Annotated in this window: 49 protein-coding genes and 1 tRNA gene (2 of these 50 running past the window's edge); 36 read left to right on the forward strand and 14 right to left on the reverse strand. The window is 61.1% G+C overall.

Translation table 11 applies throughout. From position 1 onward, the window contains the following. The 4 genes in view from C6366_RS01065 to C6366_RS01080 are tightly spaced (at most 34 nt apart) and all read left to right on the forward strand, a layout consistent with a single transcriptional unit that may run on beyond the window. A protein-coding gene (locus C6366_RS01065; RefSeq protein ID WP_107735490.1) for a hypothetical protein crosses the window boundary here: on the forward strand, nt 1–324 show its 3' end. It extends 771 nt beyond the left edge of the window; 324 of the gene's 1,095 nt are visible here — the last part of the coding sequence; its start codon lies beyond the left edge, outside the window; it ends in the stop codon at nt 322–324. Next, nucleotides 321–2,663, forward strand: a complete 2,343-nt coding sequence (locus C6366_RS01070; protein ID WP_107735491.1) for an MFS transporter — start codon at nt 321–323, stop codon at nt 2,661–2,663. The genes C6366_RS01065 and C6366_RS01070 overlap by 4 nt, the downstream gene beginning before the upstream one ends. A gap of 4 nt (nt 2,664–2,667) precedes the next feature. Next, complete coding sequence (locus C6366_RS01075) at nt 2,668–3,939, forward strand: hypothetical protein (protein WP_107735492.1); 1,272 nt, start codon at nt 2,668–2,670, stop codon at nt 3,937–3,939. 34 nt (nt 3,940–3,973) lie between these two features. Next, the gene (locus tag C6366_RS01080; RefSeq protein ID WP_158269582.1) at nt 3,974–5,026 is read left to right on the forward strand and encodes an ABC transporter substrate binding protein; all 1,053 of its coding nucleotides are present in this window, start codon (nt 3,974–3,976) and stop codon (nt 5,024–5,026) included. A 247-nt stretch (nt 5,027–5,273) separates the two neighbouring features. Here the strand turns inward: C6366_RS01080 and C6366_RS01085 are convergent, their stop codons facing one another. Both C6366_RS01085 and C6366_RS01090 read right to left on the reverse strand, forming a co-directional pair. Further along, nucleotides 5,274–8,528, reverse strand: a complete 3,255-nt coding sequence (locus tag C6366_RS01085) for an efflux RND transporter permease subunit (protein ID WP_107735494.1) — start codon at nt 8,526–8,528, stop codon at nt 5,274–5,276. Nucleotides 8,529–8,530: 2 nt separating this feature from the next. Then, the gene (locus tag C6366_RS01090) at nt 8,531–9,736 is read right to left on the reverse strand and encodes an efflux RND transporter periplasmic adaptor subunit (RefSeq protein ID WP_107735495.1); all 1,206 of its coding nucleotides are present in this window, start codon (nt 9,734–9,736) and stop codon (nt 8,531–8,533) included. A 180-nt stretch (nt 9,737–9,916) separates the two neighbouring features. Here C6366_RS01090 and C6366_RS01095 point away from each other — a divergent pair, with 180 nt between their 5' ends. The 9 genes from C6366_RS01095 (at nt 9,917) to C6366_RS01135 (ending at nt 18,184) form a co-directional block, all read left to right on the forward strand. Then, entirely contained in the window at nt 9,917–11,047 is a 1,131-nt protein-coding gene (locus C6366_RS01095) for an Sfum_1244 family protein (RefSeq protein ID WP_158269583.1), read from the forward strand. A gap of 361 nt (nt 11,048–11,408) precedes the next feature. Beyond that, nucleotides 11,409–12,419, forward strand: coding sequence for a 2-hydroxyacid dehydrogenase (locus C6366_RS01100; RefSeq protein ID WP_107735497.1), 1,011 nt, complete (start codon nt 11,409–11,411; stop codon nt 12,417–12,419). A gap of 553 nt (nt 12,420–12,972) precedes the next feature. Continuing rightward, nucleotides 12,973–13,224, forward strand: a complete 252-nt coding sequence (locus tag C6366_RS01105; protein ID WP_233248350.1) for a HigA family addiction module antitoxin — start codon at nt 12,973–12,975, stop codon at nt 13,222–13,224. 440 nt (nt 13,225–13,664) lie between these two features. Next, nucleotides 13,665–13,892 carry a Fic family protein gene (locus tag C6366_RS19460; RefSeq protein WP_255412071.1) on the forward strand — a complete coding sequence of 76 codons (228 nt, stop codon included), beginning with the start codon at nt 13,665–13,667 and terminating at the stop codon, nt 13,890–13,892. A gap of 5 nt (nt 13,893–13,897) precedes the next feature. After that, nucleotides 13,898–14,743: an AraC family transcriptional regulator gene (locus tag C6366_RS01115; protein ID WP_107735499.1), complete on the forward strand. Its 846-nt coding sequence runs from the start codon at nt 13,898–13,900 to the stop codon at nt 14,741–14,743. Nucleotides 14,744–14,817: 74 nt separating this feature from the next. Beyond that, the gene (locus tag C6366_RS01120) at nt 14,818–15,759 is read left to right on the forward strand and encodes a proline dehydrogenase family protein (RefSeq protein WP_107735500.1); all 942 of its coding nucleotides are present in this window, start codon (nt 14,818–14,820) and stop codon (nt 15,757–15,759) included. A gap of 352 nt (nt 15,760–16,111) precedes the next feature. Then, a complete protein-coding gene (locus C6366_RS01125) occupies nt 16,112–16,372 on the forward strand; it encodes a DUF493 family protein (RefSeq protein ID WP_107735501.1) in 261 nt (86 codons plus the stop codon). Between the two features lie 31 nt (nt 16,373–16,403). Next, the gene (locus C6366_RS01130) at nt 16,404–17,276 is read left to right on the forward strand and encodes a dihydroorotate dehydrogenase (protein WP_107735502.1); all 873 of its coding nucleotides are present in this window, start codon (nt 16,404–16,406) and stop codon (nt 17,274–17,276) included. Beyond that, nucleotides 17,273–18,184 carry a dihydroorotate dehydrogenase gene (locus tag C6366_RS01135; RefSeq protein WP_107735503.1) on the forward strand — a complete coding sequence of 304 codons (912 nt, stop codon included), beginning with the start codon at nt 17,273–17,275 and terminating at the stop codon, nt 18,182–18,184. The genes C6366_RS01130 and C6366_RS01135 overlap by 4 nt, the downstream gene beginning before the upstream one ends. Before the next feature lie 21 nt (nt 18,185–18,205). Here C6366_RS01135 and C6366_RS01140 read toward each other — a convergent pair whose 3' ends face one another. Continuing rightward, the gene (locus C6366_RS01140) at nt 18,206–20,779 is read right to left on the reverse strand and encodes a PEP/pyruvate-binding domain-containing protein (RefSeq protein WP_107735504.1); all 2,574 of its coding nucleotides are present in this window, start codon (nt 20,777–20,779) and stop codon (nt 18,206–18,208) included. A 303-nt stretch (nt 20,780–21,082) separates the two neighbouring features. On the opposite strand from C6366_RS01140, the gene C6366_RS01145 reads away from it, so the two are divergent. The 14 genes from C6366_RS01145 (at nt 21,083) to flgM (ending at nt 39,091) form a co-directional block, all read left to right on the forward strand. Further along, on the forward strand, nt 21,083–22,084 hold the full coding sequence (locus C6366_RS01145; protein ID WP_107735561.1) for an aspartate carbamoyltransferase catalytic subunit: 1,002 nt from the start codon (nt 21,083–21,085) through the stop codon (nt 22,082–22,084). A gap of 3 nt (nt 22,085–22,087) precedes the next feature. Beyond that, nucleotides 22,088–23,371 carry a dihydroorotase gene (locus C6366_RS01150; protein WP_107735505.1) on the forward strand — a complete coding sequence of 428 codons (1,284 nt, stop codon included), beginning with the start codon at nt 22,088–22,090 and terminating at the stop codon, nt 23,369–23,371. A 9-nt stretch (nt 23,372–23,380) separates the two neighbouring features. After that, nucleotides 23,381–24,712, forward strand: coding sequence for an HD domain-containing protein (locus tag C6366_RS01155; protein WP_107735506.1), 1,332 nt, complete (start codon nt 23,381–23,383; stop codon nt 24,710–24,712). Between the two features lie 36 nt (nt 24,713–24,748). After that, a complete protein-coding gene (rlmN, locus tag C6366_RS01160) occupies nt 24,749–25,843 on the forward strand; it encodes a 23S rRNA (adenine(2503)-C(2))-methyltransferase RlmN (RefSeq protein WP_107735507.1) in 1,095 nt (364 codons plus the stop codon). 112 nt (nt 25,844–25,955) lie between these two features. Beyond that, nucleotides 25,956–26,327 carry a phosphoribosyl-AMP cyclohydrolase gene (hisI, locus tag C6366_RS01165; RefSeq protein ID WP_107735508.1) on the forward strand — a complete coding sequence of 124 codons (372 nt, stop codon included), beginning with the start codon at nt 25,956–25,958 and terminating at the stop codon, nt 26,325–26,327. Further along, a complete protein-coding gene (gene hisG / locus C6366_RS01170) occupies nt 26,328–27,212 on the forward strand; it encodes an ATP phosphoribosyltransferase (RefSeq protein WP_107735509.1) in 885 nt (294 codons plus the stop codon). Nucleotides 27,213–27,380: 168 nt separating this feature from the next. Further along, a complete protein-coding gene (locus C6366_RS01175; protein WP_107735510.1) occupies nt 27,381–28,520 on the forward strand; it encodes an SPOR domain-containing protein in 1,140 nt (379 codons plus the stop codon). A 254-nt stretch (nt 28,521–28,774) separates the two neighbouring features. Beyond that, on the forward strand, nt 28,775–32,107 hold the full coding sequence (gene treS / locus C6366_RS01180) for a maltose alpha-D-glucosyltransferase (RefSeq protein ID WP_107735511.1): 3,333 nt from the start codon (nt 28,775–28,777) through the stop codon (nt 32,105–32,107). Then, entirely contained in the window at nt 32,104–34,110 is a 2,007-nt protein-coding gene (gene glgB / locus C6366_RS01185) for a 1,4-alpha-glucan branching protein GlgB (protein WP_107735512.1), read from the forward strand. Before treS ends, glgB begins: the two co-directional genes overlap by 4 nt. A 4-nt stretch (nt 34,111–34,114) precedes the next feature. Further along, a complete protein-coding gene (gene malQ / locus C6366_RS01190) occupies nt 34,115–35,638 on the forward strand; it encodes a 4-alpha-glucanotransferase (protein ID WP_233248351.1) in 1,524 nt (507 codons plus the stop codon). Beyond that, on the forward strand, nt 35,635–36,891 hold the full coding sequence (locus tag C6366_RS01195; protein ID WP_158269585.1) for a tetratricopeptide repeat protein: 1,257 nt from the start codon (nt 35,635–35,637) through the stop codon (nt 36,889–36,891). The genes malQ and C6366_RS01195 overlap by 4 nt, the downstream gene beginning before the upstream one ends. A 35-nt stretch (nt 36,892–36,926) precedes the next feature. After that, complete coding sequence (locus C6366_RS01200) at nt 36,927–38,192, forward strand: murein L,D-transpeptidase family protein (protein ID WP_107735514.1); 1,266 nt, start codon at nt 36,927–36,929, stop codon at nt 38,190–38,192. A 97-nt stretch (nt 38,193–38,289) separates the two neighbouring features. Then, complete coding sequence (locus C6366_RS01205) at nt 38,290–38,706, forward strand: DVU0524 family FlgM-associated protein (protein ID WP_107735515.1); 417 nt, start codon at nt 38,290–38,292, stop codon at nt 38,704–38,706. A gap of 79 nt (nt 38,707–38,785) precedes the next feature. Next, the gene (flgM, locus tag C6366_RS01210) at nt 38,786–39,091 is read left to right on the forward strand and encodes a flagellar biosynthesis anti-sigma factor FlgM (protein ID WP_107735516.1); all 306 of its coding nucleotides are present in this window, start codon (nt 38,786–38,788) and stop codon (nt 39,089–39,091) included. A 10-nt stretch (nt 39,092–39,101) separates the two neighbouring features. Here flgM and fliW read toward each other — a convergent pair whose 3' ends face one another. The 11 genes from fliW to flgF form a co-directional block, all read right to left on the reverse strand. Beyond that, entirely contained in the window at nt 39,102–39,581 is a 480-nt protein-coding gene (gene fliW / locus C6366_RS01215; protein ID WP_107735517.1) for a flagellar assembly protein FliW, read from the reverse strand. After that, on the reverse strand, nt 39,557–39,796 hold the full coding sequence (gene csrA, locus C6366_RS01220) for a carbon storage regulator CsrA (protein WP_107735518.1): 240 nt from the start codon (nt 39,794–39,796) through the stop codon (nt 39,557–39,559). Before csrA ends, fliW begins: the two co-directional genes overlap by 25 nt. 25 nt (nt 39,797–39,821) lie before the next feature. Then, entirely contained in the window at nt 39,822–41,321 is a 1,500-nt protein-coding gene (gene flgL / locus C6366_RS01225; protein ID WP_107735519.1) for a flagellar hook-associated protein FlgL, read from the reverse strand. A gap of 28 nt (nt 41,322–41,349) precedes the next feature. Then, entirely contained in the window at nt 41,350–43,428 is a 2,079-nt protein-coding gene (gene flgK, locus C6366_RS01230; protein ID WP_107735520.1) for a flagellar hook-associated protein FlgK, read from the reverse strand. Nucleotides 43,429–43,437: 9 nt separating this feature from the next. Then, complete coding sequence (locus tag C6366_RS01235) at nt 43,438–43,917, reverse strand: flagellar protein FlgN (protein ID WP_158269586.1); 480 nt, start codon at nt 43,915–43,917, stop codon at nt 43,438–43,440. Nucleotides 43,918–43,985: 68 nt separating this feature from the next. Continuing rightward, entirely contained in the window at nt 43,986–45,149 is a 1,164-nt protein-coding gene (locus tag C6366_RS01240; RefSeq protein ID WP_107735522.1) for a peptidoglycan DD-metalloendopeptidase family protein, read from the reverse strand. After that, entirely contained in the window at nt 45,150–46,226 is a 1,077-nt protein-coding gene (locus C6366_RS01245) for a flagellar basal body P-ring protein FlgI (protein ID WP_233248354.1), read from the reverse strand. 244 nt (nt 46,227–46,470) lie between these two features. Then, nucleotides 46,471–47,166: a flagellar basal body L-ring protein FlgH gene (locus C6366_RS01250; protein WP_107735563.1), complete on the reverse strand. Its 696-nt coding sequence runs from the start codon at nt 47,164–47,166 to the stop codon at nt 46,471–46,473. Nucleotides 47,167–47,275: 109 nt separating this feature from the next. Next, nucleotides 47,276–48,259 carry a flagellar basal body P-ring formation chaperone FlgA gene (gene flgA, locus C6366_RS01255; protein WP_107735524.1) on the reverse strand — a complete coding sequence of 328 codons (984 nt, stop codon included), beginning with the start codon at nt 48,257–48,259 and terminating at the stop codon, nt 47,276–47,278. A gap of 48 nt (nt 48,260–48,307) precedes the next feature. Next, entirely contained in the window at nt 48,308–49,090 is a 783-nt protein-coding gene (gene flgG, locus C6366_RS01260) for a flagellar basal-body rod protein FlgG (RefSeq protein ID WP_107735525.1), read from the reverse strand. A 41-nt stretch (nt 49,091–49,131) separates the two neighbouring features. Further along, nucleotides 49,132–49,908 carry a flagellar basal-body rod protein FlgF gene (gene flgF / locus C6366_RS01265; protein ID WP_158269587.1) on the reverse strand — a complete coding sequence of 259 codons (777 nt, stop codon included), beginning with the start codon at nt 49,906–49,908 and terminating at the stop codon, nt 49,132–49,134. Nucleotides 49,909–50,016: 108 nt separating this feature from the next. Between flgF and C6366_RS01270 the strand changes: the two genes are divergently transcribed. The 9 genes from C6366_RS01270 to truB all read left to right on the forward strand — a co-directional run. Further along, nucleotides 50,017–50,092 (forward strand) — tRNA-Gly (locus C6366_RS01270). Between the two features lie 173 nt (nt 50,093–50,265). Further along, the gene (gene rimP / locus C6366_RS01275) at nt 50,266–50,685 is read left to right on the forward strand and encodes a ribosome maturation factor RimP (protein WP_158269588.1); all 420 of its coding nucleotides are present in this window, start codon (nt 50,266–50,268) and stop codon (nt 50,683–50,685) included. A gap of 114 nt (nt 50,686–50,799) precedes the next feature. After that, nucleotides 50,800–52,302 carry a transcription termination factor NusA gene (gene nusA, locus C6366_RS01280; protein WP_107735528.1) on the forward strand — a complete coding sequence of 501 codons (1,503 nt, stop codon included), beginning with the start codon at nt 50,800–50,802 and terminating at the stop codon, nt 52,300–52,302. After that, the gene (locus C6366_RS20605) at nt 52,289–52,600 is read left to right on the forward strand and encodes a YlxR family protein (protein ID WP_107735529.1); all 312 of its coding nucleotides are present in this window, start codon (nt 52,289–52,291) and stop codon (nt 52,598–52,600) included. Before nusA ends, C6366_RS20605 begins: the two co-directional genes overlap by 14 nt. Further along, the gene (infB, locus tag C6366_RS01290; protein ID WP_107735530.1) at nt 52,590–55,532 is read left to right on the forward strand and encodes a translation initiation factor IF-2; all 2,943 of its coding nucleotides are present in this window, start codon (nt 52,590–52,592) and stop codon (nt 55,530–55,532) included. The genes C6366_RS20605 and infB overlap by 11 nt, the downstream gene beginning before the upstream one ends. A gap of 138 nt (nt 55,533–55,670) precedes the next feature. Further along, the gene (locus tag C6366_RS01295) at nt 55,671–56,009 is read left to right on the forward strand and encodes a DUF503 domain-containing protein (RefSeq protein WP_107735531.1); all 339 of its coding nucleotides are present in this window, start codon (nt 55,671–55,673) and stop codon (nt 56,007–56,009) included. Beyond that, complete coding sequence (rbfA, locus tag C6366_RS01300; RefSeq protein ID WP_199221389.1) at nt 56,003–56,344, forward strand: 30S ribosome-binding factor RbfA; 342 nt, start codon at nt 56,003–56,005, stop codon at nt 56,342–56,344. The genes C6366_RS01295 and rbfA overlap by 7 nt, the downstream gene beginning before the upstream one ends. Continuing rightward, nucleotides 56,322–57,338, forward strand: a complete 1,017-nt coding sequence (locus C6366_RS01305; protein WP_107735533.1) for a bifunctional oligoribonuclease/PAP phosphatase NrnA — start codon at nt 56,322–56,324, stop codon at nt 57,336–57,338. The genes rbfA and C6366_RS01305 overlap by 23 nt, the downstream gene beginning before the upstream one ends. 32 nt (nt 57,339–57,370) lie before the next feature. Next, a protein-coding gene (gene truB, locus C6366_RS01310; protein WP_107735534.1) for a tRNA pseudouridine(55) synthase TruB crosses the window boundary here: on the forward strand, nt 57,371–57,671 show its beginning. The gene runs 644 nt beyond the window's last position; 301 of the gene's 945 nt are visible here — the first part of the coding sequence; its start codon is at nt 57,371–57,373; its stop codon lies beyond the right edge, outside the window.

The following is a 57,671-nucleotide window of genomic DNA, read 5'->3' on the forward strand; positions in this document are numbered from 1 at the left end:
GGCGGCCAATTGCCGGACTTTCGCAAGATCCGCAACGACATCGTCCGGATCGGCGCGTATTTGCAAGGCGTGGCCTGGCATGTCCGGGACGCCGGGGAGCGGGTCGGGGTCGTGCGCCGGGAATTGGGCGAGCTGAGGCCGCTTTGGGGCGAACTGGAGGAGAGCGGATGGGTGCTGGAAGCGCACCTGGCGACAATCGGCGCGGATCCGGACCTGGGGCCGCGGTTCGGGGATGAGCTGCGGATGCTCATCAGGGAGCAGCGCCGGTTGCTCCTGCTTTTGGAGACGTTTTTCGCCGAATCCGGCCGGGGAAGTGGGCCATGAAGCCGAACCTCAGTCTGCGGGTGAACGTGTTCCTGGTCGCGGTGCTGGTGATCATCCTGGGCCAGGCCGTCTACTCCTTTTACAACTTGCAGTCGTTCAAGACGCGGTATGTTCAGGCCTTGCGGGACAAGGCCCACAGCGCGGCCCTGTTCCTGAAGCAGGACATCGAGCAGATCCTGGCCCTGGGCATCCCCTTGCCCCGGATCGCCCGGCTGGAGCAAACCCTGGCCCGGACCCTGGAAGACGTTCCGGAGGCGGCCTTCATCGAAGTGGTCGGCCCGGATCTGGACGTGCTGTTTTTCGCCGACCCGGACCAGGCCGCACAGGTTTCCCAGCCCCCCGGGAACCCAACGGGCCCGCAATCCTCCCGGCTCCAGCGCGAGGAGCATCTTGCCGGTCTGGCCCGGATGGGGCTGTCCCCGGAAGACACGGACATTTCCCTGCCTCTGCTCCAGCGCGGCGAGGTACAGGGGTACTTGCGGATACATGTCGCCGGCGCGGAGATCCGGGCCAAGTCCCGACTGATTCTCTGGGACATGCTGACCGTGATGCTCACGTCCCTGCTGTTGACCTTTGAATTTCTGACTTTTTTTGTCGTCTATTACATCAGCCACCCGCTGATGCTCCTGCGCCGGGACATTGCCGTGGGCTTCGGCGGCCTCGAGCCGGTGGAGACCCGCCGCTACGCGGACCTGGGCCGCATCGCCGTCCTGGCCGATCACTTCAACGCTATTCTCGCCGCCTGTTCCGCTGGGTCGCGCTCGGCCCTGCTTCAGGTTCGGAAACTGGCCGGAATCCGCGGCAAAGTGGACCAGGCTGTTCAGAGCCAGGAACGCCGTATTGACGACATGAGGCGGGGCTTGATGAAGACGCCGGGCAACGCGGGGCAGGCGACCCGGCACGGCGTCGCGCCCGGTATTGCATCTGGTACTGCTCTCGGCGCCGAACCTTGGGCGGGCCCGGACGCGACTTTGGGTTCCGCCCTGAACGCCCTGCATCAGCGCTTGGAAGCCCTGCGCGGCAAGCTGGGCGGGATGTTCGGTCCGGTGGATCCGACGATCCTGACCAAGTCCTCGGAAAGCGTCTCCGCCATTCCCCCGGCCCTGATCCGACCGCTGATCTTCCTGTTTTTGATGGCCGACGGTTTCAGCCTGTCCTTTTTCCCGATGTACGTGGACAGCATGTACCAGCCCCTTTTCGGGCTGTCCCGGGAGATGGTCATCAGTTTGCCCTTGTCGGTGTTCATGCTGGTCATGGCCGTCAGCCTGCCCCTGTCCGGGGGGCTGACCGACTCCGTGGGCTGGCGGCGTCCGCTCTTGGCGGGCCTGGTCCTGAACGCGGCGGGCCACGCCCTGACGGCCATGGCCCAGGACATTCTGATGCTGGTGCTGTTTCGCTCCCTGGCGGCCGTGGGGTTCGGGATGGTCTTCATGTGCTGTCAACGCTTCGTGGTGGACACCACGGACCAGCGCTCCCGGGCCATGGGCATGGCCGGCTTTCTGGCGGCCATGTTCAGCGGGGACATCTGCGGCACGGTGATCGGGGCCATGCTGGCCGAACGGATCGGCTACGCCGCGGTGTTTTCCGTCAGCGCCCTGTTCAGCGGCCTAGCCCTGCTGTTCGCCCTGGCGGTCTTTCGCGGCTCCTTCCGGCCCGTGGAGCCCCGTGTTTCCCTGCAACTGCGCCTGCCCTTCAAGAAAGAGTACCTGGTCACGGTCTTCCGGGACCGGGACTTCCGCAATCTTGTGTTGCTCCAGGCCATTCCGGCCAAATTGATCCTTGTGGGGTTTTTGTTTTTCTTCACCCCGTTGTACCTGAACAGCCTGGACGCCATGCAGTCCACCATCGGCCGCGTCGTCATGTGCTACAGCGTTTGTTTGATTTTCATCGGTCCGCTATTTACCTGGATATTTCCCCAGGAACGGTTGCGCCCCCATTTCGTGGCCGCGGGCGGCCTGATCACCGGGGCGGCCCTGCTTTTGTTCCTCGTGGCCGACGGGCTCTTCGCCGTGCTGGCCATGGTCGTCCTGCTGGGCGTGGCCCAGAGCCTTTCTATCTCCGCCCAGGCATCGCTGGTGGCGGACACCGCCGTGGTTCGTGAAATGGGCCCCGGCGCGGCCATGGGCGTGTTCCGGTTCTGGGAGCGCACCGGCAACGTGGCCGGGCCGCTGGTCATGGCCTTTCTGGTGGCCAAGCTCGGCTACACCGACTCCGTGCTGGTCCTGGGCGCACTGTCCCTGGCCTGTTCCGTCATCTACCTGTTCGCGATCGCATCGCGGCCGAAACACTCTGCATCCGTCGTCTCCGCCCAAACGGATGACCGCCCGACAAGGACCTGATTCCATGACCGACGTTTTCGCCTTTCTCGACCGCCAGATCAACGACCTGCTCCGGGTGGACGTCGGGTTCTCCACCCTTCCGGCGGCACGGCGGCGTCCCGTCTCCGCCGAAACCCTGGAAGGCTACCGGACGCGCCACGGCCTGCTCACCTCCTTTCAGGACATCACCGAACGATTGTTCACGGCTTCCCTGAAGGGCGAGGCCGACCCGCTCATCGCCAGGCTGATCGTCAACGAACAACCGGACCAGCACGGCTGGGCCCGGCACAGGGCCGTCCACGAACAGGCCGAACAGGCAGGGCGGCGCATCCGTCCGACGTTTTTTCGCACCGACGAGGTGGTTCCCGGGAAAATCTCGGAAATTCAATGTCCGGGGTCCCTGTGGTGCGTCTGCGAGCAATTGGACGGGCTGTATCGCCGGTTTCCGGACCGGTTCGGCGGCACTCCGCCGTCGTCCCTATCCCCGGCTCAAGGCTTTGCCCAAGACCTTCGCGCGCACCTTCACGCGCTCTTGGGCGTCGAACCGGTGATCCACCACCTGCTGGACAACGCTTCGGTCCAGGCCGGAATGCGCTTTTTTCTGCAACGCACCCGGGCCCACGGGGTGAAATACTACGGCTACGACAAGGGCGTGACCCCGGGGGACTGCAACTTTATCCGCGCCCACGACTTCCCGTCCCTGCTCAACGAAAACTTTTACCGCGGACGCTTTGCTTCCTGGATGGTCAAGGAACTGGAGTACGATCTGCCGCCCAGCGTTGTCTTTGATGAAAAGGTCCCCTTGGTCCTGCCGTTTTGGGAAAAGACCCGAGCCCAGTATCCGGACGCGGTGCGGGACATCTTCCCCTACACCACCCTGGTTACTCCGGACCGGTTCCAACTGGAAGACGGAAGCCGGGTGACCCTGGAGGAATTTTTTCGTCTGCCCAGAGGCGAACGGCAATATTTTCTGAAGTACGCCGGAAGCGACATCTCCCGGAACTGGGGCAGCAAGGCAGTCTATTCGGCCGCGGCCCTGACCCGAGGCATGATCGACCAACTTCAGGCCGAAATTCTGGACGGATTCGCCCGGAACCAATATTGGATTCTGCAAAAAGGCTACTCTCGGAAGGAAACCGTAACCTACCTCGAGAGAGACGGAGAAGCCCGCGAGGTGGAGGCAACCGCCAAATTCAGCGGCTTCTACGGTCCCTCGGGCCTGATCGCCATCCTGAACATGCATCGGCCGTTCTACAAGGTACATGGGTCGGAACGGACAATCGTCAGTTTGTCCTGACCCGACGGCGAACTTTCAAACAGTGGAGATGGAGATGGTCAACGCTACACAATCCTTCGTGCGCATTGCGGCCGCGGTCGTCATGCTGGTCTGTCTTTCCTCGCCCGCCATGGGCGAACAACGCTTCAGCGTGGGCTATCTGGAAGCCGGCCCGTTCTGGCTGTTCAACGAGGACATGGCGGCCGTCAATGCGTACCTCGACGGTCAAGGATGGCGGGACAAGGTCTCGTTTCCCGAAGACGCATGGCTCAGCCCGGGCTGGGAGGAGCAAGAGCAATGGGAACCCGCGGCCCGTGAACTCATGGCCCGTGACGACCTGGACCTGATCATCGCCGCGGGCACGGCCGCCACCCGGGCACTGACGGCGGTGAACAACCAGAATACCCCGATTCTGAGCATTTCCGTCGGCGATCCCCTCGCGGCCGGCTTCGTGGTCAGCCTGGAGGACTCCGGAATCGACAATTTCACCACCCGCCTGGAGCCGGACCGCTATCCCCGGATGTTCGACATGTTTCACCAGGTGGTGGAGTTCGAGAAGCTGGGATTGATCTACCAGGATACGGAAAGCGGACGGCAGTACACCAACGTGGACGATGCCCGCCGGGTGGCGGAGCGCCGGGGATTCGAAATCCTGGAATACGACAGTCTGGCCTCAGAATCCGTGGAGGATTGCCTGGCCGCGTTGCGGCATTTGATCCAGCAGGGCATGGACGCCTTCTTCATCCCTTCGCTGAACGCCTTTGACTGGGAGCAGAGCGACGCGGACCAGGTCCTCGGCTACCTGCGCCGGGAAGGCATCGCCACCTTTGCCCGCAATGGCTCCCGCGACGTCCAGGCCGGGGCGTTGATGGGCTTTTCCACCGTGGACTTCAGCCAACGCGGGGAGTTCCTGGCCCGGATGATCATCCGGATACTGGAAGGCGTTTCCCCCCGGTCCCTGAACATGGTGGACGCCGGAACCCCGAAAATCTCCTTCAACCTCGCCGTGGCCCACGAAATCGGCTTCAACCCGCCCTTCGACCTCCTGGCCGCCACCGACGAACTGTACCAGGACATCGTCCTGCCCGAGAACAGGCTGGTGAAGTGATTCGGCTCGGGTGGCTATTTGATCGCGACTGCTCAGCGCATTATCATCACAAGGCGCCCTGGCGGGCGAAATCGTTGACCATGAGCAGATAGTTCGCTTCCTGGAGCATGCGGGGAGCGCGTTATTCCAATCTGGCCAGCCGGGCTTCCCGGCGATCCATCAAGGTCCGTCCCCAGGGGGTCGTTTTTTCATTGGGGGCAAAGAACGACGGCAGGACCGGCGTCCTTCGGCCTTTTCAAACTCACCGTCAGAGGCTTCGCGGTCGGAACAGGACGAAATAGGCCACGGGGATCAGCACCAGGGTGAAGAGGGTGGAGGCGATCAGGCCGAAGATCAGGGCCCAGGCTAGGCCGGAGAAGACCGGGTCCAGGGTGATGGGCCAGACGCCCAGGGCCGTGGTCAGGGCGGTGAGTACGATGGGCTGGAGGCGGATGGCTCCGCTTTGGAGCACGGCGTCCTTGAAGTCCTGGCCCCGGTCAACGGCGGCGCGGATGAAATCGATGAGCACCAGGGAGTTGCGGATCACGATGCCGCCCAGGGCGATCATCCCGATCATGGCCGTGGCCGTGAAGAAGACCGGGTCCGCGAAGCCGTCCACCTCCCGGCCGGTGAGCAGGTTCAGCAGCCAGAAGCCGGGCATGATGCCCATCAGGGTCAGCGGAATGGCCGTCATGATCAGCAGGGGCAGGGCCAGGGACGCGGTCTGGACCACCAAGAGCAGATAGATCCCGATCATGGCCGCGCCAAAGGCCAACCCCAGATCCCGGAACACATCCACGGTGATCTTCCATTCCCCCTCTCCGGTCCAGACCACGTCGACGCCCGGAGGCGGCGGATCGCTCCGCAGCTTGGCCCGCAGGTCCAGCACGGCCTCGGCCGGGGGCAGGCCCGCGGTCTCCGCGGTGACGTAGACCACCCGGCGCAGGTTCTTGTGCAGGATGGGCTGTTCTTCCATTTCCCAGACAAATCGGCCCAACTCGCCCAGGGGCAGCATGCTCCCGTTTGCTCCGCGCACGTGCAGGGCTTCCAGGTCCGCTACGGAACCGCGCAGCTCCCGGGGCAGGATCACCCGCACGGGCAGGGTCTGGCGCTCGTGGGGGCTTTGGACCGTGGCCGGAGTCGTTCCGGCCGCGGCCATGTGCAGGGCGTGGACTAGGTCCCGGGCGCCCAGGCCGTGCAGTCCGGCTTTTTCCCGGTCCGGAACGTATGTCAGCCTGGGCCGGGGGGCGGCGCGACTGTCGTCCACGTCCACCACGAATTCCTTGGCCTCCATCTTGGCCCGGACGTGCTCCGCGCCCTGGAAGAGCAGTTCGTACGGCTGCTCCGGGCCGCCGTAGATCTCCGCCACCAGGGTGGCCATGACCGGCGGTCCGGGCGGGATTTCCACGATTTGAATGGTGGCCGACCAGTCCCGGGCGATGCGCTCCAGGTCGTTGCGCGCGGAGAGGACGATCTCGTGGCTCTGGCGGCGGCGCTCGTTCTTGGGCGTCAGGTTGATCCGGATGTCGCCCAGGTGGCCGCCTTCCCGGGCATAGTAGCGGCGGACCATGCCGTTGAAGTCCATGGGCGAGGCGATGCCGACGAAGCTGAGCACGCTGGCGGCTTCGGGCAGTCCGGCCAGGTAGGCGGCCATGTCCCGGAGCACCGCGTCCGTGGTTTCCAGGGGCGTGCCCTCGTCCATGTCCACCACCACCTGGAACTCGTCGCGGTTGTCAAAGGGCAGCATTTTCAGGGGCACCAGGCGCAGCGCGGCCAGAGAGACGGCCAGGAGCAGCAGGGCCAGGACCACGCCGACCAGGGCCGCGCGCAGCATCCGGGAGTCCAGAAACGGGCCGATGGCCACGCGGTAGGCGCGCAGGATCCAGTCCGGAACCCCGGTGGGAGTGCCGCCGGTGGTGGAAGCCCGGGGAAGAGCGACGCCGGGCCTTGTTTTGCGGCGCAGCAGCATGTGGCAGAGCCAGGGGACGATGGTCAGGGCGCAGACCGTGGAGAAGATCACGGTCAGGGGCACGGTGGCGGCCATGGGGGCCATGTACGGGCCCATCATCCCGGTGATGAAGAACAGGGGCAGGAAGCAGGCGATGATGGCCAGGGTGGACATGATCACCGGCACGAAGACTTCGGCCACCGCGCTGAGGGTGGCCCAGGCCGGGCCGGGGTGGTTCAGGCGCATGTGCCGGCGGATGTTGTCCACGTTGGTGATGGGGTCGTCCACCACCAGACCCAGGGAGAGGATCAGGGCGAAGAGGGTCACCCGGTTGATGGTGTAGCCCAGCAGATGGCTGCTGAACAGGGCCAGCGAAAAGCTGACCGGAATGGCCACGGCCACCACCAGGGCGGCCCGCCAGCCCAGGGTCAGGGCCAGCACGATCACCACCGTGGACACGGCGAAGACCAGGGACCAGAGCAGATCGGTCACCTTGTTCTGGGCGGTTTGGCCATAGTCCCGGGTGATTTCCATATGCACGTCCGTGGGCAGCACCAGGGGCCGCAGTTCCGTTGCCGCGGCCAGAAGGTCGCGGGTCACGGCCACGGCGTTGGCCCCGCGCTGCTTGGCCAGGGCCAGGGTCACCGCGGGCATTTCCAGGGAATGGCCGCCCCCGTGCAGGTTCCGCGCTTGCGCTTCGCCAAAGCGGATCCGGGTGTAGCTCGCCGGTTCGCAGGGGCCGTCCAGAACCTGGGCCACGTCTCGGAGGGAGACCGGCCGACCCTGATGCACGCCCACCACCACCCCGGCCACGTCCGCTGCCGTGGTGAACCGGCCGTCCCCCAGCACGTTCAGCTCCTGGTTGCCCCGGAGCAGAGACCCGGCGCTCAGGGCCGCGTCGGCCGCGGTCAACGTCCGTTCCAGGTCGGCGAAGGTCACCCCGTGTCCGGCCATGCGCAGCGGGTCCGGCTCCACTCGGACTTCCCGGTGGCGTCCGCCGACGATCTCGGCTCGGGACACCTCCGGGATCTCGGACAGTCGGGCCAGAAATTCCTCTCCGATCCGGCGCAGCTCGAAGTCGGACCGGGTCGGGGAGTACAGGGTCACGGTGAGCACGGGCACGTCGTCGATTTCCACGGGCCGGATCAGCCAGTCCGCGACCAGCGGCGGAACCTGGTCCTCGTGCATGGTGATCTTGTTGTGCAGCTTGACCAGGGAACGTTCCCGGTCCTCGCCCACGAAGAACCGGACCGTGACCACGGCCTGGTCCCGCCGGGACACGGAATAGACGTACTCCACCCCGTCGATCTGCCAAAGCAGCTTCTCCAGCGGCGTGGCCACCAGCTTTTCCACCTCTTCCGGTCCGGCTCCCGGAGCCTGGACGATCACGTCGGCCATGGGCACGACGATCTGCGGCTCTTCCTCCCGGGGCATGACCAGCAGGGCAGCGACGCCCAGGGCCAGGGCCAGGACCAGAAACACCCCGGCCAGATGCGAGGAGAGAAACGGGGCCACCATTGCCGCGACGAGCCCGGGAGGTCGGGTGGGGCGAGGGGGAGAAGCGGATGCGGTCATGATCAGGGAGCGGGGTGCAGCCAGAGGAGTTCGCCGCCTTCCAGGCCGGAAAGGACCTCGACCATCTCGTCATGGGCGCGGCCCAGGCGCGTGTGGCGCAGGACGTAGGTGGAGTCGTCGCGGATTACCGCGACCAGCTCCAGTTGTCCGACGCGCAGCACGGTCCGGGCATCGACGAGCACCACCGGTTCAACATGCATGGGAATGCGCAGCCGGACGAACATGCCCGGCCGAAGATTCGTGGCCGAGAGGTCGGCGGGCCAGAGGTCGTCCGGGTCCGTGGCGCGCAGGGCGGGCGGGGAGAGCGGGACCAGCTTGACCAGAAAGGTGCGCGAGTCCGTGGACGCCCCGGGCTCGACTTCGTCCACGACCACCGGGAACTCCCGGTTCAGGGCGTCTACCCGGGCCGTGAATTCCGCCCCCGGCGTCAGCAGGTGGTGAAACCGCTCCGGCGCCTGGACCTCCAGGCGCAAATCCGGACTGTGCAGCAAAAGCAGGGTTCGTCCCGGCTGGACCACGTCTCCGGGTTCCACGGAGCGGCGGGCGATGATTCCATCCTCGGAAGCCGTGATGGTGGTATGGCCCAGAGCCACCGTGAGCTCTTGAATCCGCTGCTCCAGCCGCAATTGCTGGGCTTTCAGTTCCTGGATGCTTTGCTCGGCCTGGCCGCTCTCGGCTCTGGCGGCCAGAAACGCGGCACGGGCGTGGTCCAGTTCCTGGACCGCGGACGCGCCCTGGGCGTGCAAGGCCTCGATCCGGGCAAAGTCGGCCTGGGCCAGGTCGAATCCGGCCTGGGCCTTTTCAAGGCCCTGATGCGCCCGCTTCAGCGCGGAGCCCAGGGCGTCCAGGTCGTGGCGGCCCTGGGCCAGGCGGGCCTGAAGTTCCCGGTCGTCCAGTACCAGCAACGGCTCCCCGCGGCGGACCCGCTGTCCCGAACGGACCAAGACATGGCGGACCTCGGCCTGAACCTGGGCGCTGACGGCTGTCTCGCCCCTGGGCCGAACCTCGCCCACGGCCTCGACCCAGGCCGGAACGGTTGTCCGCAAGGCAACCGTGGTTTCCGCTCCCAGCGGCAAGGCCCCTCTCTGGACGTCGGGCGGGGATGGTACGGGCGGAGCGTCCTTGAGCAGCATCCATGCACCTCCCAGCAGGAGGATCAGCAGGATGACGGGAAGGAAAAGCAGCGGGCGCGGGAAGATGTGGGGCATGGGGAGGAAATGGAGTTGTTTGCCGGAAGCGGCATGCTCTCCGGAAGTTTGGGTTATCGACTTATGGCCCGCACCTTGTCAAATTGGTTCGGATGAGTCGGATTCATTGAAAGGCTTCGGCGGAAGGTTTAAGACGGAGGCATGTCGATACGAATATCGCTTGAAAACAAGGAGGCTCCGGTGTTGACGTCGATGCAGGCCCTGCGGGAGCAGATTCAGCGTAACTGCGCCGTTTCCGACGCCAATTTCAGCGGTGCGTTTTCCTTGTGCGGGCTGTTGCTGCGGATGCGGGAGCTGTACAAGTGGGAAGCCGGGCTGGCTCCCTGGGAGGAACCGGAGCACGGCCTGATTCTGGACTGGGTCGAGCAGCGGGAAGAGCTGTGGCAAGAACTGGAAGGGAGAGGCTGCGAAACGCTGCTCCTGGAGGGCCAGGAGCTGGACCCGTTCGAGGTGGAGCGGATCAACCAGCGGCTGGCGTCCCGGAACCTGCTCTACGGCGCGGGCTACGTGCTGGGGATGAAGCCCAGTTTTCTGCTGGCGGAGCCGGTGGAATCGCAACTGGTCGAAGGGCTGCGGGTGTTCACGGTGGACCGGGAGCTGTGCCGGGATATTTTCGCGACCCCGGTGATGCGCCAGGGAGAGCGCGTCATCGCCCGCCGCCAGGCCATGGCCTTTCTGCTCTGGGACGTGATCCAGGAGCAACGCCCTTCGGTGCGCCCGGCCCTGGGCTACGCCCTGGCCGGGTATGGGCTGAATTCGCAAGACCTGCTGCGTCAACCCGGTGCGCACGGGGCGGTCTACCAGCGGATGGTGGCCGAAGAGTTACGGGTCTGGGTGTATCACGAGATCGGCGAAGCCCTGGAGGACGCCTTTCCCGGCGACGTCTGGCACCAGATGGTGGCCAACACCTGCCAGACCCTGGCCGAAGTGTTCATCCGAGCGGTCAAGGACCTCCTGGCCGACACCCATCCCCAAGGCCTGCTGGCCCGGATGATCCAGGAGGACCGCAAGCCGTCCCTGGGGCTGTACCTGGCCATGATGCGCCCCCTGTCCAAGATGCTCTTCCCGGGCATCTTCTCCGTGTTTCCGGACTTCGTCCGTTCCGGAAACTGGAGCGAAGTGGACCAAGCCCGGGGCAAGGCCCATGTCGCGGGCCGGAACCTGGCCGCCAGACTCGTGGACATCCACGCCGCCGCCGACCCGTTTGATCACGCCCGGACCGTGGAACGGATCATCGAGGAGGTGATCCGGCCGTTGGGGATTGTCGACGGGATGGAAGTGGAGGCGGAAGGGGAGCTTCCATCGAAGTAGTTTCCATCCGGAAACTGTTTTTTGTTCCGGATGCTGAAACTGCCGGTTTTCAATTCGGAAACGAGCAATTTTTCTTTTGGCAAGGAAGTCAATCAATTATGAGGAAGCGTATATCAATGCGTTGACGAAATAATTGTGAAGACTGACGCAGCCAAAAAAAAAGGGCCGTTTCCGGATGAAAACGAAGTAGTTCCAGGAAATTGGGCACGACATCGGCCTGGATGAAAGATCTCTTGGCCGCTCGGTGACCGAGCGTGTCTTAACTCATCGGCCTTGGACATTTTTACCGCCTTGCCGTCAGGTTTTTTTTAACAGCCCGCAGATTCGGGCTTTATCAGTAGACAGCTACAGGAGGTGCATCATGCGTGTCGCGGTATTCAGCACAAAAGGCTATGACCGGGAGTTTCTGGACGCGGCTAACGAACAGGCCAGCCATGAACTGCTGTATTTTGAAACCCGCTTGACCTCGGAAACCTGTTCCCTGGTTCAGGGGGTCGATGCGGTCTGCGTGTTTGTCAACGACAGTGTGGATAAGGTCGTGCTGCAGGCCATGGCCGAGGCCGGGGTGAAGCTTCTCGTGCTGCGTTCCGCGGGATTCAACCATGTGGACCTGAAGGCGGCATCAGACCTCAAGATCACTGTAGTCCGGGTGCCGGCCTATTCGCCCCATGCCGTGGCCGAACACACCCTGGCCCTGATTCTGGCCCTGAACCGGCACATCCACCGGGCCTACAACCGGGTGCGCGAGCGCAACTTCGCCCTGGACGGGCTGCTGGGCTTCGACGTTTTCGGGAAGACCGTGGGCGTGGTCGGGACTGGGAAGATTGGGACGGTTTTCAGCCGTCTGATGTCCGGTTTCGGCTGCGAGCTGCTCGGTTATGATCCTCGTCCCAATGATGAATGCAAGGCCTTGGGGGTGCAGTACGTCCAGCTCGACGAGCTGCATGAACGTTCTCACATCATCAGCCTGCACTGCCCCCTGACGCCGCAAACCCGGCATTTGATCAACCGTGAATCCCTGGCCAGGATGCGCCAGGGGGTGATGCTCATCAACACCAGCCGCGGGGCCATTGTCGATACCAGGGCGGTCATCGTCGCGTTGAAGTCCGGCAGGATCGGCAGCCTGGGTCTTGACGTGTACGAAGAGGAGGCGGACCTCTTCTTTGAGGACCTGTCCGACGAGGTCATCCAGGACGACGTCTTCGCCAGATTGCTGACCTTTCCCAACGTCCTGATCACCGGCCACCAGGGCTTTTTCACCAGGGAGGCCCTGCGCAACATCGCCGAAACCACCCTGACCAACGTCACCGCCTTTGCCGAGGGACGCAAAGATTACCACGAAGTCACCCTGAACATGGCGAAGGTCGGGTGACGGGAAAGGGGTCAGGTCTCGTATTTCAATTTTCTTTCTCGTTCCGGCGGGGATCAGCGAGGAGTCTCCCTGGAAGAAGCTCACCGGGCAATGTATCTTGGGGGAGGAACTTTTTCTGGAAATGTTTTTTCCATTTTTCCAGAGGACATCCGGATTCATTGAAACCCCTCGGGTTCAACGCTTTGCACTGCGACCTCCACTCGAGAAACTTTTTCCAGAAGGACCGTCAAAGCCGCACAGGAACAAGACCATTGCAACAGACACATTGGGCACGGCTATTCCCAGCAGTCTATTGCCGCGCATCTCGGGCTTCATTATGCCACCGTCAGCAGGATCATCAAAAAAGAACGAGATAAGTCAAAAAACAAGACCTGACCCCGTACTCGCTGGGCGGGAAGTGAATTCTGGGGGTGCGTCGACTTTCCGGATTGCAAGGGGACGCGGTCGATGGATGTTGAAAAGACCTGAGAAGCCGGAATCTTGCAGTACCCATTTTGGGCTAAAATGGCGATCCAATGCAACATTTCAGCAGATTATCACTAGAGGAAGGGCGATGATGAGAATGCACAACCCACCCCATCCCGGCGAGGTTCTGCGCGAGCTGTGCATAGAATCGCTCGGTATTTCGGTTACGGATGCCGCACATGCCCTTGGCGTGAGCCGGAAAACGCTTTCCGCGATCCTGAACGGTCGTTCCGGCATCAGCCCGGAAATGGCGCTTCGTTTGGCCAAGGATCTCAAGGTGCGGAATCTCATGCGGCATAACCAGCGGTTAATGGGTACGCCGCCTTGCTGTGCCCCGTAGCCGTTAAGTTAAACATTTTTGCTGGTTGATAATTCCGGGGCTGTGCTGTTCAGGCTGTGAGTTTCATGTTTCAACAGTCCGAGAAGCTCAGTGTTCAACAAAGTGAGCAGTATCTTGAAGGGAATATGCTAAAATACAAGACCTGAACCCAGTTTTCTTGGAGCTTGTCAGGGGGTATGCCAGTACCTGGAGGCTGCTGCTGCAATATGACGAAGACAGCCTGCCGTTGCCTGACGCCTCCCGACCGAGCCGGGGGATTCTGGACATCGACCATGCCAAGTCCGCCATTGAGGGGCTGAAGGCCGACCTCATGGCCGGAGGCGAGACCTCGGATCTGTTCGGCCGGGAACAAGGCCACGGTCTGGCTGCGATTCTGGGGGCCATCGAACAGACCATGTTCGGCGAGCCCCTGTACCCAGCCCCTGTATCTGAGCCGGGAAATCAAGGCCGCCCATCTGCTGTACTTCGTGATCAAGGACCACCCCTTCTCCGACGGCAACAAGGGCATCGGCTCCTTCCTCTTCCTGCTCTACCTGCACCAGGAAGACATGGCCGCGCGAATCGGCGACGCGGGCCTGACCGCCCTGGCCCTGCTGGTGGCCGAAAGCCTGCTCGTGAACAAGGATCTGCTGGTTCGTCTGGTCGTCAACCTGCTGATGGAATCCTGAAAAACATGCCCCGCGCCAACTCTCGTAATCCTGCATCCGCCCTTCAGGTCAGGTTCTGGCGGGACCCGGATCTGCCGGGTGTCGAGGTGCGCTTCTCCAGCTACAATGAAGAGGCGTTTCGCAAACACACGCATGACGCCTACTCCGTCGGACTCATTGAAACGGGCCGCACCACGTTCTTCCTGGAAGGGGACGTGCATTCCGCCTCCGCCGGGCAGATGGCGCTCATCCCTCCGGGAGCTGTGCATGCCTGCAATCCTGATTTCGATTCCGAAATGGCCTACCGGATGTTCTACGTGGACGGAAGCTGGCTGACGGAGGCGGCGGAGGAGGTCCTCGGGACCGGAACCCCGTTGCCGGTCTTCAGGACTCCGGTCGTGGACGACCCGGAACTGTTCGCGGCTTGGCGCGACCTGCACCTGACCATCACCCGCGGCGCGGACAAGCTGGAGAAGCAGTCGCGGCTCGTCCAGTGTCTGTCCAGCCTGGTTGCCGGCCATGCCGTGCCCGGGCAGACCAGGGCGCCGGGGAAGGCGGCCGGGGTCGTGCATGCCATCCATGCCCATCTTGCCGCCCGTTTGGAGGAAAACGTCACACTGGACGATCTTTCCGCGCTCACCGGCCTCAGCCGTTTCCATCTGCTGCGCACCTATCAGGAGGAAGTGGGCCTTCCGCCCCATGCCCACCAGAACCAGCTCCGGGTAGACCGGAGCAAGGCGCTGTTGGCGAACGGAATGTCCATCAGCCGCGTGGCGGCCGAGACCGGGTTCGTGGACCAGAGTCACTTCACCCGCGTCTTCAAGCAGTTTACCGGGGCCACGCCGCGACAGTATCAGTCCGTCGGCCGCTGATCCGATCACCGCAATTCCGTACCAGACAGGCGAACCCCGCACAGGGTAGTCTCTGATCAACAAAGGAGGACGGAATGCAACTGTGGCAGCAGGCGATGATCGGATTGGCCCGTAGCAAGCGGGTGACGAGGGCAATGCAGGGGTCAACGGTGATGGGGGCCTTTTCCCAGCGGTTCGTGGGGGGAGAGGACGGGAAGGCCGCGATTGCCCGCGGCGGGAACCTGCGGGAATCCGGGATCAGCGCGTCCCTGTTCTACCTGGGAGAGTACGTGGAAGAACCAACGCTGGTGGACCGGAACGTCGCGGAACTGGAGGGCGTGGTTCCGGGTCTGGCCGAAGCGGGTCTGGACGTCCACGTTTCCGTGGACCCCACCCAGGCAGGCTCGATGATCTCCTGGGACCTCTGCCGGGAGAGGGTGACCGGCCTTGCCCGGACGGTTGCCGCGCAGACAGGCGGGCGGCTTCGGGCGGTCATGCTGGACATGGAGGATTCCTCGGTCACGGACCGCACCCTTGAACTCCACTCCGCCCTCCGGGACCAGTCGCTCCCCGCCGCGGTAACTGTCCAGTCCTACCTGCACCGGACCGAGGACGACCTCGATGATCTCGTCCGGTGCGGGGCCATGGTCCGGCTGGTCAAAGGCGCCTTTGCCGAACCGGCCGACAGGGCGTTCACCTCCAGGAAAGAGCGAGACCGGTCGTACCGTCGCTGCATTGAATCGCTGTTCAGTCGGCGCGCCAGGGAAGCGGGCGCGTACCCGGTCCTTGGAACGCACGACCACGCCATGATCGCGTTCGCCTCGGAGGTAGCCGCCCGCAACAAATGGCCCAGGGACAAGTGGGAGGTTGAGATGCTCTACGGCGTCAGACCCGACTACCAGTGGCAACTGGTGGAACAGGGGTACTCCCTGCGACTGTATGTGCCCTTCGGTCGCGACTGGTGGCCCTACTCCATCCGTCGCGTCGGAGAAAACCCCCGCAATCTGTGGTTCGTCCTGCGCTCCCTTTTCCACTGATGAGGCCCCGGGGTAGGGAGCTTTTGCCGTCGATGAGATTATGGGAAGGTATTTTCGATGAGTTGTATAATTGCAGGCGGTTAAATTGATTGTTCAAGGCTTCCTCTGGGGAGGGCTTTCGTGGAGCAGGCCGCGCAGCACGTTCAGGTTGCGGATGTCGTCTTTGAGGTCTTTTTCCTTGGGCGTTTCCAGGATCATGGACAGGTGGGCCAGGGGGGCGATTGCTTCTCTTGGCCGGAAAAACTATGACGGGCCACTGACGCGCCGCATGACGCTTAATGACTCTCGTGGCGTGCCCGTGAGGCTTGACAGACTGCACCGCACCCCTCAGCCCCTCAACCCGCGAGCGACAATGAAGGATTTCGATCAATTCCGGAAACTGCTGGACGAGCAGTGCCAGTGGCCCTCGGTGTACACCTTCAAATTCATCGTGCCCAAGGCCCGGGCGGAGGAACTGCTGGCTGTTTTCAGGTCCTGCCCGGAAGTCTCGGTGCGGGAATCGAGCCAGGGAAAGTATCTGAGCGTCACGGCGAACATGCTCATGTCCTCCAGCGACGGGGTCGTGGCGGTGTATGAGGCCGTGGCGGGGATTGAGGGCATCATCGCGCTGTAACTCCAAACGACCACACATTGAATTTTTGATTATGCCTGAAGACACACTCTTGGCGGCTCCCGCCGCCTCTTCCCCGGTTTGCCGCGAGCTCACGGTTTCGGAACTGCGCCGGACCGGTTCGGAATCCGGCCTTGCATCGCCTTCGGGCGCTGGTCCGGATCATTCGCACTGGTTGCTGGATCTCGAATTGTCGGAGGGTTTCCCCGGCGAGGATGGATGGACGCCCGGACAGTTCGTGATGCTACGGCCGGTTTCCTGGGCCTTCGAACCCTTGTGGGCCAGGCCCTTTTCCATCTGTATGCTGGAGCGGGGCGTATTGCGCATTTTTTTCCAGGTGGTCGGCCGGGGGACCAGGGCCATGAGCGCCTTGCGCCGCGGGGACCGGGTCGTTGTCTGGGGGCCGCTGGGCCGGGGGTTCGTCGTGGAGCCGGAGACGTCCACGCTGCTGTTGGCCGGAGGCATTGGGCTGGCGCCGTTCATCGGTTACGCCCGGCGTCATCCCCGGCCCGACAAGGCGCGGCTTTTTTTCGGCCATCGCCCGGAAATCGCCGAATACCCTCTGGATCTGCTGCCGGAAGCCGTGGTCGTGGAAGCCTCCCGCCAGACCTGCGCCGAGGAATTGGCCTGCTTCGTGGGCGATCTGGAGCGCCGAATCGCGGAATACGCCGCCAGGCAGGGGCTGATTCTGGCCTGCGGGCCGCATCCGTTTCTGCAAGCCGTCCAGTCCCTGGCCCTGAAACACCGGGCCAGGACGCAGCTTTCCCTGGAGAACCGCATGGCCTGCGGGGTGGGGGCGTGCCTGGGGTGCGTGACCGAGACGACGAATCAGGGCTTGCCGGTGAAGGTCTGCACCCAGGGGCCGGTGTTCTGGGCCCAGGACGTGAATCTTGGAGGGGCGGCATGAATCTCGCGGTGGAATTGGCCGGGCTGTGGTTGAAGAATCCGGTGCTGACCGCGTCCGGAACCTTTGGGTACGGCGTGGAGTTCGCGCCCTACGGCGACCTGACCGAACTCGGCGGGATCGTGGTCAAGGGCCTTTCCTGGGAACCCCGGGCGGGCAATCCCATGCCTCGGATTGCTGAAACGCCCTGCGGCATGCTCAACGCCATCGGCTTGCAGAATATCGGGGCGCGCCGTTTCGTCGAGGAAAAGCTCCCGTTGCTGCCCTGGGCCGAGGTGCCGGTCATCGCCAACCTGTACGCCTGCGACGTCGAGGACTTTGCCCGGCTGGCGGAATACCTGGCCGGGCAGGAGGGCGTCGCGGCCCTGGAGGTGAACATTTCCTGCCCCAACGTCCAGGCCGGGGGAGTGCTCTTTGGCCAGGACCCGGCCCAGGCGGCCCGGGTGACCCGGGCTGTCAAGGACCGGGCCGGGACCAAGCCGGTGATCGTCAAGCTCTCTCCCAACGTCACGGACATCACTGCCGTTGCCAAGGCCGCGGCGGACGGGGGGGCGGACATTCTGGCCCTGATCAACACCCTGTCCGGCATGGCCGTGGACGTGCGCACCCGCAAGCCCCGGCTGGCCAACGTCATCGGCGGCCTGTCCGGACCGGCGATCAAGCCCGTGGGGCTGCGCTGCGTGCTTCAGGTCAGCCGGGCCGTGGACCTGCCGATCATCGGGCTGGGGGGCATCGCCTCGGCCGAGGACGTGCTGGAGTACATCCTGGTGGGAGCGTGGGCCGTACAGGTCGGCACGGCCAATTTTCTGCGTCCGGACACGGCGTTCCGCATCACGGCCGACCTGCCGCAACTGCTGGACGAGCTGGGCGTGAGTTCGTGGGAGGAGTTTCGGGGCGCTTTGCGGGGGTGAGGTGGTCCGAGGGTTCGGTAATCATTGCTCGAATGAGTAGTTGCCCTTGAAGAACTGCTCCACGTACCAGGGAATCTGGGCCTCGTCGGAGAGGACCATGTCCAGGAGACGGACCGAGCCCAGGAGTCGGCCGAGAAAATCCAGTTTTTCCTCCATCCGGGGATAATCGTATTTCTTGATTTCCCCGCGCACCATGTCCCCCGTGTGTTCGACCCGCAGTCCCAGGCGCTTGAGAATGGCCGCGATCATCATCGCGCGCTTGGTTCGTCGCGACACGTCCGCGGCCCCGCCCTTGAACGAGAAGATGATGTAATTGTCGTTGACCTGTTGGCCGCAGTAGGTGTCGATGGTCACGAAATGGTAGCCCAGCCGGGCGTTGTAGTGCAGGTAGTCGTCGGAAATAATGGCGTAGTTCGGTCCTCCCCTGGGACTTCCGTGGTCCGGGTCGTTGAGGATCTTTTCGGCGATGAGCGCCGCGAAACCGGACAACCGGACTCCCGCCGGTCCCACCCAATGCACGCCGGGATGCTCCATGCCCCGGAGCAGAGCCAGGAACGGACGGGAGGCGATCTGTTCCCGATCCACGGCCCCTTCCTCCGGGGGCGTCTTGAATCCTCCGCCGAGGTCCAGGATGTAGGTGTTCAGGGGCAAGGGCGTCTTCAACTTGACCGCGTGGTGAACGTCTTCCTGGATGTCGTCGTCGATGCGAAACATTTCCACCATGGCTTTTTCATGGGCGAAGCGGACCACGTCGTGCAAGGTCAGGCAGCCGTCGGGGCGGAAGTCGTCGCGCTTGGGATCGATCAGGTTCAAGGGGACGACTTTTTTCAACGTGTCCTTGACCAGCCGGAACAACGGACTGCCCTTCATCAGATTGGTTCGCGGCCTGGCCTGGATCAGGGCCATCACCCGTCCGGCGTAGACGGTCCGGCGGGAGGCGTCCAAGGTGATTTCCTCGCCGTGGGGAATGACGCTGGTGGCGTTGTCCGTGCCCACCAGGGTCGGAACGCCGAACTCCCGGGCCACTGAGGCCATGTGCCCGGTGACGCTGCCCACGTCGGTGATGATTCCCCGGATCTTGCCCATCAGCGGCACGTACAGGGTCGAGGTCTGAGGGGCGATCAGAATCGCTCCTTCGGGCACGGCGGTCAGGTTGTGCTCGGTCTTCAGAACGAAGGCCGGACCGCCGGCCGTGCCGGCAGCGGCCGTGGTGCCGCCGCACAACAGGACGTCATGCCCTTCCAGGGCCGTGGCCTCCGCCTCGGCGCAGGCTCGAGGGTCCTGCTCCGGCAGCGTCAGGTTCAAGGGCCGGGCCTGCAGAATGAAGAGCTTGCCAGCCTGGTCCATGGCCCATTCAATGTCCAAAGGGCGTTTATAGTGCCTTTCCAGCATTCGTCCGTATTCGGTTAAAGCGTGGACCTCGTCGCCGCTCAGGCAGGGTTGGTCCCGCAGATGCTCTTCCACAGGGACGTCGTGGATCCCGCCTTCGGGGTTCATGGCGATTCGCCTAGCCTTGCGCGCTCCGACGTATTCCGGCTCGCTTTTCTCGGAATGCACCCGCCACAAATCCGTGGGCATGGAGCCGTCCACCACGCTCACGCCCAGGCCCCAGGCCGCGCTGATGATCAGGTTATGGCTTTCCGGCTCGTTGGGGTCCTGGGTGTACATCACCCCGCTGACCCGGGCGTCGACCATGTTCAGGCAAAGCACGCACATGACCATGTCCTGGTCCCGGTAGCCCACGCTGCGGCGGTAAAAGACCGCGCGAGGATTGTACATGCTGGCCACGACTTCCTTGTAGGCGTCGAGGATGGTGTCCTGGGTGACGTTGAGGACCGTGGAGTGCTGACCGGCGAAGGAGGATTCCGAATCCTCGCCCGTGGCGCTGCTGCGGACGGCGAGCCGGGTTTGCGGCCCGAACTCGCGAAACAGCTCCTTGGCCTCGTAGAAGATGCGGCATTCCAGGTCTTCGGGCAGCGGGGCGGCCATGATCAGTTGCTGCACGGCGGTGCAGGCCTTGGTGAGTTGCGTGGTGTCCTGGATGTCCACGCCTTTCAGTTCGCCGCGGATGGCCTCGTACAGCCCCGCGGAGCGGAAAAAATCGTGACAGGCGTAGGCCGAGACCGCGAACCCCTTGGGCGTGGGCAGGCCGACGCGGTTGGACACTTCGCCCAGGTTGGCCGCCTTGCCGCCGACCTGGCCCATATTTTCATGGCTGAGTCGAACCAGAGGGAGCACGAGACAGGTTTTTTCCAGCTTGCGTTGCCTGGTCAATCCTCGCAGAACCTGGATGCCGATCCGTTCAGCCGCGCCGAACAGCTCCGAATACTTGCCGCCGGAAAGCGCGTTCAGGTCCTCGGACAGTTCGTAGACCACGCCCACCAACTCCTCGCACTGGCAGAGAACCTCGTCGAAGGTGAAGGGCTGGGAGTCGTAGAGTAGATTTTCCAAGGCGTTGATCAACTGCAAGGCCTTATTGTTGTGGCTGAGCAGTTTCTTGAAAAACAGGTATTTGCGTTGGAAAGCCAATTCTTCCGGTGCGATGCGCATGGTGATTTTGCTTTTGGCGATCAACTGGTCAAGCAAGGAAAACATGGAATGTGCCCGTCTCTCAACTGGAGGAGGAAAGAGGTGAAGGGGGAAATGAAAGGGAATCGTGAGTCGTCCGGTCGCGGAACTCCCAAATATGAATTCTCTACGCCGGAACCGCGAGAATGACAACAGCCCTGGTTCGCGGGGCTTGAGAAGCAGAAAGAACGGACTGGAAGACGAAACTCCGAAAAATGTACTGGAAGCCGAAGCCGTTTTCCGCTAGGAAGAGGATCGGTGCGGGCGACCGATCGGGGTTGCCGGCTTTTTCCGTATCCCGCCAAACACATCTCCACCAACGGTGCATCCATGCTTTGGCCCCACAAGGACCTGCTCTGCATTACGCAACTGACCGCGGCTGAAATCCTGTACGTTTTCCGGATGGCCCGCCGTTTCGCCGAGATCAATACCCGCCCGGTGAAAAAAGTGCCGACGCTCAAGGGCAAGAGCGTCATCCTGTTTTTCGTCGAACCAAGCACGCGGACCAAGACCTCCTTCGACATCGCGGGAAAGCGGCTCTCGGCGGACACCTATTCCCTGGCCGCCTCTTCCAGCAGCCTGCGCAAGGGCGAGAACCTCAAGGATTCGGCCCTGACCCTCCAGGCCATGCATCCGGACGCCCTGGTCCTGCGGCACCATCAGAGCGGGGCCAGCGAATTTCTGGCTCGTCGGCTGTCCTGCTCGGTGATCAACGCCGGTGACGGCTGGCATGCCCATCCCACGCAAGCCCTGCTGGACGGGTTCACCCTGAGCGAGGTCTGGGGGGACGACATGGCCGGGAAGACCGTGCTCATCGTCGGCGATATCGCTCACAGTCGGGTGGCCCGGTCCGACGTGCTGCTGTTCACGGCCCTGGGGGCCCAGGTTCGGATCTGCGCGCCGCGGACCCTGTTGCCCGCTGGAGTGAGGCAGTGGCCGGTGGAGGTATTTTCAGATCTGACCGAGGCGTGCAAGGGCGTGGACGCGGTCGTCTGTCTGCGGTTGCAGTTGGAACGCCAAAAGGCCGGGCTTTTGCCCGACCTGCGGGAGTATGCCAGGACCTACGGCCTGGGAGCCCGACATCTGAGTAAAGCCAATCCAGGGGTGCTGGTGATGCATCCCGGGCCCATGAACCGAGGGGTGGAAATCGACGCGGCCCTGGCGGACGCGGAAAACAGCCTGATTCTGGATCAGGTCTCCGCCGGCGTGGCCACCCGCATGGCCTTGCTGTTTCTCTTTCTGACCCGCAAAGACGCTACGGACCAGGGCGACGCGCGGGGCGATCAGGTCGAATCCCCTCAACCTCAATCTCCGTCGCTTCAGGAGGACTAGGCCATGCCCGGACCGGATCTCATCGTGCGCAACGTGCTCTGGCAGGACGAACTGGTCAGCCTGTGGATCGAGCAAGGCGTGGTGCGGCGCTTGGCCCCGCCGGACGAACCGTGCTCCGAGGGTGAACAGCTGCACGGCGGCGGAGCGCTGCTCTTGCCCGGGCTGATTGACGCCCATGTCCATCTGCGCGAGCCCGGGTTCGAATACAAGGAAGACATCGCTTCCGGCCTGGAGGCCGCTGCCCGGGGCGGGTTTTCCGCCGTGCTGGCCATGGCCAACACCAGGCCGGTCAACGACTCCGCGGCGGTTACGTCATTCATGCGCGACAGGGCCGCCGCGACCCATCCTTTGGGACCGCGCCTGCATCCCGTCGGGGCGTTGACCAAAGGCTTGGTCGGTCAAGAGCTGGCCCCGCTGGCGGAGCTGGCCGAGGCCGGATGCGTGGCCTTTTCCAACGACGGCCTGCCGGTGGCCAGTCCGGACCTGTTTCGTCGGGCCATGGAGTACGCTTCCGACCTGGGCCTGGTGGTGATCGATCACTGCGAAGACCCGGTCCTGGCCGAGGGAGCGAGCATGAATGAAGGCCGGATCAGCGGTCTGCTGGGCCTCAAGGGGCAGCCGGTGGTGGCCGAGAGCATGCAGGTGGCCCGGGACATCCTGCTGGCCGAATACCTGGACCTGCCGATCCATCTGGCCCATATTAGTTGTCGGCAATCCGTGGAGCTGATCCGCTGGGCCAAGGCCCGTGGAGTGCGGGTCAGCGCCGAGACCTGCCCGCATTACCTGCTCTGGACCGAGGAAATGGTCCAGGGATACAACACTCTGGCCAAGGTCAATCCTCCCCTGCGCACCGACGACGACGTGCTGGCCCTGCGCCAGGCCGTGAGGGAAGGGGTGATCGACATCCTGGTCACGGACCACGCGCCCCACGCGGACCACGAGAAGGAAGTCCCCATGGACGAGGCCCCCAACGGGATCAGCGGGCTGGATACGGCCTTGTCCCTGAGTTGGAAGCTGGTTCGCGAAGGCGTATTGTCGCCGCAAGACCTTTGCGCGCTGTGGTCCGCGCGACCCGGAGCGCTGTTTTCCCTGCCGGTGAACCGTTTTCAGCCCGGCGATCCCGCGGACTTCATTCTCTTCAACCCGGACCTGGAATGGACGGTCACCCCGGAAACGCTGCGCTCCAAAGGCAAGAACACTCCATGCCTTGGGCAAACACTGCCGGGGCGGGTCGTGGCACACGGGATTGCCGGTAAAATTTTGTTTCATAACGTCGATGCATCGTAAGGAGCTGATATGGGGCAACCACTGAAGGATGCCGTGGGCATCTGCAAGACCATCATGCGCAACGGGTTTGATGCCTACGTGATCAATGCCCGGTTGCAGGAAAAAATACTGGAAGGCGGGGCGGAACGAGAGATCGACATCAGCACGGACGCGGACTTCGAGGACCTGAACAAGCTGTTCCCTCTTTTCGAACCCGGTACGACCCCGGACGTCACCGGAACGTTGAAGGAAGGCGACGTCCTGATCCGCGTTTACCCCGCGGATGTCGAGGACGGGTCCTATCCCGAGGAGTGCGTGGCCCGGTTCACTCCGGGGATGATTAAGGCCCTGGAAAAGACCGAAGGAGGCCTGCCGCTGCAATTGGCCTGCCCGTACATGCCCAAGGCCAAGGAGTTGTATGACGGTTTCGCGGACATCGGGGCCGGGGAGATCCGGTTCCAGGGCATCCCGGACGAGACCCTGAAGCAGAACTATTTGCGCGGCGTGCGCGCGTTACGCTTCGCAGCCAACTTTCAACTGCCCATTGAGCCCAACTCTTGGATGACCATCGTCCGGTCCGCCCGGCGCATCCTGGACTACGTCTCGGTTTCGGACATCATGGACGAGTGGCGCAAGGTGGAAGCGGAAAATATGTGGCATTTCGTGAAGCTGCTCTACGAAAGCACCATCCTGCACGCCCTGATTCCGGAGGTCGCGGCCTTGAGCCGGGTCAAGCAGATCAAGAACCCCGAGGAGGGTGAGGAAGTCGTTCTGGATCACACCATCGAGCTGATGCGCCGATACCCGGAAGAGTTGCCCTACGACTGGTATGGAACCATGGGGTGCCTGTTCCACGACGTGGGCAAGCTGTTCACCGCGGAATACGTGGGTGGTCAGTGGACCTTCTACCAGCATCATCGGGTGGGGGCGAAGGTGGCCCGCAAGATTCTCAACCGATTGCGCTTTTCACCCGAGGAGATCGACAAGATCTGCCACCTGATCCGCAACCACATGCGGTTCCATTTCATGCTCACGGACAAGGGCATCCGTCGGTTCACGGCCCTGGACGACTACCCGCGGTTGATTGAAATCGCCAGGGCGGACGTCAAGGCCCGCAACGGCGCGTACAAGGAATTCAACCACAACATGAAAATGCTGGAACGAGCAGAGATACCGGAAGAAGCCCTGGAACCCCTGCTCAATGGTCACGAAATCATGGACTTCGCCGAAATCAAGCCCGGTCCGGCCGTGGGGCTGATCCGCGAAGCCCTGCTCCAGGCCCAGATCGCCGGCGAAGTGGCCTCGGTTCCGGAAGCCGTCGAATTCGTGCGTAGTTACCGGCAGAAGGAAAAATTGCAGTAATGTTAACGATTTTTCCTTTCAATTGGCCCCTGTCCATTGAAACCTAATCTCCTCGATTTCACGTACCCTGAACTTGAACGATTTTGTTCCGAGTTGGGGGAGGCTCCGTTTCGGGCGCGGCAGGTGTGGCAGTGGCTGTGGCAGAAGCGGGAGCGGGATTTTGGTCGGATGACCAATATCTCCAAGGAGATGCGTGAGCGTCTTGGCCGGGAGGCGGACGTTGTTTGGCCGGAGGCGGTTCAGGTCCAAACCAGCCGGGACGACGGGACGACCAAGTTTTTGCTGGCTCTGGCGGATGGTCAGCGCATTGAAAGCGTCTTGATTCCGGAGAAGGATCACTTCACGTTGTGTCTCTCCACCCAGGTCGGTTGCGCCTTCGGCTGCACGTTTTGCGCCACGGGCCGGATGGGACTGGTCCGCAATCTTACCATGGCGGAAATCTTGGGCCAGATCCTCATGGCTCAGGAGCATGTGGCCGGGCTGCCCACTGGGTTGACCACAGGCCAGGCCACGGGAGTGACCCAGGGACTGACCCAGGGCCTGGCGTTGCGCAATCTGGTGTTCATGGGCATGGGTGAGCCGTTGCTGAACTGGGAGAACCTGCGTCGCGCCCTGGAAGCATTGCACCATCCTACTGGATTGAATTTTTCCAAGCGGCGGATCACCGTGTCCACGGTGGGGGTGCCGGGTATGCTCGCGGAGCTTGGAGCCCTGGGTTTTGCTTCTCTGGCCGTGTCCCTGCACGCCCCGACCCAGGAATTGCGGGCTCGGATCATGCCCAAGGCCGCGCGGTTTCCCTTGGACGACCTGATTGCCGACCTGGCCGCCTATCCGCTGCAACCCCGACAAAAAATCACCATCGAGTACGTTATGCTGGGAGGGGTGAACGACGACCTGAGTCATGCCCGGGAACTGGTTCGGCTGCTGAACAAGGTCAAGGCCAAGGTCAACCTGATCCCCTTTCACCCTTCGCCGGAACTGCCTTATGCCGCCCCGGACATGAACCGGGTTCTGGCGTTCGAGAACCTCCTCAAAACCAAGGGGCTGCCCGCAACCTTGCGTAAAAGCAAGGGGCAAGATATTTCTGCCGCCTGTGGCCAGTTGCGGGCGGAGATGGCCGCTTTGGAATGACGGTTGAAAGAAGCTTTTTTTTCCCGGTTTTGCCGCGAAAGAGTGCGGCTTCAGCTGATCCCGTGTCTCTCTTTCTTCATTATTATTCGGAAAATTGCGGAGGAGTTTCCCCGTGAAACCTGATTTTGCGAAGTGCGACGGGCTTGTGCCGACCATCGTCCAGGACGTCGCGAGCCTGGAAGTTCTGATGTTGGCGTACATGAACGAGGAGGCCTGGGAGCAAACCCTGGCCACCGGCGAGGCCCATTTTTACAGTCGGTCCCGAAAGAAGTTGTGGCACAAGGGCGGGACGTCCGGGCACGTGCAGAAGGTCCGTTCCGTTCGGATCGACTGCGACGCGGACACGATCCTGCTTCTGGTGGAGCAGGTGGGCGGGGCGGCCTGTCACGAGGGCTATCGGACCTGCTTTTACCGGGCCAAGGAAGAAGGCGCGTGGACGACCTGCGCGCCGCTGATTTTCGATCCCAAGGAGGTTTATAAATAAATGACGACACCCAACGACCAACTCAAGCTGGGCATCCCCAAGGGTTCCCTGCAGGATGCCACCATCAGTCTGTTCGCCCGATCCGGGTGGAAAATTCATCTGCACTCCCGGAACTACTTTCCGGAGATCAACGATCCGGCCATCAATTGCAGCATCTGCCGGGCCCAGGAAATGGCCCGCTACGTGGAGGCCGGCACCCTGGACGCCGGATTGACCGGCAAGGACTGGGTCATGGAGTACGAGTCCGACGTGCACGTGGTTTCAGACCTGGTTTACTCCAAGGTCAGCTCCCGTCCCGCGCGCTGGATACTGGCCGTGGCCGGAGACTCGCCCTATCGCCGGCCCGAAGACCTGGCTGGGAAGAAAATTTCCACCGAACTGGTGAATTTTACCAAGCGCTACTTTCAGGGCGCGGGCATTCCGGTGGAAGTGGAATTTTCCTGGGGGGCTACCGAGGCCAAGGTCGTCGAGGGGTTGGCGGACGCCATCGTGGAGGTCACCGAGACCGGCTCGACCATCAAGGCCCACGGGCTGCGGATCATCGCCGAGATGATGCAAACCAACACCCAGCTCATCGCCAACAAGGTCGCCTGGGCAAATCCGGTCAAGCGGGCCAAGATCGAACAGATCGACATGCTGCTCAAGGGCGCGCTCCGGGCTGAGAAGCTGGTGGGCCTGAAGATGAACGTGCCCCAGGCCCGGGTGGACGACATCATGTCCGTGCTGCCCAGCCTGACCTCGCCCACCGTGGCCCATCTGCTGAACAGCGACTGGCTGTCCGTGGAAATCGTGGTCGAGGAAAGCGTGGTCCGCGACCTGATTCCGGATCTGGTCCAGCGAGGCGCGGAAGGGATTATCGAGTATTCCTTGAACAAGGTGATCTAGGACCGTTTCTCCGCTGACGGCGGAATCCCGGAGTGAATCATTGTGAAGAAACGGCGTGCGTCCTTTCAGAGTCCATCGCCGCGACGGAGAGAGTCGCTGTCGTGGACCTGGACGTACGCTTTTTTTGCGTTTTGCTTGAGCTTGTTGCTCTCGGGCTGCGCTGGAAATATGGCTTCCGGTCCTTCCGGGAGTGAAGAGCTTGGGGGGCTCAGCCCCCGCGAAGTCCAGGTTCGCTTGGACCTGGCTGACGCCTATCTGCGTAACGACGAGCCCCGGATGAGTCTGCGGGAGCTACTGCGGATACAGCGGGCTGCCTCGGGCTTTCCCCGCTACCAGTTCACCCTGGGCTACACCCAATTCATGCTGGGAAATTGGCCCGCCGCGGTGGAGGCCCTGGAGCGGACCGTGGCCCTGGATCCCGGCCATGCAGAGGGCTGGAACAATCTGGGCTTGGCGCATCTTGCCCTGGAAGACTTCACGGAGGCGGAGTTCGCCTTTCGTCGCGCACTTGAAATACCCACCTACCAGACTCCGGAAATTGCGGCTCTAAACTTGGCGTTGCTGCATCTGGAACGTGACGATCCAGTGGCGGCCAGACAGTACGCCGACAGGGCCATGGCACTGAACTGGCGCTTTGGTCGAGCCTATCTTCTGGCCGCGGAGATCGAGGTGGGGCAAGGGAGCTTGGAAGCGGCCGTCGACCTCTTGCGGCGGGGCGTTGAAGCGGATACGGCCAATGTCCGTGTGGTCCTGACCCTGGCTGAATATCTGCTGCTCGCCGGACGGGACCAGGAAGCCGAAAAATGGCTGCTGCTGGTGATCGAGGCTGCTCCGGACGGTCCGGAAGCGAAAACGGCCGAAGGCTACCTGCTGTCCCTGGGAAGGGTGGTTGAGCACGAATTTGAAGAAGGCGACGGCCAAGAGAGGCGAGGCTTGGAAAAAGCCGACTCGGCGACGGAATTGACGACGCCTCCAGCGCCCGCCCCAAGCTCACCTTCAACTTTGGCGACATCTTCGGCCATCTCGTCGGAAACGCTCGCGGACTCGATGTACATCGTCCAAGTTGGCGGGTTTCTTGACCAACGCAGGGCAAAAGCTTTGCGCGACGACTACGTGGCCAAGGGGTATCCGGCCGGTACCGTCGAAGTGACGCATGCGGGGCGCCAATGGGTTTTAGTATATATTGATGCATTTCGGGATCTGGATGCGGCGCAACGCCGGGCTCGGGAGTTTCTGAGCCTGGAGAACGTCGACACCGAGATAACCCGCGTCGGCATGGGGCGGTATCTACCGCTGGACTCGCCTTGAGCGGTCACGGAGCCTTCATCCCTCCTTCCCCCCGTTCTTCTTTCCCGATGTCCTGTTTTTTCGAGGATCAGTCGCAAAGCTGATTGATTTCAGTGTGATGAGCCTCTTCTGGAAAGCGGGGTGCTTTTTTGTTATTAATGACGGAATCTGACAGCCATAAACGCGGTTGATGAACAACATCGTGATCTCCCGGTTCGTCGCGATCCGGTTTATCCCTTTAATTCTTCCCGGCATATTCGCGTGGAGGTTTTCCCATGCCCCAAATCAAGCAGGCCAAACTGGTCGACGATCCTCTCTGGTACAAGGACGCCATTATCTACGAAGTCCACATCAAGGCGTTTTTCGACAGCAACTCAGACGGAATCGGCGACTTGCCGGGATTGACCCAGAAGCTGGACTATCTGGCTGATTTGGGGATCACGGCCATCTGGCTGCTGCCCTTCTATCCCTCCCCGTTGCGCGACGACGGCTACGACATTGCCGACTATTTCAGCGTTCATCCCCAGTACGGGACCATCAAGGACTTCAAAATCTTTCTGCGCGAGGCGCACAAGCGCGGCCTGCGGGTGATCACGGAGTTGGTGCTCAACCACACTTCCGATCAGCACCCATGGTTCCAGCGGGCACGTAATTCTCCGCCCGGCTCCTCTTGGCGCAATTTTTACGTCTGGAGCGATACGCCGGACAAGTACCAGGACGCCCGGATCATCTTCAAGGATTTCGAGACGTCCAACTGGTCCTGGGACCCGGTGGCTAAATCCTACTACTGGCACCGCTTCTACTCCCATCAGCCGGACTTGAATTTCGACAACCCTCAGGTGGGCAAGGCCCTGTTCCGGGTGATCGATTACTGGCTGAAGATGGGCGTGGACGGGATGCGACTGGACGCCGTGCCCTATCTGTTCGAGCGCGAGGGAACCAACTGTGAAAATTTGCCCGAAACGCACCAGTATCTGCGGGACCTGAGGGCGCACATCGACGTCAAGTACCCCAACCGGATGCTCTTGGCAGAGGCCAATCAGTGGCCCGAGGACGCTTGCGCCTATTTCGGGGAAGGCGATTCCTGTCAGATGGCCTTTCACTTCCCGTTGATGCCCCGGCTGTTCATGGCCCTACACATGGAGGAGTCCCATCCGATCATCGATATTTTCGAGCAGACCCCGGACATCCCGGACAACTGTCAATGGGCCTTTTTCCTGCGCAATCACGATGAATTGACCCTGGAAATGGTCACCGACGAAGAACGGGACTACATGTACCGGATGTACGCCCGGGATCCCAGGGCGCGGATCAACCTGGGCATCCGCCGCAGACTGGCGCCGCTGCTGGAGAACGACCGCAAGAAGATCAATCTGCTCAACGCTATTCTTTTCGCCATGCCCGGTTCCGTCGTTCTCTATTACGGAGATGAGTTGGGCATGGGCGACAACTACTACCTGGGGGATCGGGACGGGGTGCGCACGCCCATGCAGTGGAGTTCGGACCGCAACGCCGGCTTTTCCCGAGCCAACCCCCAGCGTCTCTACCTGCCGGTGGTCATCGACCCGGAGTACCATTTCGAGGCCATCAACGTGGAGACCCAGGCCCAGAACCAGGCCTCGCTGCTGTGGTGGAACAAGCGGTTCATCTCTATGTACAAGCGGTTCCGGGCCTTCGGGCGGGGGGACATGGAGTTTCTGCGCCCGGATAATCCCAAGGTCCTGGCTTTTTTGCGCCGCCATGAGGGTGAACATCTCCTGGTCGTGGCCAACCTTTCCCGGCATTGTCAGTCCGTGGATCTGGACCTGGGGGCCTATAAAGATTGGATTCCCGAAGAGGTCTTCAGCCGCAACCGCTTCCGTCCGGTCGTGGAGGGCGGCTATACGCTGACCCTGGGGTCCTACGGCTACTACTTCTTCCAGATGATTCGGGCCGAGCAGCTCGGGCTGGGCGGAGAGGTCCAGGATCTGCCCCTGCTGACCATCCGTTCCGCGGAGCAGGACGTCTGGAACGGGGAGGTGGGAGAGCGGCTGGAAAAGGACATTCTGCCCAGATTTTTACCTAAACGCCGCTGGTTTCGAGGCAAGGCGCGCACGATTCAGCAGGTGGCCATCGAAGACGTCCTGGAGTTCAACCACTCCGACCAGGCTTCCCTGGTCCTGATTCTGAACGTGGACTATGTGGAGGGAGCGGAAGAGCGGTACGTTTTGCCACTGACCTTGTCCTGGGGCGAGGACGCGCGAGACATTGTCGCCGAGGAAACAGCGCACGTGCTCAGTCGGATCGTCAGAAGCACCCGCCATGGAGAGGAGCAGGGCGTGCTGTTCGAGGCCGTGCATGCCCCGGACTTCGGTAAGCGCCTGCTCAAGTTTTTGAGCAAGCGGCAGCACCTTCGAGGGCGTCAGGGCGAGCTGCATGCCTGGCCCGGCCGGGAACTGCGCCAGCGCGATATTTTACGCTTGGAGCCGCGGCTGTTGCGCTCCGAGCAGAGCAACTCATCCATGACCTACGGTTCCGAACTGATCCTGAAAATCTACCGTCGGCTGGAGCAAGGGCCTCAGCCGGAACTGGAACTGTGCCGCTTTCTCACTGAGCGGACCTCGTTCCGGAACATTCCGCTCTATGCCGGCTCCTTGACCTATCATCAAGCCGGGGCCGAGGATTCGGTTTTTGGGGTGCTTCAGCAGTTCGTTCCCAGCCTTGGGGACGCCTGGAGCTACAGCCAGGACGCTCTGGAACGGTACGTGGAAGCGGTATTGTCCCTGGGGGCGGAGTCGGCGGCCCCGGAGTGTCCGTGCGGGTACTGGGAAGCAGCCCATGGCAGCACTCCGGAGGCGGTGACCGACTTGGTCGGTCCGTTCCTGGAAATGATCGCCCTGTTGGGCAGACGAACCGCGGAGCTGCACATCGCCTTGGCCTCGCGGTCAGATGATCCGACCTTCGCTCCGGAACCTTTTTCCTACCTGTACCAACGCTCGGTGTTTCAGAGCCTGCAGAACCAGCTGAAAACGGTCTTTGGCTTGCTGCGCAAGAATCTGAAGCGGCTTGACGAAGAGCAGGGCGTTCTGGCCCGTGAGGTTCTGGAAACGGAAAAAGCCCTCCTGGAGCGGTTCCGGACCATTCATCGGCATAAGATTCAAGCTTCAAAAATCCGGATTCACGGGGACTACCACCTGGCTCAAGCCCTGTACACCGGCAAGGACTTCGTGATCATCGACTTCGAGGGCGAACCGGCTCGGGCCTTGAGCGAACGTCGTCTGAAACGCTCGGCCCTGCGGGACGTGGCCGGGATGCTGCGCTCCTTCGATTATCTGGCCCAGATGGTCCTGCGCGACCAGGTCGCCCTGCGCAAGACCGACGAGGCCGTGCTCGCTCCGTGGATCGCCGCCTGGTCTTCGGCGGTTTCCGGCGTATTTTTGAAGAGCTATCTGGAGCTGGCCCGCGGACACGTTTTTCTCCCGGACAAGGACGAGGAGATCAAAAGCTTGCTGGAGATTTTCGTCCTGGACAAGGCGGTCTACGAGTTGGGCTACGAACTGAACAATCGCCTGGATTGGGTGGATCTCCCGCTCAAAGGCTTGAAAAACCTCATGGAGGTGCCGACATGAACCACGTCATTCCCGGCGTCAGCCTGTTTACGGAAACGGATAGTTATCTCTTCAAGGAAGGCCGGCATTTTAGGCTCTACGACAAGCTCGGCTCCCATCCCATGGAAGTGGACGGCCGTTGGGGAGCCTTGTTCGCGGTCTGGGCTCCCAATGCCGAGCGGGTCAGCGTGATCGGGGACTTCAATGGATGGAACCACGACGCCCACGTGCTGCACCCCCGGTGGGATGGTTCCGGGATCTGGGAGGGGTTCATCCCGGACGTCCATCCTTGGCAGCTTTACAAGTACCACATCCGATCCCGGCACCATCTATACAGCACGGACCGGGCCGACCCCTTCGCCCGGCACACCGAGATTCCTCCGAACACGTCTTCCGTGGTTTGGGATCTGAAGTACCAGTGGCACGACGACCAGTGGATGCGTGAACGCGGGCTGCGCAACGCCCTGCACGCCCCCCAATCCGTCTACGAGGTTCACCTGGGGTCCTGGCAACGGGTGCCTGAGGAGTCCAACCGCTATCTGACCTACCGCGAACTGGCCACCCGGTTGACCAGGTACGTCCGGGATATGGGCTTCACCCACGTGGAATTTCTGCCGGTGATGGAGCATCCCTTCTACGGCTCCTGGGGCTACCAGACCTTGGGGTATTTCGCGCCGACCTCCCGGTTCGGTCCACCCCAGGACTTCATGTACCTCGTGGACCAGCTCCACCAGAACGGAATCGGCGTGATCCTGGACTGGGTGCCTTCTCATTTTCCGGGGGACGGACACGGCTTGGCCTATTTTGACGGCACCCATCTTTTTGAACATTCCGATCCCCGACAGGGCTACCATCCGGACTGGAATAGTTATATCTTCAACTACGGACGCAATGAAGTGCGTTCCTTCCTGATCAGTTCGGCCCTGTTCTGGCTGGACAAGTATCATATTGACGGCCTGCGGGTGGATGCCGTGGCCTCCATGCTCTACCTGGACTACTCCCGTGAGAATGGAGAATGGATTCCCAACCAATACGGCGGGCGGGAAAACATCGAGGCCATCGAGTTTCTGCGCGCCCTGAACGAGGCCGTGTACACCAACTTCCCGGATACCCAGACTGCTGCGGAGGAATCCACGGCCTGGCCCATGGTCTCTCGGCCCACGGATGTCGGCGGGTTGGGGTTTGGCATGAAATGGAATATGGGTTGGATGCACGACACCCTGGACTATCTATCCCTGGACCCGGTGCATCGCAGGCATCATCACAACCAGTTGACCTTCAGCATCTGGTATTCTTTTGCCGAGAATTTCGTCCTGCCCATGTCCCACGACGAAGTGGTCTACGGGAAGGGATCGCTGCTGAACAAAATGCCTGGGGATGATTGGCAAAAACGAGCCAACCTGCGGCTCTTGTTCGGGTACATGTTCGGTCATCCCGGCAAGAAGCTGCTGTTCATGGGCGCGGAGTTTGGGCAGTGGTCCGAATGGGCCCACGAGCAGAGCTTACAGTGGCATTTGCTGCACCAGCCGGAACACGAGGGCTTGCGGCGTTGGGTGCAGGACTTGAATCATCTTTACCGGGCCGAACCGGCCTTGTATGAACTGGATTTCGACCAGAACGGGTTTTCCTGGGTGGATTGCAACGACGCGGATCAGAGCGTGATCAGCTTCCTGCGCCGAGGTGCCTGCACCCAGGATCTGATCCTGGTGGTGGCCAACTTTACCCCGGTACCCCGTGAAAATTACCGGGTCGGGGTGCCGCGGGGCGGGTTCTGGCGGGAGATCATGAACAGCGACGCTCAGGAATACGGAGGCGGCGGCATGGGCAACATGGGCGGCGTGGAAGCCTCACCCCTGCCCAGCCATGGCCAGTATTCCTCCCTGGCTTTGACGTTGCCGCCGCTGGGCGTGATGTTTTTCAAGAGCGACGGTCCCGACGACGGGGACGTGGTGTGCCGGAACGAACTTTACGCCGAAATTCCCGAGTCGCCCACCGTGGATTTTTTTCTCAAGAAGCTGAGCTGACCAGATGATAGGACATCGATCCAGCGGCATCCTGCTGCATGTCACTTCCCTGCCCTCGCGGTACGGCGTGGGTGATCTGGGGCCGGAGGCCCGGAAGTTCGTGGACTTTCTGGCGGCCTCTGGACAGCGCTACTGGCAGATGCTGCCCTTGAACCCCACGTCTCCGGTTCACGGCAACTCGCCCTACAGCAGCGACTCGGCCTTTGCCGGAAATCCTCTGCTGGTCAGTCCGGAGCGCATGGTCCAGGACGGCTTGCTTCGCCAAGAGGATTTGCGGAACATCGCCGACGTCCCGGTGGACCGGGTCAAGTACGCCAAGGCCCATGAGATTCGGGAGGCGTTGCTGGCCAAGGCCTTTGCCGATGCGGGGGCGCGACCCGAAATCCAACAGGCCATGACCGCGTTTCGCGTCGAGCATGGCGCGTGGCTGGATGATTTTGCCCTGTTCCGAGCCCTGAAGGCCCACTTTCAGGGCCGTCCCTGGACGGCCTGGCCCGAAGAGGCGCGATACCGGGATGCCTCGGCATTGGACGCCTATCGGAAAACGCTTCACAACGAGATCGACCTGTTCTGTTTCCAGCAGTTTGTTTTTTTTCGCCAGTGGCGGGCCTTGCGGGCCTATTGCCGCGACAGAAGCGTGGAGTTGATCGGCGACGTGCCGATCTACGTGAACGAGGACAGCGTGGACGTCTGGGCCAACCCGGAGTTGTTCAAGCTCGACGACCGGCTCCGTCCCAGGGTTCGAGCCGGAGTGCCTCCAGACTACTTTAGCGAGACCGGCCAGCTCTGGGGCAACCCGGTGTACGATTGGGAACGGATGGAGCAGGAAGGTTTTGCCTGGTGGGTGCAGCGCATCCGGCACAACGTGGAGTTGTTCGACCTTGTTCGCCTGGACCATTTCCGGGGCTTCGTGGCTTGCTGGGAGGTTCCGGCGGGGCACGAGACCGCCATGCACGGTCAGTGGTCCGAGGTTCCGGCTGAGGCCTTTTTTCGGACCCTTGCCAAAGCCTTTGATCCAATGCCGCTGATCGCCGAGGACCTGGGAACCATCGATGACGCTGTGCGCGACGTGATGCGTGATTTCAAGCTGCCGGGGATGAAGATCCTGCTTTTCGCTTACGGTCCGGACTTGCCCACGAATCCGTATGCTCCGCACAACCATGTGCAAAACTGCTACGTCTATACCGGTACCCACGACAACAACACGGTGCGCGGCTGGTTCGAGGAAGAGGCCGATCTGGAGACCCTGGCCCGGGTGGACGAGTATCTCGGTTTTCCCTGTACTTCGGAAACAGTGGCCGCCGCCTTCGTGCGCATGGGCATGCAGTCCGTGGCGGACGTGGCCGTTTTTCCGCTGCAAGACATTCTGGGGCTGGGGGCCAAGGCCAAGATGAACGTGCCCGGCGTGGCCAACGGCAACTGGTCCTGGCGGATGGCTCCGGATGTGTTGAACGACCTGGGAGGCGAGGCCCGAAAAAGGCTTCTGAACATAACGACCTTATGTGGAAGAGGTGCCACATCCCGATGAAGTACATTTCCTGTCTGATCGCGCTTTGCGTTTTGCTCTGGAACGCCTCTCCTCTGCTCTCAGCCCCTTCCGATCTGGAGACGGCCCAGGAGTTTTTGGCCGAAGGGCGCATTCCGGACGCTTATCAATCCATCCAGAGCCACCTTCGACTCCATCCCGGCGATCCTCGGGGGGCTTTCCTGAAAGCAGTTGCCCTGGAGCGCCTGGGACGGTTTTCCGAGGCCATGGACGTATACCGCGACCTGATCGAACGTCATCCGGAGTTGCCCGAACCCTATAACAACTTAGCCGGCCTGCTGGCGGCCGCGGGGCGTTTCGACGAAGCCAAGGCAACGCTGCAAGCCGCCCTGGAGACGCATCCCAGCTATGCCACGGCCCACCAGAATCTGAGTCGGATTTATTCGGCCATGGCCAGTAGCGCGTACCGTCGGGTTCTGGGCAAGGACGACGAGCGGATTCTCGTGCACCTCGATCCATTGGAAGAGCTTTCCGGCACGCCCGCTGGCCCTCTCCCCGCGGTGAGCGTGTACGTTGCCTCCGTTGCTCCTCGCGGTCCCGATTCAGAGGCGGAATCGGCCCGTGATCCCCAGACTCCCGCGGCTCCTGAACCTTCTTCGGAGCCGATCGCGGCCGCACCGGAACCCAGCCCGCAGCCCGCCCTTCGATCGCCGGAGGAGCCAATTGTCGAACCGGCTCCCGGGCCGATTTCGGAACCCGTCATTGAACCGGCACCCGAACCGACACCCAAGCCGATACCCGAACCGGTCACGCCCCAGCCCGCTCCTCCGGAACAGGTCATCGTTCCGAGCCCTGAACCCACTCCTTCTCCAACTGCTCCCGAGCCTCCGGTTGTGGCCCCTCCCACGCCACCTGAAATCACCGAGCCTCGACTGAGCCCTGATACCGTCAAGGCAGCCATCACCGACGTGGTGTTGAACTGGGCCAAAGCCTGGGAGAGCCAGAACGTGGAGGCGTATCTCTCCTTTTACAGCGGGAACTTTCGACCCGAAGGCGGGCTCGGCCTCGCGCAATGGCGGGAGCAGCGCCGGACTCGTGTAGCCGCGCCGCCCTTTATTAACGTGACACTTTCCAACATCGTCGTCACCATCCTGGACGAAAGCACGGCCCAGGTTCGCTTTTCCCAGCGCTACCGATCCAATGTGATCAACGACCAAGTGCCCAAAGAGCTCCAACTGCGCAAGGAAGACAGCCAGTGGAGGATCGCTCGGGAGCGCTTGCTGCCGCGATCGTGAGGTCATGGACCTTGAAAAGGAATAGAAAAAAACTCATGGCCGCGCAAGGGACCGATTTTTTCGTTAATGATCATGCCCGGCGAGCCGTTCGCCGCGGGGTTATGCTCCTGGTTCTTGTCTGTTGCCTGCCGTTCTTTTCCGAACGGTCGGTCGAAGCGAACGTGGAAGAATTCTTGGCCAAGGGCCATGGCTTGAGCATAAGCCGAGAACCCGAGGTGTTTCTGCTCAACGCCTTGGAGAACGTGCAACGTGAACGTCTGGATCAGGCCCAGATTTTGCTGGAGGATCTGATTCGGGACAATCCGGATTTTCGTCTGGCCCATCTTGTCTATGCCGATGTTTTGGCGGCCCGGGCCGGGACGTTACGCGGACTCGGGGCGGGGGTGGTTCCGGACGAGGAACTGGCTGGGCTGGAGGACGAAGTCCGAAGGCGATGGTTATATTATCAGCAACGGCCTAACGGCGCGTTGTTACCGTCCAGCTTGGTCGCCCTGGGGGAGAGCGAACCGTATGCCCTGGTCGTGGATCTGGAACTGTCCCGGATGTATGTCTTGGCAAACACGCGCGGCGGGTTGCGCATCGTGGACGACTATTACGTGTCCGGAGGCAAGGAAGGTCCGGAGAAGCACCGGGAAGGCGACCGACGGACGCCGCTGGGTGTGTATTTCATTCAGGAACACATTCCAGGCAACCGGCTTCCCAGTCTTTACGGCTGGGGAGCCTTCACCCTGGACTACCCAAATCCGCTGGACCGCCGCCTGGGCAAGACGGGGCACGGGATTTGGCTGCATGGAAACCCCACGGGGACCTTCAGCAGGCCGCCTCAGGACAGCGACGGTTGCGTGACCATGCACAACAAGGACCTGGAAGCCCTGGCCCCATTGCTAGGTCACGGCAATGTTCCCGTGATCATCGCGCGCCAAGTTGATTGGGCGGATCCGGGAGACTTGGCCATGACCCGCGAGGAAAAGTTCGGCATGCTGGAGGCGTGGCGTTTGGATTGGGAAAGCTTGGACTCTGATGCGTATTTGAAGCATTACTCGCGGGAGTTTCGTAGCGGGTCTCAGAATTACTCCGCCTGGGCACGGCACAAGCGGCGGGTCAACGCCGGGAAAGAAGAAATCCGGGTCCAACTGGCCAATGTCAACCTGTTCGCATACCCCGAAGCTCCGGGTATCATGGTGGCCACCTTTACCCAGGACTACTGGAGCGACAATTATCAGTCCACATCCCGCAAGCGCCAGTTTTGGAAGCACGAAGCCGACGGCCAGTGGCGGATCATCTACGAAGGAACGTACTGAGCAGGGATTGATTGTCGCAATTTAAAGTATATCAGGTGGTTCTGGGTCTAAAGTTTTTCAGACTTCCGCCGATAAAGGTCATGAGGAGTAATCCGTCGTGACCATTAAACCGTTCCAAGTTCAAAACATGCTCCGCGGCTATGACCGGCACCTGGATCAGGGCCGACGAATGGCGCGGTATCGTATGCTGCTCCAGCGGTCCTCGCCGGGGGACATGGTCATCCTGTCCCAGGATGCCCGCCGCAGGCAGCTGGTGGAGAAAATCGCCACCGAGATCATGGACAGCCTGATGGTTTCCGGAAGCAACAACCCCGTGGTACTGGACATCAAAGAAGATCTGCAAAGGGAGTTCGGCTTTGAAATGGAATTCCGGTATCTTCCCCTGGAGCCCGAGATGCAGATTCTGCGTAAGGACGGCGAAGAGTTGATCGAGGTCATCGGCGAGGAGAAGACCACCATTCTTGAACGTTTCTGGCGCATTACCCTGGAAAAGGTCAACGAGACGATGCTGTAGCGGGCCAAGTCCACATGCTCGCACCTAAAGCTCGGCAGGATTTTGCCGATATACGGTTAGAGAGCAAGGAGGCAGAATTATGGAAATCAAAAAGCTCATAGATACCTTTCGGCCCGCGGATAATCGGGAAGTGGGGAACAAGCCGGCTCGTGGCGGATCCACTTCAGGAACCTCGACTCAACAGAGCGACAGAGTCACTCTTTCCGCCGGGGCCCAGACTTTGCGAGCCGCCATGACCGCCGCCCAGGCGAGTTCCGGGGTGCGTACGGAGCGGGTGGAACAACTCCGGAGTCAGGTGGAGACCAATACCTACCAGATGAATAGCCGCAAGACCGCCGAAAAAATGATTGAGCAGGAACGCGGTGAATGGGAGCGCTCGATTTGACGCCTGCCGCTTATGACGGCTCACATGGCGGGCCTTCGCCTGTTTGACCTCCCCCAGCCAGATGTAGCCTGGGAGGGTGACGCAACAGGTTCTGCGGAACCTGCATCCCTCTGCGCAAGCGAATGTTGATGACCAGGGGGCCGACCAGGTTCAGCACCGCGTCTTCCGGCTTGCCCGGAGGGATGGTCACGGTGACCAGGACCACGGCCTCGCGAATGTTCTTCAAGCGCAACAGGTCCTGCTCCGCCGTACTGATCTTTATCCGATAATCCGGCACGTACACGTAGGGGTCGGCGACCATTAGCCCAAGTTGCGGGTCCGTGCAGCTCTGTAACAGGAAGAAGGCCGAATCCTCCCGCAACCGGACCAGCGCGAAATCCCGTTGCGCTTCAAAACCCACCAATCCCTTGGGAAAAAGGATCAAGCGATCCTGTTCCACATGCAGCGGCCCGACCCGCGAATGAATCACTCTTTCTTTTTTCTGGACCATAGTTCCGTCGCCATGAAAAAGTCCTGCTCCGTGGCCTGAGCGGCCATCAGATTCTCTTCCTTGATTCGCAAATAGACCTCCTCCCGGTGTACGGTCAGATCCCTGGGGATGTCGAACCCCAACTTGACCTGATTGCCCTGGACCTTGAGCACGGTGACCTTGATATCATCACCCAGGTACAGACTTTCCCCTGCCTTCCGGGTCAAAATGAGCATGGTTCGTCGATCCGCGTCATGATGCCTACATGAAATTGACCAGGCTCATTCGCATGATTGTGGTGGAGGATTTCAACACGGCCTCGTAGGTGATCTGCTGCATGTGCATCTGGGTCATCAACTCGGCAATGTCCACGTCTTCGATGCTGCTTTTGCGTTCAGTCGCATTCAACTGCAATCCGTACAGGATGTTGTTCGTGATATCCAACCGATTCCGCCGCGCTCCGACCCCGGCAAGATAGGTGGAGATGTGACTCTGCACGTCGGTCAGGTCGTCCAGGGCCTCCTGAGCACCTTGCTGGGTGTTCGTCTCCAGATACCCGATCAGTTTGCCGACGGTTTCAAAAAGATTGTTGGACAGCTTGCCGCGCAGCTCCACCGGCTGACTGTTGTACAGCCCGCCGAATACATCTTTGCCGATATTGTTGATTTGGATGGTTTCGTTCTGGGATATCTCGACATGCATCAGGGCACGGTTGGGGCGGATGACGAATTGATCGCCCGGGACGGGATTGGTGGCGAGGTTCAAAAAACCACCGGGAACCGGTAAGGACGGGGTACCTACTGGAGCCGTATTCCCCTCCGTCCAGCTACGCCCTCCGTCAGTGCTGTAGGAGAAGCCGATGTTCGTACCGTCATTCGAGTCGATGCGAATATTGACGTTTGTTTTGAAGACCCCGGCTGCCTCCGGATTGAGCCCCGGGGTGGAACCGAAATGTTCCACCGCGATGCTGTTTTCGTCATCCCCCTGATAAACTGCCGTTGGTCGAACCCAGAGCCAAGAACCGGATGTGTCGTTGTCATCATTAGCGATATCAGTGGCGACTACATTTGCAGTATTGTTAACCGTAACCCGAACACCTCCCATGAGAAGAACCTGTGTGTTCAATGGCGGAGCTGGATCGTACGTGCCATTGTTCCAGGATTTCCCTCCGTCGTTGGAATACCTGAAGGCTGGTGGTGGCGCAGAGGAGAGGCCTCCATCATCAAGAAATTGAACAAGTACGGTCCCCGATGTGCCTCCTTCCACGCTCAGAATATTTCCATCCAGTGTTCCATTCCCGTTGCTTTGCGCGAACAAAGCTTCCCGAAACGCTGCCGTGTCGGTTTTATGGCCGGAGTAGATGTATTTGCCTTCATATGATGCGTTGGAAAGTGTGATCAGTTGGCTGTAAAGCTGGCGGGCCTCAAAGGAGATCTGTTCCCGGTTGTCCGCCGACAACGTGCCCGTCGCGGCTTGTTGGGCAAGCTCCTTGAGTCGGGTAATGACCACGTTGACCTGAATCAGGTTTTCATCGGCCAGGCTGTTCCAGCCCTGGGCCGTGTCAATGTTTTTCCGATACTGGGCCATGGAGGCCATGGAATCCCGGTAAGAGAGTACCCGGGACATGCCGATAGGATCATCCGAGGGACGGTTGATCTTTTTCTGGCTGGAAGCCTGCAGGTTCAGCTCGACCAGGCTCGAAAGCGACCGGTTCATGTAGCTGAGCACGTTTGCGTAGATATTTCGATGGCTGACACGCATGAGGCTTTGCTCCTTGCCGACGTTACGTCTACTTCATGGCTAAGATGGTCTGAAACATCTGGTCCGCCGTGGAGATGAGCTTGGCAGCGGCGCTATAGGAATGCTGAAATTTGATCAGGCTGCTCATTTCCTCGTCCAGATTCACGCCGGAAATTTCTTCCTGACGGTTTCGCAGATCGTCGGACAGGGCCTTGTTGAAACTATAGTTAAAACTGGCGTTGCTCGTGGCCGCCCCGACATCGCCGACCAGGGAACCGTAAAAACTTTGCAGGGTTTGCGAGGTTTTTCCCTGGAAGGTTGTTCTGAAATTGACTTTTTCGTACTGAAGGGCCGCGATGGCCTTGGCCGTTTCATTGTCTCCGTTGTTGATTTCCCCGGCGCCATTGACGTGCCCGACATTGATCAGCGAAAGATTATTGAAAACATCCTGGTTTATGCTTAAGCCGCGCGCGTCCGTACCGTCAAAGAACGTGTTGATGCCTAGGGCCGCCAGGAGGCCGGTGGAGTCGGAGCCGAAGGCGAAGGAATTGCCGTTAGTAGCCGTAATCCATAAACGGTTGTCGACAATTTCAGCATCAATTCCCGTCAATCCGTCGAATGCAGCCTCAACGTCTGCGAGGTTGTGGGTAGCGGGGTCGAAGTTGGGAGGTGAAGCGCCCCCTGCAAAGGTGAGCTGTTGGGGCAAAGGTACTCCCGCCGAGTCATAAACCCAAACGGTTAAATTGCCTTGCTGAAGCTTATCTCCATAAAACAAACCAGAAGACAAACTGCTCAAAGGCTCTGTTTGATTTGAAACCCCATGCGTTCCCAACACTTGTCCAAATTTTTCCAGCCCAGCCCCTTGGCTGTGTATCCGGTTCACTTCCCAGGCCATGGTTGAGGCGAGCGTATCCAGTTTTTCCCGGAAGTTGCCGATATAGTCGTCTCGGAAATTGAAGTAGCCGGTCAGGGAACCGCCGGTGATTCTTCGGCGGTTGTCCTCCCCGTTGAAATGGATCTGGGGAGTGATGTTCATTTTTGAAGACGTATTTTCGTACCAATACAATCCGCTTTTGGGCACGATGGTGAACTTGTCCCCAGCGCTTAAATCTCCGGCATCAAACCAAATATCAAGGCCTTCGATGGTTACCTTGTTTGTTTGCAGTTGAGTGGTGAACTCTCGTTGAACTCCATTGTCATCCTTGAGCCAAGTGACTCCACCATCCAGCGAGACCCTGTAAGTGGCACCGCCATCAGCATTACCGCCACTCAGTACTTCAACAAGGTATTCACGTTCTGAGGTGCCAGAAAATTGAATATTATTCGTTCCGGTGTATGAAGAACCTACAGCAAGAGATTTAAATGCTTGCGCCCCCTCAAACTTCAACTCAAAGAAATTTTGCCCGTCCACCAACGTATGCCCTGCCGTGGTCATGACGAAGAATTCGCCGTTGCCCTTGTCCTGGGTCTGGATGTCCAGGAGGCCGGCGAGTTCGCGGACCATGGAGTCGCGTTTGTCCAGGAGAGCGTTGGCGTTGTTCTGTCCGGGGATGTCGTGGACCGTGATCTTGCTGTTAATCACGGCTATTTCCCGGAGCAATTCGTTGGCCCGGTTCACGTCCTGCCGGATGAAGTCGTCCATCTGGCGCTGGAACAGACCCAGGTCGCGTTCCAATTGATTGATGATCTGGGTCATGTTTTGGGCCGTGCTGGTGAGCTGGCCGCGAGAGGCCATGTCGTCCGGGCGCAGGGAGACGTTCTGCCAGTCCGCCCAAAACTTGGCCATCACGTCGTTCAGGCCGTCGCCGATGGACTCGTTGAACAGCAGCTCCACCTGACGCAGGTTCGCGTGCAGGGAATTCCAGCGGTGCATGGTGGAGGACTTGTCCAGGTACTGGCGCTCGATGAAGTAGTCGTAATGGCGGATGACTTCCTTGGCGGTCACGCCCGTTCCGATTTGCCCTGGGCGATAATCGATGCTCGGGTTTTCCTCCAGACGAACGGTACGCCGACTGTAACCCGGGGTATTCACGTTGGCGATGTTCTCGCCGGTGACGTGAATGGCGGCCTGGAAGGCCAGGAGCGCGCCCTTGCCGGTGTTCAGGAGTGAGTTGACGCCTACGGTCATGGGAAGATCCTACAGTCTGCCCTTGAGCAGGGCGCCAGTGTCGCCAGGGTGCAGCCATCTGCCGCGCTGGGAATAGGTGTGTCCGTTCTTGGGCCGGATTTCGTTGGTCAGGTAATCCAGGAGGGCCTGGTTCTGGTCCATCAGGCCGCGGGTGGTCACGGCATTCTGGGCGGCTTTCCGGGCGCAGTCCTGCTCCTGGACGTCGATTTGGCGGAGGGTGTCCCGGACTTGGTCTCGGATGGATTCGTCGAGGATCAGCGGCAGGTCACGAATGCCCGGCAGGGCAGGGTCGATCTGATGGATGGCGCACTTGAGTTCGCGGCGTTCGTCGGCGATCTGGCGTAGCAGTTCCTGGATGGAAAATTCCACTGAGGCCACGGCTTGGGGATCGCTCTTGCTCAGGTGCTGAAACTCCTCGTCCAGGAGGTGGGACAGGAGAAAGAGCGCCTGTTTTTGACGATGCAGATTTTGCAGTATGGCTCGGGACATGATCGACCTCGCAGGGTTGAATGCAAATTTTTCCGGGGGGGCCGGCATACCCTCGATATATACAAAAATTAGGCCGAATCCTGTTTACCGATGTGCAACCCGGCCTCCAGACGATCCCGGATCTGTTTTGGATTCCAGGCCGTGGCCCCCTGGCGGACCTCGAAGTGCAGGTGGGGGCCGGTGGAGCGGCCGGTGGAGCCCACTGTGGCGATCTGCTGTCCGGCCTGGACCTTGTCCCCGACCTTGACGGAGTTTTGGTCGTTGTGGGCGTAATAGGAGCGCCATCCTCCGGAATGTTCCAGGACTACCATGTTTCCGTATCCGCCGCGTTGGCCCACGAAGACCACCCGGCCGTCCCAGGCCGCGCCGATGGGCGCTCCTTTGGGGGCGACCATGTCCACGCCGGAGTGCCAGGCTTGCTCTCCGGTAAAGGGATCCCGACGCCAGCCGAACCCAGAGCTGACCCGGCCTTCAAGGGGCCATTGCATGGGGGGCAGGATCGGAGAGGGCGAATCGATGTTCCCGATTGGGCTCGGGTCGTTTACAGACCCAGGGTGCTCGGGGACCACACCGCCGCGTTCCTCAATGGAACGGGCAAGGGAGCGAACCATGCTCATGGTGCTGGTTGTCCCGGGGATGCTTACGGCGTCGAAGGAGGAGGCTTGGGCGCGGCCCGGGGGAGTCGCGAACGGCCCTTGGGATGCGGCCACTTGGGGATAGGTTGCGGCCAGGGAGGCTTCCGGATCGTCTTCCGAGGCGGTGATGTCGGTGGTGGAATTCGGGGTTGGCGCAAGAATGGTCAAGGGCATGGGCTTGCCCACCGGGTCGCTGTCCCTGGTGGCCTGAACCTGGGTTTGTCGAAGTTGCTCGAAGATCATGTCCCCCAGGCCGATGCCGCCGCTTCGGGACAGGACAGAGGCCATTTCCATGTCGAAATGGGACTGCCAGAATTCTTCGCCCTTGCCCCGTAGCGGGTCGTGATGCGGGACCGTGGCCCGCATCTGCTTGATCAACTGGTGCAGAAACATGGCTTCGAAGTCCTGGCTGGCCTCCCGCAGTTTGCTCTCGTGCTTCGCGTCAGCCGTGCTTTGCTGGTCGCCATGGGGGGCGTTCATCTGGGCAGCCTCGGGGGACGCTCCGGAGCGCAGTCCACGGAGAGCGTCGAAACGCCGGTGAACATCGTTTTGCCCGTGACCGAGCAGCAGGGTGTTCGTATCCGGCAGGCTGATCATTTAGATTACCTCCACGTCCGCGTGCAGCGCTCCGGCCGACTTCAGGGTGCGCAGGATGGAGATCAGGTCGCGGGGGGTCGCGCCGATGGCGTTGAGACCATTAACCAAGTCTTGCAGGGTGGCGCCTTCCAGCAGGGTCAGGCGGCGGTCTTCCTCGCGAATGCCCAACTCAGTGCGCGGAACCACGGCGGTCTGACCCAGGGAAAAGGGCTGAGGCTGGACCACCTCCGGACGCTCAGCCACGACGATGTGCAGATTGCCGTGGGCCACGGCGACCTTGGACAGGCGAACGTTCTGGCCCACGACCACGGTGCCGGTCTTTTCATCCACCACGACACGGGCCCGTGAGTCCGGCGTGATGGGCAGGCCCTCCAGAGCCGCGATGAAGGGAACCAGATTGCCCTGGTACATGTCCGGAATGTCCACTTCGATGGTGGAAACGTCCATGGCCCGGGCCAGGGGTGTTCCGAAGTTGGCGTTGATCCGGTCCACCACCTGAACCGCGGTGGAAAAGTCCTTTGTCTGGAGATGCAGAACCACGTTGTGCTGCTCATTGAACTGGAAGGGCACGGAGCGTTCCACCGTGGCCCCGTTGGGGATCAGGCCCACGGTGGTGATGTTTTTCTGGGCCTGGGCCGCTTCGCCACCGGCGCTGAAGCCGCCCAGAAGCAATGGACCCTGGGCCAGGGCGTAGACCTGGCCGTCCACACCGCGCAGCGGAGTCATCAGCAGGACGCCGCCCAGCAGGCTGGATGCATCGCCCACCGAGGATACGGAGATGTCCAGGCTGGACCCGGCTCGGGACGAAACCGGCATCTGGGTGGTGACCATCACCGCCGCCACGTTGCGCACCCGCAGCTTGGAGCGGTCCACCCGGACCCCCATCCGTTCCAGCATGTTGGACATGGACTGGATGGTGAACTCCGCGCCCCGGCGGTCGCCGGTGCCGGACAGGCCGACCACCAGTCCGTAACCCACCAACTGATTGGTACGGTCGCCGGCCACGGTAGCTATATCCTTGATCCGGACGCTGGCCTGGGCGAGGTTGCTTCCCATCAGCGAGAACAAGAAGCCCATGGCGAGAACCAGCATGGCTGAAGTCTTGAAGTTACTCTTCCACATACAATTTTCCTCCAGATTGCCGCCAGGGCAAAGGTCTTGTCTTGCGCGTACCGTGGTCGGAGCCGAAATCTAAATCGAAATCGGGATCTAAATCGAAATAATTTTGATCAAAAAGTACTGCAACAAACCTTGGCAACATCGATTTCGATTGCGATTGCGATTTCGACACTGATTATAAAACTGACGTCGTTTATGTACCCTAAAACGGCCAGACGTTGTCCAGTATCCGAGTCAGCCATCCGGGCCGCTGCTTGTCCGCCAGAACGCCCATGCCGTAGAGTTCGATGGTCGCGTCGGCCATGTGCGTGGAGAGGATGGTGTTGTCCGGGTCGATGTCCGTGGAGCGGACCAGCCCGCGGACCACGATGATCTGGGTTTCGTTGTTCACACGAGTTTCCCGGGCTCCTTCCACCTGCATCAGGCCGTTGGGAAGCATCTTGATCACCCGTGCGCCGACAGTGGCCGTGATGGTGGATTCGCGTTTGGTTTCCCCGTCGCCCTTGAAAGAGTTGGACGTCTTGGCAGCGATCAATTCGCCCTCTCCGAACTGGCCGCGATCAATGCCCAAAACGGGCAAGCCCAGGTTGACCAGCCGCTGGTCCAGCAAATGCTCGATGCCCATGCTGATTGATGAATCCCTGGAGGTGTCCGTGGTGGCCTTGTTCGTGGCCTTGCTTTCCTCCACGATTTTGATCCGGACGATGTCACCCACCCGTCTGGCCCGGTTGTCCGCGAAGAGTAGCTCCGCGCTGGCCGGATTGAACAGTGAACCGGGATTGAGTTCGGCCGGTTGAGGGTAGTCCACGGTTTGGGTCAGGATCGGACTCGGCATGCTTTGGGTCCTGGCCGGGGCACAGGCGAAGCCGTTCAGGGCGAGGACCATTGCCAGGATCATGAGCACGGCTGGATGTGTGGAGAGTCTACTGTAGGTCATCGTTTTATCCTCGTGTTCTCTTGCTTTGGCCGGTTCACCATCTCGGGAGCGTACACGGTCACGAATCGGCTCACCTGACCACCACGGTTTCGTAATCCCGGATCCGGGCCAGGACTTCATTATTGTTTTGCAAGTTTCGCACCGTGATTGTTTCCCCGATGGCTCCGTCCTGGAGGGCCTGAACTTGGATCTGTAACCGGACCATCTCGCCTTCATAGACCAGCGTGATCACTTCTCCGCGGCGCACTGCGGGCAAGGGTTCCAGGGCGGATAGGTAGATGACCTGGTCCATGCCCACTGGGGAGCGAATCTGCCACGGCCCGCCGGTTCCGTCCCAGACCTGTTCCCTCAGATAGGCCAAGTTCTTGCGTTGGAAGGTGATATCGTCCAGGGCCAAGGAATTTCCCCGGTTCAATGGGCGTCCTGCCGTGGGCACGGTTTGCCAGACGTCCAGAAAGACCGTGCCGGTGAGGCGGCGGGCGATCCGTTCGTCCACGGAGCGGACCAAAAAACGCAGACTGTTGCGTCCGGGTTGCGGGTCCGCTGCCAACTCCAGTTCCAGGGTGTCCTGGATATGCGGCAGAAAAATATGGCTCGGTAGTCGAAAGTCGCGAACGGTGATTTCTTCTCCCAGCAAGCGGACCTTCGGGGTCAAAAAAGTGACGACGCGGGACCGCAACTCTTCCTCCAGCACCACCTGCCCCCCCCCTTGGATCACGACCTGGCCCGGGATGCGCGTGGAAGCGGCGGCGTGGCCGACGTACTGCCGAAGCATGCCGGCCAGGCGGTCTTGAGAAAAGGTCATGGTTTTGCCGCTGTCCGGGGCGGGCCACATGGGTCGGTCGGCGAGGTTCGCCCACTGGGCGCGGCCATGATCCGTCAGCGGCACGGCGATGTCTCCAAACCGGACTACCTCACCCTGGACCGCGGCCACGGGCTGGATCAAATAATGCCAGTAGCCGCGCTGGGCCGAGCCCTGTTCGGCAAGGAGCGTCAGGCTGACCACGAGGCACAACGCCAGCAGCAAAGAAAGACGAAAGAGATCAGTTTTCACCAGGACACCGTTTCAACTTATACCTTCCCACCTTCAACCTTCATTCAATTACCGCTTGAGTTGCGTGGCGGTCTGAAGCATTTGGTCGGAGGTCTGGATGGCCTTGGAATTGATTTCATAGGCCCGCTGGCCGGTGATCAGCCGAACCATCTCCTCGACCATGTCCACATTGGAACCTTCCAGAAAGCCTTGGGCGATGGTGCCGACGTTTTCCTCGCCGGGAACTCCCTCGATGGGGTCCCCCGAGGCCTCGGTGGGCAGGAACATATTCCGACCAATGCTGTTCAGACCGGGAGGGTTGACGAAGGTGAACAGCGGGATGTCCGCCCCGGCCAGTTCCTCGCCGAATTTGTCCATGGCCACGATGCGTCCGTTTTCCGTGACCACGATGTTCTGGGTTTCCTGGGGCACGATGAACTCCGGTTGCAGGGCGTAGCCGTTGGCCGTGACCACCTGACCTTCGTTGGTCAATTTGAAGGCCCCGGCCCGGGTGTAGGCGAAGTCGCCGTTCACATCGACCTGAAAAAAACCATCGCCTTCAATGGCCAGATCCAAGGGGTTGCCGGTGTTCTGGAAGGACCCGGTGGTGAATTCCTTGTGCACGGTCACGGGGCGAACCCCCATGCCCACCTGAAGTCCGGTGGGGATACGATCTCCGGCGGCATTGGCCGCGCCGGCGATCTTCATGGTCTGGTACATCAAATCTTCGAATTCGGCTCGGCTTTTCTTGAAACCCGTGGTGCTGACGTTGGCCAGGTTGTTGGACGTCACGTCGATGTTCATCTGCATGGCCTGCATACCCGAGGCCGCCGTCCATAGGGAGCGCATCATTGGCGTATTCCTCCATTTTCCTTCATTGCATCATCACTAAACTATCTGGGCGAGGCCACTTCCCGGATGACCTTTTGGTCCGCTTCCTGGGCCGTATGCATCACCTTCTGGTAGGCTTCGAAACTGCGCTGGGCCTCGATCATATTGACCATCTCGCGGACCACCTCCACGTTCGCTCCCTCCAGATAGCCCTGGAGCACTGTGGCGTTGTCCGCGGGCAGTTCAGCGGCCTGGACGCCGGGGCGGAGGCGGAACATGTTTTGGCCCAGTTTTTCCAGGACCTGTGGATTTTCGAAGGTCACCAGGTCAAAGTTGCCCACCGGCTCGCCATTGGCCTGGATTGCTCCATCGGGACCGATGACGATCCGGGTGTTGGGCTCCAGGTTCACGGGGCCGCCGTCCACGAGCACGGGGAAGCCTTGCCCCGTGACCAGTTCGCCGCCCGGGGTCAGGCGGAAGTTGCCGTTTCGGGTGTAGAAATCTCCCTCCAACGTGCGGACTTTGAAGAAGCCTTCGCCTTGAAGCGCCACATCTAAAGGATTGCCGGTCTCCTTGGCCGATCCTTGGGCGAAGTCGATATGGGTCAGGGCGATCCGGTTCTGAGCCAGATCGTCCGGGACGGGCAGCAGCGATTTTTCATTGATGGCGGAAATAGGGTCCAGCATGCCGTGGCCGAAACGGATGAAGACGTCCCGAAAGGCCATGGTTTCACGCTTGTAGCCCGTGGTGTTCACGTTCGCCAAATTATTGGCGGTGTTGGCCAAGCGGTGCTCCTGGGTCAGGGCGCCGAACAGGGCGTTGTACATACTGGTCTGCATCGTGAATCCTCCTGAATTGGGGTTCAAGCAAATTCCAAGCCACTTTTTCTGATCTGGACGCTTGACAAGTTCTGAGCCCTTGAGCATATGAACCACTGCGTTTCGCGGGCGGGCGTAGCTCAGCTGGTAGAGTACAAGCTTCCCAAGCTTGGTGTCGCGGGTTCGACTCCCGTCGCCCGCTCCATCTTTTTTCGCAGCATCCTGATCGGTTGCGGCCCAGCCGCACAGCAGAGACGACGAACGGGGTGGGCCATGTGGTCCACTTTTTTTTTGGATTTTCAGACAGCCATGCAGACTTCTCCCCCTTCTTCCCGTGCCCGATCGGAAGAAATCCTTCGCCATCTCGAGTTATTGGTCTTGCCAGTTGTTCACGGCCTCGGTCTGGATCTTTGGGGCTTGGAGTATCTGCCCCTGGGCCGCAAGGCGTTGATCCGCATCTATATCGACGCCGAGAGCGGAGCGACCATCGACCAGTGCGCCATGGTCAGCCGACAGCTTGGCCCTGCTCTGGAAATCGACGAGCGACTTCCCGGCGCCTTTAATTTGGAGGTCTCCTCGCCCGGCCTGGAGCGTCGGTTTTTCAAGCCGGAACAACTCCAAGGCTACCTTGGGCGGACCGTGCAGGCCCAACTCCATGAGCCACTGGAAGGATGCAAATCCTATCGCGGCGAGCTGTCAGCGGTGGACGGCTCGACGGTCACGCTTGTGGAAAACGGTGCCTCGGTTGCGTTGGATTGGGACCAAATAAAGAAGATTCATTTGGTCCATGCGTTTTGACCCGAAATCGCCGCATGGTTTCGAAACATATGAAAGATTACCGAAAACAATGATAGTTGTTGCCGGCCGGAGGCGCGAAACGGCCCCGGCCCTGATATTATCCTGGAGGACGAGATGAGCGCCGAACTGCGCAAGGCCATTGAGCAAATCAGCAAAGACAGAGGAATCCACAAGGATCTTCTCATTGACACCCTGGAGCGGGCCGTGCGGTCCTCGGTGACCAAAAAATTGGGCGAGGATGTGGATATCGAGGTCACCTTCAACGAGGAGAAGGGCGGCTTCGACGTCTATCAGTTCAAGCGGGTGGTGGAGAAAATCGTCGATCCGGTCAGCGAGATTCTGCTTGAGGACGCCAAGCATCACGACCCCAATGTTCAGTTGGAGGACGAACTCGGTTTCGAACTGAAAGTGGAGGACCTGGGTCGGATCGCCGCTCAGTCCGCCAAGCAGGTCATTATCCAGCGGATGCGGGAAGCGGAACAGGAAATCATTTACGAGGAGTACAAGGACCGCAAGCGGGAAATCGTCAGCGGGTCCATCCAGCGCCGGGATCGTTCCGGATGGATCATCAATCTCGGCCGAACCGAGGCCCTCCTGCCTAAGGAAGAACAGATTCCCAAGGAGCGTTTCCGGCGCGGCGATCAAATTCAGGCGTTGCTCTACGATGTGCGCAAGGAAGGGCGGGGCCCGCAGATTATTGTTTCCCGCTCCCATCCGGACTATTTAACGGTGCTCTTCAATCGCGAGGTGCCGGAAGTGGCGGATGGATTCGTACGGATCATGGGTGTGGCCAGGGACCCGGGCAGCCGGGCCAAGGTGGCGGTGATGTCCACGGATCGGGATATCGATCCGGTGGGCGCCTGCGTCGGGGTCCGCGGCTCGCGGATCCAGAACATCGTCCAGGAATTGCGCGGCGAGCGGATCGACATCATCGTCTGGAGCCCGGAAATCACCACCTACGCGGTGAACGCGTTGTCTCCGGCCAGGATTTCCCGGATCACCGTGGACGAGGAAGACGGCGTTTTGGAGGTCGTGGTCCCGGATGATCAGCTCACCCTGGCCATCGGGCGCAAAGGCCAGAACGTCAAGCTTGCGGCCAAACTGTTAGGGTGGAAGATCGATATCTTTACGGAGAGCCGCTACGGAACCATGTACAAGGGTCGGCAGGGGCTGGAGCAGTTGGTCAGCGTGGCCGAGGTGCCTCTGGAAGCCTTTCTGGCCGCGGGCTTCAACAGCCCCACGGCAGTGGCCGAAGCCGACGACGAGCAACTGTTGACGATTCAGGGCCTGGACGAGGCCAGGGTCGCCGACATCCGTTCGGCCATCAATTTTCTTGGCTTGATCGAACGCCCTGAAGACGATGAGAGCGAGGACGGCGAGGGCGACGAAGAGGCCACGGACTCCGTTACGGAGTCGGCTGAAGCCGTGGATCGTGATCTCGACGAGCCCGAAAGCGGGGTTGGGAGCGAGGCCGGGAGCGAGTTCAAGGACAACATTGAGGAAGCCGTTGAGGCGAACGAAGAGACGGAAACGGGTTTAGCCGAAAAGGCTGAAGGCGTTTTGGCCGGAGAAACGGACATAAGCGCGGACCCCGAGGCGGAGCGTGTCCGAGAATGAGTCCCACGGGCCGGGCAAAGGTCTACCCGGAGAGCCTTTGAGGGAACCATTCAAAGCCCAGCCGAGACGACACGCTGGGCACGCGCCCACACGGACGTGCGTCGTCTGCCGCCGGAAGGCTCCCAAGATCGAGTTGCGGCGTTTCGTGCACGACTCTGAACGAGGGCCTCTCGTTGACCTCCGTCAGCAATTGCCCGGACGGGGGTTTTACGTATGCAATCAATCATCATGTTTGGATAAATTGACGTCGACAGGGAAACGTCGGAAGCGGTGCAAGGGAGAAATGCATGGCCAATAAGATACGCATTATGGAATTGTCTTCTGAACTTGGGGTCAGCAATAAGGAATTGTTGCAAGTCTTGCGTGAGCTGGACATCCCGGTGAAAAGCCATGTCAGCAGCATCTCCGATGAGGAGGCCGCCCAGGTTCGAGAGAAAATGCAGCGCAAGGACGCCCCCGTCGATGTTCAGCAGCGGGAGATTCAACCCGGGGTCATTTTGCGGCGGCGACGGAAGGTCGCCAAGCCGGATGCCCAGGAAGCTTCGGACGCCTCCGGGGATCAGCCCGAGGATGCCTCGACTCCCGAAGGAACGGATGGTTCAGTGCTGGATGCGGTCACGGGAGCGGCGGAGCAAGCTGAGGATGCGGACGAAGCCGCTGCTCCGGCCAAACGTCGGGCTGGGAAAAAGACCGTGGACGCTCCTCCGGCACGGGTTATCGGCACGTCCAAAGAACCGGTTGTCCCGGACGCGGAAGATGTCGGCGAGGATGTCCTCACTGCGGTCGTATCCGAAGATATCCAGGCGCGTGTTGAGCCGGATGTCTCAGGCACGCAGGAAGACTCGGACACACGGGATGTGCCGGGTAAGCCGGCTGTTTCTGGTGCGGTGGTTGCGCCCGAGGATGATGCCGTGCCCGCGACCGCTGAGGAATCGGCGGTCAGCGCAAAGGCTGGTGACGCGGAAGTTGCGGCTCCCGCCGACGCGGCCATTGGTGAAGAGTCCGATGCGGCGGCATTGGAAGCCGCTGGAGAGAAGGCGAAGAAACGTAAGCCACGGAAACGTGAGCCATTGGTTCAGACAGGACCGCAGGTTCGGATCATTTCCAAGCCCGAAGCCAAGCCCGAAGCCAAGCCCGACTTTTCCTATAAGCCCGAAAGCAAGCCCTACACCCCCACTCCGGTACGGACGCCCGGCACCGCGGAAACGCCTGCTCGGGCCGGGGCGGATGCCGGTGCGCAGGGCGATAGCGCCTCGGATCGTAAAAAGAAGAAAAAGGGCAAACGCACCGTGGAGATCACCCAGCCCACGGTGCTCGGAGAGCAGGTTCGCGCCGATCCGTCCTGGAAGAAGAAGAGAACCACCCCGGTTCAAGATCGGACCGGCGGTAAATTCCGGGCCAAACGGTCGCGTCCCAAATTCCGTCACGAAGGCGAAGGTCAGGCCGTCCAGGCCGGAACCCAGCCGCTCAAGGCCGCCAAGCGCAAGATCCGCATGGAAGAGGCTATCCGGGTTTCGGAGATGGCCAAGCAGATGGGGCTCAAGGCTCAGGAGATCATCAAGACCCTGTTCTCCATGGGCGTGATGACCACCATCAACCAGTCCATCGACATGGATACGGCAACTCTGGTGGCCGCGGAGTTCGGTTACGAGGTGGAGCAGGTCGGGTTCATGGAAGAAGGGTTTACCCACATCCGTGAAGAGGACAAGCCGGAAGATCTCGCGGCGCGTTCTCCGGTTGTGACCATCATGGGCCACGTGGACCACGGCAAGACCTCTTTGCTGGATGCAATTCGCCAGACCAACGTGACCAAGGGCGAGGCCGGGGGGATCACTCAGCATATCGGCGCGTATCACGTGGAGACCAATCGCGGTGCGGTGACCTTTCTGGACACGCCCGGCCACGAAGCCTTCACGGCCATGCGTGCCCGAGGGGCCCAGGTCACGGACTTGGTCATTCTGGTGGTGGCCGCGGACGACGGCGTGATGGAACAGACCAAGGAAGCCGTGAACCATGCCAAGGCCGCCGGGGTGCCCATCGTAGTGGCCGTGAACAAGATCGACAAGGAAGACGCCAACCCTGAACGGGTGATCCGTGAGCTGAGCGAGATGGGGCTTCTGGCAGAAGCCTGGGGCGGGGACACGATTTTCGCCAACGTCTCGGCCAAACAGCGCATCGGTCTGGATGAACTGCTGGAAATGGTCCTGCTCCAGGCCGAGGTTCTGGATCTCAAAGCCAACCCGACAAAGCGAGCCCGAGGGCGGATCGTGGAAGCCCGGCTGGACAAAGGTCGTGGTCCGGTGGCCACGGTGTTGATCCAGGAAGGAACCTTGCGCGACGGGGACGTCTTTGTCTGCGGTCTGTACCAGGGCAAGGTCCGGGCGATGTTCGACGACAAGGGCAAGAAGATCAAGGAAGCCGGTCCGGCCTTCCCGGTGGAGGTCCAGGGCTTCGACGGCCTGGCCGAGTCCGGTGACGAATTCGTGGTGGTGGCGGATGAAAAGATCGCCCGCCGGATCGCCCAGTCCCGCATGACCAAGGAGCGCGAGAAGGCCCTGGCCAAGGCCACCAAGGTCACCCTGGACAGCTTCCTGGCCTCCAAGGCGGCCGGCGAGGTCAAGATCCTGAATCTGGTCATCAAGACTGACGTGCAGGGGTCCGCCGAGGCGGTCTCCGAGTCCCTGCTCAAGCTGTCCACGGACGAGGTCCGGGTGCGGATCGTCCACGCCGGAGCCGGGGCAATCACCGAATCCGACGTCATGCTGGCCACGGCCTCTTCGGCCATCGTGATCGGCTTCAATGTCCGGCCCGTGGCCAAGGTCAAGGAAGTGGCCGAGTCCGAGAGCGTGGAAATCCGCTTCTACGACATCATCTACAACTTGGTGAACGACATCCGGGACGCCATGACCGGAATGCTCTCGCCGATCATCCGGGAGTCCTATCTGGGTCAGGCCGAAGTTCGCCAGACCTTCAGCGTGCCCAAGATCGGCACGGTGGCCGGGTGCGCGGTGATGGACGGCAAGCTGCTGCGCAACGCCAAGATTCGTCTGCTGCGCGAGGGCGTGGTGATCTACACCGGCAAGCTCAGCTCGCTGAAACGCTTCAAGGAAGACACCAAGGAAGTGCTCAAGGGCTTCGAATGCGGCGTTGGACTGGCCAACTTCAACGACATCAAGGTCGGCGACGTGATTGAAGCCTTCGAGGAAGTCTCCGAGGCGGCGACGTTGTGAGAGGGTTCAGCGGTTCACGGTTCAGGGTTCAACGGTTGGGGCCCTGCTTGAATTGGAGAGTCTGGAGTGGCATGAGTGGACACTGCGTCCCCTCACGACCTTGCTCATTGCTTTCAACCGTGAACCATTGAACCCCTGATGATCATCGGTGTCCTGCGGTTGGAGTTCCGGCTGCACGGGAACGACTCTCTCAAGGGCAAGCGTAAGGTGGCCCAAAGTCTGAAACAGAAACTGCGCAACAAGTTCAATCTCGCCGTGTCCGAAGTGGAGGCCATGGACGATCATGAACGGCTGATTCTCGCGGCGGTCTCCGTTTCCAACGACGCGGCCCGGGTTGAAAGTCGGCTGCACAAGGCCATGTCCCTGGCCGAGGCCGCCGCGCCGGTGGAGTTCGTCCAGGGCAACACTGAAATATTTCGATCAACGCAGGACCCCGGAGATCTCCGCGCGGACCTGCTGGAAGGAGGCTCATGGTAATGCGAGGTCCGTCCCGGCGATCGATTCGCCTCGCGGACATGATCCAGCGGGAACTGGCTCAATTGCTCCAGGAGGAGATCCAGGACCCTCGGCTGGAACTGGTCACCATCAGCGGGGTGCGGTTGAATTCCGACCTGAGCATCGCCAAGGTGTTCTTCACCTGCACCGACGACCCGGTCCGGCTGGAGGAGATCGCCGTTTCCCTGAGCAAGGCCAAGGGATTTCTGCGTACTTTGCTGGGCAAGCGTCTGAATCTGCGTTCCACCCCGGAACTGCGCTTCGAGCGGGATATCTTTTTGGAGGACATGGTGTATGACGGCCGCCATCAAAGCTAGTACGACGGACAGCTGGGCCCGCGTGTTGCGCTTGTTGCGCGAAGGCGACAAATTTCTGGTGGCCGGGCACAACAACCCGGACGGGGACGCTTTGGGCTCCACCGTGGCTTTGGGGTGGTTGCTGGAAGCCTTGGGCAAGACCTACTGGCTGTACAACGAATCCCCGGTGCCGGACCGGTTCTCCTGGTTGCGTTTCTCCCAACCCTTGCAGCAAGCTCATCCGGACTGGGAGCCCCGCTGGTACATTCTGCTGGACTGCGGGGACTCCAAGCGCGTGGGCAAGGATTTGGCCGCGCGGCTACCTCTGGAGCGAACGGTCAACATTGATCATCACGTCAGCAACCGGGATTTCGGAGCGGTGAACCTGGTGGAACCGGATCGGTCCTCCGTGGGAGAAATGATCGGCTACCTGGCCCAGGAACTGGGCTTCCCCTTGAAGGGCCCACTGGGGGAGGCGGTCTATCTGGCTCTGGTCACGGATACGGGGTCCTTCAGTTACGAGAACACCGTTCCCAAGGTGCTGGAACTGGCCGCGACCATTATCCGCCAGGGGCTGAACCTGGCGCGGTTCAATGCCTTGCTGCAGAATCAGTGGCGGATGAACCGTTTGAAGTTGATGGGAGACGTGCTGAGTCGGGCCAGATTGTTCGACGACGGGCGGATCGGGGTGATTTCCATTCCCAAGGCCTTTCGCGAGGAACGACAAGCCACCGTCGAGGACTGCGATGACATGGTGGACTACATCCGACGGGTCAAGGGCGTGCGCATCGCGGTCAGCCTGCGTGAGGACGGCCCCCGCAAAATCAAATTCAGCCTGCGCTCCACGGGTGACACGGACGTGGAGGAGATCGCCTCCTCAGTGGGCGGCGGCGGACATAAGAACGCCGCCGGCGGGGAGCTGCATCACAGCCTGGAAGACGCGGAATCGCTTCTGGTGCGGATGACCCGCGAGTATCTTGCCCTGGCGGATAAAAATCCTTCCGCCGCGTCGTGACGTCCACGCGCCGCATGGAGCCCGTTGAGCGAATGGATTCTGAGGATCGACCCAAAAAGCCGGACCAGGCCCATGGCGTACTGGTCCTGGACAAGCCCTCCGGCCCCTCGTCCACCCAGTGCCTGGAACGGATCAAGCGCACCCTGGGGCAGCGTAAGATCGGCCACGCCGGGACTCTGGATCCGTTGGCCCAGGGAGTCCTGCTGGTCCTTTTGGGCCAAGCCACTAAAATCGCCTCCTATCTGACTGAAGGCCGCAAGCAGTACCAGGGCGTGTTGCGTTTGGGCATTGAAACCGATACCTACGATGTTTTGGGGAAGGTTTTGAGTACCA

Origin of the sequence: Desulfonatronum sp. SC1, from assembly GCF_003046795.1 — a bacterium.
GTDB lineage: Bacteria > Desulfobacterota > Desulfovibrionia > Desulfovibrionales > Desulfonatronaceae > Desulfonatronum.

Bases quoted from the DNA above. Each gene is read 5' to 3' on its own strand.
- nusA (WP_107735528.1), top strand. From the start codon at position 50,800: ATGAGCGCCGAACTGCGCAAGGCCATTGAGCAAATCAGCAAAGACAGA.
- C6366_RS01140 (WP_107735504.1), bottom strand. From the start codon at position 20,779: ATGTTTTCCTTGCTTGACCAGTTGATCGCCAAAAGCAAAATCACCATG.
- C6366_RS01245 (WP_233248354.1), bottom strand. From the start codon at position 46,226: ATGGGCTTCTTGTTCTCGCTGATGGGAAGCAACCTCGCCCAGGCCAGC.
- C6366_RS01150 (WP_107735505.1), top strand. From the start codon at position 22,088: ATGCCCGGACCGGATCTCATCGTGCGCAACGTGCTCTGGCAGGACGAA.
- C6366_RS01125 (WP_107735501.1), top strand. From the start codon at position 16,112: ATGAAGGATTTCGATCAATTCCGGAAACTGCTGGACGAGCAGTGCCAG.
- flgK (WP_107735520.1), bottom strand. From the start codon at position 43,428: ATGACCGTAGGCGTCAACTCACTCCTGAACACCGGCAAGGGCGCGCTC.
- C6366_RS01120 (WP_107735500.1), top strand. From the start codon at position 14,818: ATGCAACTGTGGCAGCAGGCGATGATCGGATTGGCCCGTAGCAAGCGG.
- C6366_RS01070 (WP_107735491.1), top strand. From the start codon at position 321: ATGAAGCCGAACCTCAGTCTGCGGGTGAACGTGTTCCTGGTCGCGGTG.
- C6366_RS01195 (WP_158269585.1), top strand. From the start codon at position 35,635: ATGAAGTACATTTCCTGTCTGATCGCGCTTTGCGTTTTGCTCTGGAAC.
- rbfA (WP_199221389.1), top strand. From the start codon at position 56,003: ATGGTAATGCGAGGTCCGTCCCGGCGATCGATTCGCCTCGCGGACATG.
- C6366_RS01155 (WP_107735506.1), top strand. From the start codon at position 23,381: ATGGGGCAACCACTGAAGGATGCCGTGGGCATCTGCAAGACCATCATG.
- C6366_RS01130 (WP_107735502.1), top strand. From the start codon at position 16,404: ATGCCTGAAGACACACTCTTGGCGGCTCCCGCCGCCTCTTCCCCGGTT.
- C6366_RS01250 (WP_107735563.1), bottom strand. From the start codon at position 47,166: ATGATCCTGGCAATGGTCCTCGCCCTGAACGGCTTCGCCTGTGCCCCG.
- C6366_RS01235 (WP_158269586.1), bottom strand. From the start codon at position 43,917: ATGTCCCGAGCCATACTGCAAAATCTGCATCGTCAAAAACAGGCGCTC.
- glgB (WP_107735512.1), top strand. From the start codon at position 32,104: ATGAACCACGTCATTCCCGGCGTCAGCCTGTTTACGGAAACGGATAGT.
- fliW (WP_107735517.1), bottom strand. From the start codon at position 39,581: ATGGTCCAGAAAAAAGAAAGAGTGATTCATTCGCGGGTCGGGCCGCTG.
- treS (WP_107735511.1), top strand. From the start codon at position 28,775: ATGCCCCAAATCAAGCAGGCCAAACTGGTCGACGATCCTCTCTGGTAC.
- C6366_RS01090 (WP_107735495.1), bottom strand. From the start codon at position 9,736: ATGCCCCACATCTTCCCGCGCCCGCTGCTTTTCCTTCCCGTCATCCTG.
- C6366_RS01145 (WP_107735561.1), top strand. From the start codon at position 21,083: ATGCTTTGGCCCCACAAGGACCTGCTCTGCATTACGCAACTGACCGCG.
- C6366_RS01135 (WP_107735503.1), top strand. From the start codon at position 17,273: ATGAATCTCGCGGTGGAATTGGCCGGGCTGTGGTTGAAGAATCCGGTG.
- C6366_RS01100 (WP_107735497.1), top strand. From the start codon at position 11,409: ATGCGTGTCGCGGTATTCAGCACAAAAGGCTATGACCGGGAGTTTCTG.
- C6366_RS01175 (WP_107735510.1), top strand. From the start codon at position 27,381: ATGGCTTCCGGTCCTTCCGGGAGTGAAGAGCTTGGGGGGCTCAGCCCC.
- C6366_RS01240 (WP_107735522.1), bottom strand. From the start codon at position 45,149: ATGATCAGCCTGCCGGATACGAACACCCTGCTGCTCGGTCACGGGCAA.
- flgF (WP_158269587.1), bottom strand. From the start codon at position 49,908: ATGCAGACCAGTATGTACAACGCCCTGTTCGGCGCCCTGACCCAGGAG.
- C6366_RS01105 (WP_233248350.1), top strand. From the start codon at position 12,973: ATGATGAGAATGCACAACCCACCCCATCCCGGCGAGGTTCTGCGCGAG.
- malQ (WP_233248351.1), top strand. From the start codon at position 34,115: ATGATAGGACATCGATCCAGCGGCATCCTGCTGCATGTCACTTCCCTG.
- C6366_RS01305 (WP_107735533.1), top strand. From the start codon at position 56,322: ATGACGGCCGCCATCAAAGCTAGTACGACGGACAGCTGGGCCCGCGTG.
- C6366_RS01080 (WP_158269582.1), top strand. From the start codon at position 3,974: ATGGTCAACGCTACACAATCCTTCGTGCGCATTGCGGCCGCGGTCGTC.
- flgG (WP_107735525.1), bottom strand. From the start codon at position 49,090: ATGATGCGCTCCCTATGGACGGCGGCCTCGGGTATGCAGGCCATGCAG.
- C6366_RS01075 (WP_107735492.1), top strand. From the start codon at position 2,668: ATGACCGACGTTTTCGCCTTTCTCGACCGCCAGATCAACGACCTGCTC.
- csrA (WP_107735518.1), bottom strand. From the start codon at position 39,796: ATGCTCATTTTGACCCGGAAGGCAGGGGAAAGTCTGTACCTGGGTGAT.
- hisG (WP_107735509.1), top strand. From the start codon at position 26,328: ATGACGACACCCAACGACCAACTCAAGCTGGGCATCCCCAAGGGTTCC.
- C6366_RS01085 (WP_107735494.1), bottom strand. From the start codon at position 8,528: ATGACCGCATCCGCTTCTCCCCCTCGCCCCACCCGACCTCCCGGGCTC.
- infB (WP_107735530.1), top strand. From the start codon at position 52,590: ATGGCCAATAAGATACGCATTATGGAATTGTCTTCTGAACTTGGGGTC.
- C6366_RS01115 (WP_107735499.1), top strand. From the start codon at position 13,898: ATGCCCCGCGCCAACTCTCGTAATCCTGCATCCGCCCTTCAGGTCAGG.
- C6366_RS01200 (WP_107735514.1), top strand. From the start codon at position 36,927: ATGGCCGCGCAAGGGACCGATTTTTTCGTTAATGATCATGCCCGGCGA.
- flgL (WP_107735519.1), bottom strand. From the start codon at position 41,321: ATGCGTGTCAGCCATCGAAATATCTACGCAAACGTGCTCAGCTACATG.
- C6366_RS01295 (WP_107735531.1), top strand. From the start codon at position 55,671: ATGATCATCGGTGTCCTGCGGTTGGAGTTCCGGCTGCACGGGAACGAC.
- flgM (WP_107735516.1), top strand. From the start codon at position 38,786: ATGGAAATCAAAAAGCTCATAGATACCTTTCGGCCCGCGGATAATCGG.